Here is a 56,381-nt window from a genome sequence, read left to right as displayed (position 1 = left end):
AGCGCCGGCACGAGGCGTCCGTGGCCGCCGAACGCGAGCGCATGGCCGGGGTCATCGAGAACGTCGTCGCCGCCGACGCCGACGGCGAGGGCGCCGTGACGATGCTGCGCGGGCGGGACCTCCAGGACAGCCTGATCGACGAGGACGCGCTGCCCGGCACGGAACAGCGCCCGCTCGACGGCCCGTTCGCGCACATCGTCGTCGACGAGGCGCAGGAGCTGACCGACGCCGAGTGGCAGATGCTGCTGCTCCGCTGCCCGTCCCGGTCCTTCACCGTCGTCGGCGACCGGGCCCAGGCCAGGGACGGCTTCACCGAGTCGTGGGAGGAACGGCTCAAGCGGATCGGGCTCGACCGGATCGAGGTGGCCTCGCTCTCCCTCAACTACCGCACGCCGGAAGAGGTCATGGCGGAGGCCGCGCCGGCCATCCGGGCCGCGATCCCGGACGCCAACGTGCCGACCTCCATCCGCTCCAACGGCATCCCCGTCCTCCACGGCCCGCTCGCCGACCGGGACGCCGTCCTCGACGACTGGCTGGCCGACCACGCCGACGGCGTCGCGTGCGTCATCGGCGACCCGACCTTCGAGGAGACCGCGCGCGTACGGTCGTTGACGCCGAGTCTTGCGAAGGGCCTGGAGTTCGACCTGGTCGTGGTCGTCGACCCGGAGGCCTTCGGCGAGGGCGTCGAGGGCGCTGTCGACCGCTATGTCGCGATGACCCGGGCGACCCAGCGGCTGGTGGTGCTGAAAAGCTAGGACTTGTCCGTTCTTCGTCGCGCTCTCGTCAGCGGTGCCTGGCGCCAGAACCAGGGCGTGTATTGCTGGGTCGCGTAGGGGCTCATGTTCAACGTGCCGGCTCCCACGCTTCGCGTAGCTGCGGCAGCGGGGTCAGGCCTGCGTCTGCCGGGCGGGAAGGGTGTGCGACAAGAGGAACTCGGTCGCCCCGGCGATGGCCTCGGCGGAGGAGGCGTGGACGGCCTCGGACTCCTTCTCCTGCTGGTCCGCGGCGGTGGCGGTGAACCACCAGGCGTCGGCATCCGGGTCATGGTGGATGACGGCGGCGCCGCCCGCGTACTGAAGCGGGACGGACTCGCCGGCAGCCTTCTTGGCCACTGCGTGCGGCCACTTGAGGCGGGCCGACTGGCGCTTGATGCCGCCCCAGGCCGCGCCCAGCTGCGCGTAGTTGGCTCCGCTGCGGCCGGCGACGACGGCGGCGCTCTCGGCCAGTCGGTCGACGGACAGTTTTGCTTCGTACAGCGACCTCAGCATGGCCAGCTGCACATCGGGAGCGGCCATGAGCGCGGTGTCGAAGGGCTTGTCGGCGGCGCGATAGGCGAGAGCACGGGTCGAGATCCCCTCGGCCAGCACCCGGACCGCCTCCAGCACCTTGTCGTCCATGGCGAACGAGTCGCCCTCGGTGGGCTCACACCAGGCGGGCTCCACCAGAGTCAGCACGGTGGTCCAGAAGTTCTCGTCGTTCCTGTCGGGGGTCGGGATCACATCGTTCATGCGACAAGATTACCTGTCGCCCGTCTTGAGTGACAAGAAAAACTGTCGATGATGGTTGCGGGACGCCCACCTCCGGGATCGTGGGCCGGATGCCCCGGCGTCGCAGGTACGGACCGACCCGCGGGACGCGGATCCTTTCCAGCACCGGCAGGAACGGCCGCAACCGTTCCCGCTCGGCATCACTCAGATCTCCCCGTCCCATGCCCGCAACAACGACCCGGGCACGGAGCGGCCACATGATCGCCCGGACAGATCTAGGCGGCGTCGGCCAGGGCGTCCAGTAGGGAGACGTCGGAGGCGTCCAGGCGTACCTCCGCCGCCTCCAGGTTCTCCTCCAGGTGCGCGAGGGAGCCGGTGCCGGGGGTCGGCAGCAGGACGGGGGAGTGGTGGAGCAGCCAGGCCAGGGCGACCTGGCCCCGGCTCGCCCCGTGCCGCCCGGCCACGCCGTCGAGAGTGTCCGCCGCCCCGTCGGTCAGGGCGCCGTTGGCCAGCGGGAACCAGGGCAGGAACGCCAACTCGTGCGCGGCGCACAGGTCCAGGACGTCCGCCGACTCCCGGTCGAGCAGGTTGAAACGGTTCTGCACGGACACGATGGAGGAGGTGAGGCCCAGCGCCTCGGTGAGCTGGACGGCGGTGACCGAGTCCAGACCGACGTGCCGGATCTTCCCCTCGGCGCGCAGCTCGTCCAGCGCGCCGAGCTGCTCGGCCATCGGGACCCGCGGGTCGAGCCGGTGGAGCTGGTACACGTCGATCCGGTCGGTACGCAGCCGGCGCAGGCTCGCCTCGCACATCGCGCGCAGCCGCTCCGGCCGCCCGTCGATGTGCCAGGCGCTGTCACCGGTCCGTACGACCCCGCCCTTGGTGGCGATCACCAGGCCGTCCCGGTACGGGTGGAGGGCCTCGGCGACGAGTTCCTCGGCGAGGTCCGGGCCGTAGTTGTCGGCCGTGTCGATCAGGGTGACCCCGCGCTCCACGGCCCGCCGGAGCACGGCCACGGCGTCCGCCCGCTCGCCGCGAGGGCCCCAGTAGCCCGGGCCGGTCAGCTGGGCGGTGCCGTAACCGAGCCGCCGTACGGGAAGGTCGCCGCCGAGTGCGAAGGTGTCCGGGATCACGGTCGGACGCTACCCCAGCGGCACGGGACGGGCGGAGGCGGTGTCGCGGCGGTCAGCGGACGGAGTACGTGACGACGGCGCGCGCCGGGCTGGGGAAGCGGTCGCGGGTGACCGGCGAGCGCTCGACCTCGACCCCGACGGAGCCGTCACCGTCGCCGTAGAACCAGACCGGGCCGTACAGCGGGGAGCCGCACAGTCCCGTGGGCAGCTCGGCCTCGCCGTCACCGAGCGCGTACTTCGGGTCCTTCCGTTCGTCGATGAGCGGTTCGCCCGGGGTGAGCATGCCCGCGCGCACGAGGTACTCGGGGATCCGGTCGCTCAGGAAGGAGACCTGGGCGCGGCCCTTCCGGACGGCGTAGTGGACCTCGGAGGCATCGTCGGGGAGCGGCGTGCCCCCGGGCGCGATCACCTCGGGCAGCGCGGCTTCGGTGCCCTCGCAGGCGCGGGCGTCGCCGAACGGGCGGAACAGCTCGTCCTGGAACACCCAGACACCACCGCCGGCGAGGACCGCGAGCACGAGCGCGCCGATCGCCAGGCGCAGGGGTCTCCGCGTCCGCCGGGGCCGTGCCGTCGAGTCCGTCTCCTCGTCCGCTTCTTGATACGCCGTCATGATCAAGAGCCTAGGCGAGGGGAGGGCGTGACATGTACGTGATCGACACGCCGTAGCCTCCTTGTGATCGGACGAGTGACGGGGGCGGGACATGACATACCGGCGAGCGGCGATACCGGCACTGGCGGGAGGTCTCCTGCTCACGGCGCTGCTGTGGTGGGCGGGGGCCAGTACGCAGGCGCTGCACCTCCAGGGCACCACGAGCGCGATCGGCGGCCGGGCCGCCGCCGAACTGACGCACTGGCTCGCCCCCTGGGCGTACGACCCGCCCGACGCGTACCGCCTCGGCGCCGAGGTGTCCGGCGGGATCGGGGACACCGCCTCCGTCGACAACAGCCGCTACCTCTCGCTCTACACCACCGCCATGCAGATCCGGTTCGCGGCGGTCTTCGCCTTCTTCCTGCCCGGGGCGCTGCTGCTGCTCCGCAGGCTGCCGCCGACACGGGGGCGGACAACGGCCGCGCTGCTCGGCGTGTGGGCCTGGGGGGTGGTGGCCGGCACGCTGGCGGTGGCGGTCTCCGCGCCGTGGTCGATCGCCGCGAACGGGCGCGGGAGCTACCGCTTCCTGCCGCACCTGGCGAGCGTGATCGGCTCGGGCCGGCAGGTCCTCGTCCTCGCCGCGCTGGTGGCGGCGGCCGTGACCGTCCTCGTCGCGCGGGTCGCCGGCAAGGGCGCGGATCCCGCGCCTCGCCGGCCCGTCGCGGCGCGCGCCGCCCGCCTCGCGGCCAGTGTCGGGACGGCCGTCGTGGCCCTGTCCCTGATCGTCCTCTCCTACCAGTCGGTCGCCGCGCAGATCCAGATGATCTCGCCGGACGGCGGGCCGCTCGCCGAACCGGGCGACCTGCTGCGCCAGTGGCTGCTGCTCGGCGGCTGGGTGGGCCCGTCCGGCGGATCGACCGGCGACTGGCTCCTGTACCGGGCGGGTGACGTACTGCTGCTCGTGCTGGTGTGGTGGTCCCTGCGCGCCCTCCCCGGCCTGCTCACCCGCGCCACGTTCCCGGCCATGGCGATCGGCGCCGTCTGCGCGACGGTCATCGGCCTGTTCGCGAGCCAGCTCCTCGGGATGGTGACGAACGGGACGGGCCTGCGCTGGGACCTCCTCCAGCTCTCCGGCACCCTCGGCAACGGCGTTCCCGCCGCCCTGACGGTCGGTTCGGTCGCCGGGCTCGCGGCGGCCGTCGCGCTACGGGCGGCGGGGCACCGCGGAACGGAGAGCGGCGCCGAGGCGTGAGGCGGTCCCGGGACGCGGCGGGTGGGCGCGGCCTCTTCAGGCCCTGGCCGCCCGCCCGTCCCGCAGCCGCTCGGCGAACGCCCGCGCGGCGGCCAGGTCTCCGCCGTCCGGCCGCCGCTTGTTGATGCCCCCGACGAGCTTGAAGAGAGCCCAGGTGTCGAGCGCTCGGCACGAGAAGCTCCCGTCCACCGTGAAGCCCCTGCCTTCGAGGAGCCGGACCAGCGGGCGGGCAACCAGAGCCGGAGGCGGGTGGGGCAGCCCGTTGGTCGCGAACACGAACGCCCGGCCCCGCCCGGCGGGAAGCGCCTTCACGAAGTCGGTCAGGTGCGCATGGAGCCTGCCGTAGAAGACCCCCGAGCCGAAGCCCACCAGGTCGGCCGCGGCCAGCTCCGCCGGGTCGGCCTCCTCGGGAGACACGACCTTCGCGCCCAGGACCTCGGCCATGGTGTCGGCGACGCGACGCGTATTGCCGTGCGAAACGGAGACGCACACGATGACGGTCTTCATCCTCACGATCCTTCCCTCGCTCCTGTCATGAAGACACCGGAGGGACGCCGGGTGTGACACCCGCGCGCGTGTGAGGACGGTCACCACAGCGGCCGCGGTGCGGCCGGGCCGTCAGGCGACGGCCACCCGCTGCGCCGTGCGGCACGCGTCGTGGCGCTGGAGCAGCAGACGGGCCAGCTCCTCCGAGGGGCCGAGGACGTCCGCCAGGACGTCGGCCTCGACCGCGCCCGCCGCGATGCGGTCCGGGAGGCGGCCGGGCGCGATGACATACGGGGCCACCGCCACCCGGCGCAGGCCGTCGGCGCGCATCGCCCGGACCGCGTCCTCGGTCCTCGGGAGAGATGCGGAGGCGAACGCAGGCCGCACGGAGCACCAACCGGTGCGCCGCAGCTCCCGCGCCGTTTCTGCGATCGCTGCGATCGCCTCCGGGTCTGTGGAGCCCGCCGAGGCCAGGACGACCCCGGTCGAGCGCTTCATCTCGTCGACCGCCCGCCGCCACGCGGCGCTCCCCGCGGCGAGTCCCGGCGTCAGGCCCGCCTCGTACAGGCGGCGTTCCAGCGCCGCGATCAGCAGCGGGGACGGGCCGAGGACCTCCGCCTGGCGGATCCGCAGGCTCGGCGGGGCCTGCCTGAGGACCGCCGGGATGTCCGCCTTCGCGTGGAACGCGCGGGTCAGGAGCAGCGGCAGGGCCACCACGTCCCGTACGCCCTCGGCCGCGAGACGGTCGAGGGTGCCGGGCACGGACGGCAGGTTGAAGTCCAGGAACGCCGTCTCCACCCGCAGTCCGGGACGGAGCGACCGCACCCGTCGCACCAGGGCGTGCACGGTCGCGGCGTGCCGCGGATCGCGGCTGCCGTGGGCGACGACGAGAAGGACCTCGGACGACATGGCGCGGATCAGCCCTTCACCAGCAGACCGCGGCCGCGCAGCACCGCGCGCTCCAGCGGGCTGAAGATCAGCAGGTCGATGGCCACGCCCACCAGCAGGATCAGGATGATCGCCAGGAAGATGCCCGGCATGTCGAAGTTGTTCCGTCCGTTCTCGAGCAACTGGCCGAGGCCCAGGCCCAGATCCGGCGAGGACGCGATGATCTCCGCCGCCATCAGGGACCGCCACGAGAACGCCCAGCCCTGCTTCAGACCCGCGAGGTAGCCCGGCAGCGCGGCCGGCATCACGATGTGCCAGGCGCCCTTGAGGCCCGTCGCGCCGAGCGTCCGCCCGGCCCGCAGGAACAGCGGCGGCACCTGGTCGACGCCGGCCACCAGGCCGTTGGCGATCGACGGGACGGCGCCCAGCAGGATCACCGCGTACATCATCGAGTCGTTCAGGCCGATCCACAGCACCGCCGGGGCCACCCAGGCGACCGACGGCAGCGACTGCAGGCCGGCGAGCACCGGACCGATCGCCGCGCGGACGAACCGCACCCGGGCGACCAGCAGGCCCAGCGGCGTACCGATGGCGAGCGCCATCAGGAAGCCCAGCAGCGCGCGCGACACGCTCGTCCAGAGGACTTCGAGGAGCGTGCCCTCCAGCCACATGGTCTGCAGGCTGTCCCAGACCGCCAGCGGCGCGGGCAGCTTCGACTCGTCGGTGACCTCGGCGACGACCAGGAGCTGCCAGACCGCGACGACGAGGACCACGGCGAGGACCGGCGGCAGGACCTTCTTCACCAGGACCTCGCGCACCGGCGTACGGCGCACCTGCACCGCGTCGAGCGCGTCGAGGCCGGCCTCCAGACCGGCCAGGTCGTCGGCCTTGGCGGCCTTCGCGGTGGTCGTCTCAGTGCTGGCCATGACGGCGGATCTCCCCACGCAGTTCTTCGGTGATCTCGATGGACAGTTCCGCCACGGCGGCGTCCTCGATACGGCGCGGCTGCGGAATGTCGATGGTCCACTCGCGGGCGATCCGGCCGGGCCGGGACGACAGCAGCACCACGCGCTCGGCCAGCCGCACGGCCTCACGCACGTTGTGGGTCACGAACAGCACCGAGAGCTTCGTCTCGCGCCAGATCCGGGTCAGCTCGTCGTGCAGCACGTCCCGGGTGATGGCGTCGAGCGCCGCGAAGGGCTCGTCCATCAGCAGCAGGTCGCTGTCCTGGGCGAGCGCACGGGCCAGCGCGACGCGCTGGCGCATGCCGCCGGACAACTCGTGCACCCGCTTGCGGTACGAGTCCGAGAGCCGCACCAGTTCGAGCAGGCGCTCGGCCTCCGCGCGCCGCTCGGACTTCGGCACCCCGCGCAGCCGCAGGGCGAGTTCGATGTTCTTGCCCGCGGTCAGCCACGGGAAGAGGGCGTGCTCCTGGAACATCAGGGCGGGCCGGCCGCCGGGGGTCTCGATGGACCCGGCGGAGGGCCGGTCGAGCCCGGCGACCAGGTTGAGCAGCGTCGACTTTCCACAGCCGGAGGCGCCGAGCAGGGTGACGAACTCGCCCGGGGCGACATCGAGCGAGATGTCGTCGAGGACGAGCTGCCCTCCTGCGGGCCCGCCGAAGGACTTGGAGACGTGGCTGAGCCGGGCGGCGTGCGTCACCGCCGCACGGTCCTCGGCCTTGGCGAGCGTCGCGGTCGTTGCCATGGTCGTCACCTCCTGGGAATCCTGAACTCTGGCTGATGTGCGGTTACTTGGCGCCGAGACCGGCGTCGGAGGCGGCGGACCTGCCCGCGGCCGTCAGGACCTTGTTGAGGGGCCCCAGGTCGTAGATGCCGTTCAGATCCGGCTGCTTGAGGAGCCCGGCCTTCACCGCGTGGTCCGCCTGGGCGCGGAGGGTCGCGGCGAGCGGGTCGTCGGTGAACTGGATGGAGGGCCAGGCGGCGTCGATGACCTCGGCGCCGAGCGGCTTGCCGGTGAGTTCCTTCAGCTTGGCGTTGGCCGAGGCCTTGGCCTTGTCCGGGTTGGCGTTGATCCACGCGTTCGTCCTCGACGAACCGCGCAGGACGGCCTCGACGACGTCGGGGTGCTCGGCCAGGAACCGCTGCGAGACGATGATGTTGGTGATGACGAACTTCTTGTCCGGCCACAGCGACGACTCGTCGAGGAGGACCTTGGCGCCCTCGCTGACGAGCTTCGACGCCGTCGGTTCGGGGACCCAGGCGCCGTCGATGGAGCCGGACTTGTAGGCGTCGGGGGTGACCTTGTTGTCGGTGCGCAGGACGGAGACGTCGCCCTTGCCGGACTGGGCGTCGACCTTCCAGCCCTTTTCGGAGATCCAGTTGAGGAAGGCGACGTCCTGGGTGTTGCCGAGCTGCGGGGTGGCGATCCGCTTGCCCCGCACATCGTCCAGGGTCTTGATCTTCGTCGGGTTCACGACCAGCTTCACACCGCCCGACGCCGAACCGCCCACGATCCGGAGGTTCTTGCCCTTGGACTTGGTGTAGCCGTTGATGGCGGGGGAGGGGCCGATGAAGCCGATGTCGATGGAGTCGGCGTTCAGTGCCTCGATCTCGGACGGGCCGGCGTTGAAGGTGGAGACCTTCAGCTGCGTCCCGCCCAGCTCCTTCTGGAGGATGCCTTCCTGGTCGCCCACGAGCGCCGTGGCGTGGGTCAGGTTCGGGAAGTAGCCGACCCGGACCGTGTCCGCGGAGAGCTTCGCACCGACGGCGGCCGGCCTCTGCTCGTCGCCCTTCGCCTGCGACCCGTACCCGCACGAGGCGAGCGCGCCGATCAGCAGCGGCAGAGCCGCGAGAGCGGTGATCGAGCGGCGCGGGGTGGTGCGGAAGGCAGGCACGGCGGTGGTTCCCCTCAGGGTCTTCGAAGGCTTCTTCGGCTATGTCGGTGGTGGTACGGGTGGAGCGGCATCGCGGCGCGTACGCGCCGCGCCGGAATCAGCACGCACATCGCGCGACACCCCCGCTGCCCGCGCCGAGGGCGCCGGAACCCACGCGGCCGCCCTCCTTGGCGAAGGTGCCGTAGACGTCGGCGTACGTCATGTCAGAAGTCCCAGCCCTCGTCGTCCGCGGCGTCCGCCGCGTCCGAACCGGCCTTCACGGCCTTGGCGTCGGCGAAGGACTTGCCCGCCATGCCGGCCGCGAGCGTGGTGCCGTCCGCCGGGTCGATCAGCAGGAACGAGCCGGTACGGCGCGAGTCGGCGTACGAGTCGAGCGCGAGCGGCTCGGCGGTACGCACCTTCACGCGGCCGATGTCGTTGGCGACGAGCTGCCCCGGCTCGGGGTGCTGGGAGAGGTCGTCCAGGGTGAGCCTGGACGGGATCTCCTTGACGATCGCCTTGACCGTGCGGGTGGTGTGCTTGAGCAGCACCCGCTGGCCCACGCTCAGCGGCTGGTCCGCCACATGGCAGACCGTCGCCTCGACGTCCTGGCTGGTGGCCGGGGCGTCGCCGGACGGAGCGAGGAGGTCGCCGCGCGAGATGTCGATGTCGTCGGCCAGCCGGATCGTGACCGACTGCGGGGCCCAGGCGATGTCCACCGACTCGCCCAGCGCGTCGATCGCGGTGATCGTGGACGTCTTCCCCGACGGCAGCACGGAGACCTGCTCGCCGACGCGGAAGGCGCCGGCCGCGATCTGGCCCGCGTAGCCCCGGTAGTCCGGGTGCTCGGCGGTCTGCGGACGGATGACGTACTGGACCGGGAACCGCGCGTGGCAGGCCGTCAGGTCGTGGCTGACCGGGACGGTCTCCAGGTGCTCCAGGACCGTCGGGCCGCCGTACCAGTCCATGTTGGCCGACGGCTCCACCACGTTGTCGCCGGCCAGCGCCGAGATCGGGATCGCGGTGATCTCCGGGACGCCGAGCTCGGAGGCGTACGTCGTGAACTCCTCGGCGATCGCGGCGAAGACGGGCTCCGCGTAGTCGACGAGGTCCATCTTGTTGACCGCGAGGACCACGTGCGGCACCCGCAGCAGCGCGGCGACGGCCGCGTGCCGGCGGGTCTGCTCGACCACGCCGTTGCGGGCGTCGACCAGGACCACGGCCAGCTCGGCGGTGGAGGCGCCGGTCACCATGTTCCGGGTGTACTGCACGTGCCCGGGGGTGTCGGCCAGGATGAACCGGCGGCGCGGGGTCGCGAAGTAGCGGTAGGCGACGTCGATCGTGATGCCCTGCTCCCGCTCGGCCCGCAGGCCGTCGGTCAGCAGCGCCAGGTCGGGCGCCTCCTGACCGCGTGAGCGCGAGGCGTGCTCGACGGCCTCCAGCTGGTCGGCGAGGACCGACTTGGAGTCGTGCAGGAGCCGGCCGACCAGCGTGGACTTGCCGTCGTCGACGGAGCCGGCGGTGGCGAAACGCAGCAGGGTGGTGGCGGCCAGCTCGGCGGCCGGCTGCTCGGTGGACGTGCTCATTAGAAGTACCCTTCGCGCTTGCGGTCTTCCATCGCGGCCTCGGACAGCTTGTCGTCGGCGCGGGTCGCGCCCCGCTCGGTGAGCCGGGAGGCGGCGATCTCGGCGATGACGGCGTCCAGCGTGGTGGCGTCGGAGTCGACGGCGCCGGTGCAGGACATGTCACCGACGGTGCGGTAGCGGATCAGCCGCTTCTCGACCGTCTCGGACTCCTTCGGGCCGCCCCACTCGCCGGCCGTCAGCCACATGCCGTTGCGGGCGAACACATCGCGCTCGTGGGCGAAGTAGATGTCCGGGAGCTCGATCTTCTCGCGCTGGATGTACTGCCAGACGTCCAGCTCGGTCCAGTTGGAGAGCGGGAAGACCCGGACGTGCTCACCCGGGGCGTGCCGGCCGTTGTAGAGCTGCCACAGCTCGGGGCGCTGGCGGCGCGGGTCCCACTGCGAGAACTCGTCGCGGAGCGAGAACACCCGCTCCTTCGCGCGGGCCTTCTCCTCGTCGCGCCGGCCGCCGCCGAACACCGCGTCGAAACGGTGCTGCTGGATCGCCTCGGTCAGCGGCACCGTCTGCAGCGGGTTGCGCGTCCCGTCGGGACGCTCGCGCAGCTTCCCGGCGTCGATGTACTCCTGCACGGAGGCCACGTGCAGCCGCAGCCCGTGCTGGGCGACGACCCGGTCGCGGTACTCGATGACCTCGGGGAAGTTGTGCCCGGTGTCGACGTGCAGCAGCGTGAACGGCACCGGCGCCGGCGCGAACGCCTTCAGCGCCAGGTGCAGCATGACGATGGAGTCCTTGCCACCGGAGAAGAGGATCACCGGCCGCTCGAACTCACCCGCCACCTCACGGAAGATGTGCACGGCCTCGGACTCCAGCGAGTCCAGGTGCGACAGCGCGAACGGGCTGTCGGTCTCCTCATGAACATGAGCGACGGTGGTGGTCACGCCAGGCCCCTCTCGGTGAGCAGCGCGTACAGCTGCGCCGCGGACTCCTGCACGGTCTGGTTCTGGGACTCGATCCGCAGATCCGGGTTGCGCGGCTCGTCGTACGGGTCGTCGACCCCGGTCAGACCGCTGAGCTCGCCCGCGGCCTGCTTGGCGTAGAGCCCCTTCACATCGCGTACGGAGCACACGTCCACCGGGGTCGCGACGTGCACCTCGACGTACGCCGTGCCCTCGCTCTGGTGGCGCTTGCGGACGGCCTCGCGGCTGTCCTCGTACGGGGCGATGACCGGGACCAGCACCTTCACGCCGTTCGAGGCGAGCAGTTCGGCGACGAAGCCGATCCGCTGCACGTTGGTGTGCCGGTCCTCGCGGCTGAAGCCGAGGCCCGCGGAGAGGAACTCGCGGATCTCGTCGCCGTCGAGCACCTCGACCCGGTGGCCCTCGCCGCGCAGCGTGCCGGCGAGCTCGTACGCGATCGTCGTCTTGCCGGCGCTGGGCAGGCCCGTGAGCCAGATGGTGGCACCGGTCACGTGATTCTCCTGGGGGTCCTGATGGTCCTGGTGGTGTTCCTGCTGTTCCTGAGCGGCCGTCATCCGTGCAGCCCGCATTCGGTCTTGCCGCGTCCGGCCCAGCGTCCGGCCCGGGCGTCCTCGCCCTCCTCGACGCGGCGCGTGCAGGGCGCGCAGCCGACGGAGGCGTAACCGTCCATGAGGAGCGGGTTGGTGAGGACACCGTGCTGGGCGACGTAGGTGTCCACGTCGTCCTGGGTCCAGCGGGCGATGGGGGAGACCTTGACCTTCCGCCGCTTCTCGTCCCAGCCGACCACCGGGGTGTTCGCCCTGGTCGGGGACTCGTCGCGGCGCAGCCCCGTCGCCCAGGCGCGGTACGCGCCGAGGCCGTCCGCGAGCGGTGCGACCTTGCGCAGCGCGCAGCAGAGGTCGGGGTCGCGGTCGTGCAGCTTCGGGCCGTACTCGGCGTCCTGCTCGGCCACCGTCTGACGCGGGGTCAGCGTGATGACCTGGACGTCCATGACGGCGTCGACCGCGTCACGGGTGCCGATGGTCTCCGGGAAGTGGTAGCCGGTGTCGAGGAAGACCACGTCGACCCCGGGCATGGCCCGGGAGGCGAGGTGGGCGACGACCGCGTCCTCCATGGAGGAGGTGACGCAGAACCGCTTGCCGAAGGTCTGGGCCGCCCACTGGAGGATCTCCAGCGCGGAGGCGTCCTCCAGGTCGCGCCCGGCCTGCTCGGCGAGCGCCTTCAGTTCGGCGTCCGTGGTGTCCTCGGTGATGGCCTGAGCCGTCGTCATATCTCTTCCCCTCCAGCTTGGTTGCTCGAAGTGCCCGGGGCGAGGAGCCCCAGGAACTTCAGCTGGAAGGCTCGACTGCACGCCCGGCATTCCCAGGCCCCGTGACCCTGCTCGTGCGGGAACAGGTCCTCGTCGCCGCAGTACGGGCAGTAGAACGGTGCGGCACGCTCGCTCATGAGAGGGCCTCCTCCGACGCGCGCGCCGCCCAGGTGGCGAAGCGCTCGCCGTCCTCGCGCTGCTCCTGGAAGCGCGTGAGGACCCGCTCGACGTAGTCCGGCAGCTCGGCCGAGGTGACCTTCAGGCCACGGACCTTGCGGCCGAACCCGGCCTCCAGGCCGAGGGCGCCGCCCAGGTGGACCTGGTAGCCCTCGACACGGTTGCCCTCGTCGTCCAGGACCAGCTGGCCCTTGAGACCGATGTCCGCGACCTGGATACGGGCGCAGGCGTTGGGGCAGCCGTTGATGTTGATGGTGATCGGCTCGTCGAACTCGGGGATGCGGCGCTCGAGTTCGTCGATGAGGGAGGCGCCGCGCGCCTTGGTCTCGACGATCGCCAGCTTGCAGAACTCGATGCCGGTGCAGGCCATCGTGCCGCGCCGGAACGGAGAGGGGTTCACCTGCAGGTCGAGCGCCTCCAGGGCGGCGACCGCCGCCTCGACCTGGGCCTCCTCGACGTCCAGCAGGATCATCTTCTGGTCGGCGGTGGTCCGCAGCCGGGCCGAGCCGTGCTGCTCGGCCAGGTCGGCGATCTTGGTCAGGGTGGCGCCGTCGACCCGGCCGACGCGGGGCGCGAAGCCCACGTAGAAGCGGCCGTCCTTCTGACGGTGCACGCCCATGTGGTCGCGCCACTGGCCGGCCGGCTGCTCGGGCGCGGGGCCGTCGGTCAGCTTGCGCTCGAGGTACTCGTCCTCCAGGACCTGGCGGAACTTCTCCGCGCCCCAGTCGGCGACGAGGAACTTCAGCCGGGCGCGGGTGCGCAGCCGGCGGTAGCCGTAGTCGCGGAAGATCGAGATGACGCCGGTGTAGACGTCGGGGACCTCGTCCAGGGAGACCCAGGTGCCGAGGCGGACGCCGAGCTTGGGGTTGGTGGAGAGACCGCCGCCGACCCAGACGTCGAAGCCGGGGCCGTGCTCGGGGTGGTTCACGCCGACGAAGGCGATGTCGTTGATCTCGTGCGCCACGTCGAGCAGCGGCGAGCCGGAGACGGCCGACTTGAACTTGCGGGGCAGGTTGGAGAAGTCCTTGTTGCCCACGATCCGCCGGTAGATCTCGTCGATGGCGGGGGTGCCGTCGATGATCTCGTCCTCGGCGATGCCGGCGACCGGCGAGCCGAGGATGACACGCGGGGTGTCACCGCAGGCCTCGGTGGTCGACAGGCCGACCGCCTCCAGCCGGTTCCAGATCTCCGGGACGTCCTCGATCCGGATCCAGTGGTACTGGACGTTCTGGCGGTCGGTGATGTCGGCCGTGCCGCGCGCGAACTCCTGCGAGATCTCGCCGATGACCCGCAGCTGCTCGGTGGTCAGCCGGCCGCCGTCGATGCGGACCCGGAGCATGAAGTACTCCGCGTCCAGCTCCTCCGGCTCCAGGACACCGGTCTTGGTGCCGTCGAGGCCCTCCTTGCGCTGGGTGTAGAGACCCCACCAGCGCATGCGGCCCCGAAGGTCGTTGGGGTCGATCGAGTCGAATCCACGCTTGGAGTAGATCGTCTCAATGCGTGTCCGCACATTGAGACCGTCGTCGTCCTTCTTGAACTGCTCATTGCCGTTCAGCGGGGTGAAGTGCCCCACGGCCCACTGGCCCTCGCCACGGTGACGGCTCACCTTGCGGCGGGGCGTGGCGGGTGCGGGGTTTTCCGGGGTGGCGGCCATGGCGTTTTGTCCTTCGGGACTGCGGGAGGGCGGCTCTGACCTGCACACTCGTACGTGGGTCAGGGGATGGCGCGACGGTGCGCAGCAGGGTCGGTCTGAAAGGTGTTCGCGGCGGTGCTGGTTCGCTCAGCGCGCCGAACACATGGCGCTGGACATGCGGCCGAGGTCGACGTGCCGCCGACTCACCAAGGCAATTCCAGTTCCAGACATGACGGAAGCGTGTCACGGGACTTTGGACCCAGTCCAGCTTCGTCCGCTATGTGGACAAGAGTGTCTCGCTGGGCGAGATGGTGTGTCGTGGGTCACGCAGGGGCGCTCTCGTGTCGGGCCCGGGCCGCCCTCCCGCGGGCCCGGGCCACCGTTCGAACGCGGCCGGCCGTGGTCTGCCGTGGTTGACAGTTGTCTGCCGTGCTCGGCAGTGGTCGGCCGTGCTCAGGCGTCCTCAGGCGTGCGCGCCGGGCCAGGGGCCGGGGGTCTCGGACTCCTCGACCTCCTCGACCTTGGTGTCGAAGAGCCGGAAGCCCCGCCGCAGGTAGTTGTCCATCGCGTGCGGCCCGTCCAGCGAGCAGGTGTGCAGCCAGACCCGGCGGGTCGCCTCCCGCCCCGGCCAGCGCTCGGCCAGGTCCCAGGCGCGCTGGACGCCGTACGAGAGGAGGTGCCCGCCGATCCGGCGGCCCCGGAACGCGGGGATCAGCCCGAAGTAGACGATCTCCACGACACCGTCGTCCTGCGGGTCCAGCTCCACGTACCCGGCCGGCGTCCCCTTGTCGTACGCCACCCAGATCTCGGCGCCCGGCTTCTCGACGATCTCCTGCCACTGCTTGTACGTCAGCGACAGCCGGTCGTTCCAGCGGATGTCGCCACCGACCGCCGTATAGAGGAAGCGGCTGTACTCGGGCGAGGGCACCTCGGCGCGCCGGACCGTCACGTCGTCCCCCTCCGGCGGGGTCGAGGCGCGCAGGTCGGACGGCGACGTCTGTTCGAGGGACCAGGTGGTGAGAGTGATGCTCATGGACTCATCGCATCATGCCCGGTCCGGGATCCCCAAGGGCCCCCTCCGCCGCCTGTCCGGATGGTGGACAGTGATGGACCGGGGGCGCGGCTACGCGCCGCCCGGCCGGGCCGACCGCACCGCCGGGGCCGTCGAGTGGGGCAGGAGGTCCGCCGGGTCGGCCGGGGCCACGATCTCGACCTCGACCTCCTCGCTGAAGCGGTACGGGCGGTGGGCCAGCACGCTCGCCAGGTTGCGGCGGATCCGCGACATCTCCGCCCGTACCGTCACCGTTCTCGTCCGGTCGCCGAAGACGTCCTCGGCCAGCTCCGCCGCCGACCGCCCGTCCCGGTGCAGGGCCAGGACGTACAGCAACTCGGCGTGGCGCGGGCTCAGCTCCTGGGTCCAGCTGCCCGCCGCCCCGGACACGGCAACCGTCCAGCGACGTGGCCGGCTCAGGTCGAGCACCACCCGGCCGGCCGCCTCCGCGCCGCCCGGTGCCGTCGCCCCCGCACCCTTCTCGTCCTCGATCCGGAGCAGCCAGCCACCGGGCAGCGGCTCCACCGCGCACATCCCGAGCGACGGCAGCCACACCCGCCCGGCCCGGAAGGACTTCGGCAGCGTGATCCGGTCGACCGGCGCGAGCCCGGTGACCGCCGCCGTCCAGCCGTGCGCGTCCACGGCGACCGCGCGCCCGCCCACCCGGCACAGGATCGGCGCGGCCACCGACCGGAGCCGCTCGATCGAGCGCAGATGGCGGTCGCGCATCTCCGCCTCGGCGAGCTGGGCCACCGAGCCGACGAGCGCGAGCGTCGACGGATGAAAACCGGACGCCGGACCGCTGACGTCCACGATCCCCAGCAGCCGCTGGTCACGCGGATCGTGCACCGGAGCCGCGGCGCAGGTCCAGCTGTGCAGCGTCTGGACGTAGTGCTCGGCCGAGTGGACCTGGACGGCCCGTCCCATCGCGAGCGCCGTCCCCACCGCGTTCGTCCCGGTGGTGTGCTCGGTCCAGGCCGCGCCCTCCTCCAGACAGATGCCGTTGGCCTGCCGCATCACCGAGAGGTTGCCCTCGCGCCACAGCACCCGGCCGTGCTCGTCGGTGACCACCATGATCTGCATCGAGGCGTCCGCGATCCCGGCGAGCATGGTGCTCAGCGTGCGCATCACCTCGCCGAGGACGGTGGTGCGGCGCCGCTGCTCCAGCTCGTCGCGCTGGAGCAGCACGCTGCTGGTGCCCTGGTCCGGGTCGAGGCCGAGCCGGAACATCCGCTGCCAGGAGGCGTCGATGACCGGCCGGGGAGCGATCGGCGGCGTGCGGCCGGCCAGCGTCTCGTCCCGCACCCGGTGCAGCAGCCGGGTCGCCTGAGCGGCGTCCATGGCGGCCAGTCGCTTCATGTCGAGCCGCGTGTTGTTCAGCTGAGTGTTCTTCATCGGTCTCTCCCAGCCACCCGCACTGCCGCGTCGCTGCCGTATCGGTGCTGTATCGGTTCTGCCGGACTCCGGAGCCTGGATGCATATCGTGCCGTCCTGGGCTCGCCGGGAGAGCCCGATTCCGGTAATCCTGCAACCCTTTGCAACTCTGGTAGCAACCGCTCTCGTGCGTGAAGCTGGTGCGAGCGGAGGGTGGTGCCGTGTCGGCGCAGCACCACCCACCGCTTTTTCGTGCCCCTGGAGGGCCCGAGAGGCGTCAGACCTCCGCCCGGGCCCGCTCCACCACCGCTCCCAGATCGAGCGTCGAGGGCAGCGTCCCGAACGCCGTGCCCCAGTCGCCGCCCAGCCGTGAGGCACAGAAAGCGTCCGACACCTCGGACGGCGCCCAGCGCACCAGGAGCGCCCCCTGCAACACCAGGGCCATCCGTTCCACGAGCCGCCGCGCCCGGCCCTCGATCCCGTCCAGGTCGGCCAGTTCGGCCAGCATGTCCCGGATCGCCCCGTCGAGGCGGTGGTCGGCGCCCCGCGCCTGCCCGACCTCCCTCAGGAACGCGTTCAGTGCCATCGGCTCGTTCTGGAGCGCCCGCAGCACGTCGAGCGCCTGGACGTTGCCCGAGCCCTCCCAGATCGAGTTGAGCGGCGACTCCCGCAGCAGCCGGGGCATCCCCGACTCCTCCACGTAGCCGTTGCCGCCCAGGCACTCCAGCGCCTCCGCCACGGTCGGCGTACACCGCTTCGTCACCCAGTACTTCGCCACCGGCACCGCGATCCGCAGGAACGCCCGCTCGGCCTCCGTGTCCGCGTCGTACGCCGCCGCGAGCCGCATCCCGAGGACCGTCGCCGCCTCCGACTCCAGCGCCAGGTCGGCCAGCACATTGCGCATCAGCGGCTTCTCGATCAGCACCCCGCCGAACGCCCTGCGGTACGCGGTGTGGTGCACGGCCTGCGCCACCGCCTGCCGCATCAGCGCCGCCGAGCCCAGGACGCAGTCGAGCCGGGTCGCCGCCACCATCCCGAGGATGGTGCGGACCCCCCGGCCCTCCTCACCGACCCGGCGCGCCCAGGTCGTCCCGTCGAACTCGACCTCGGCCGAGGCGTTCGACCGGTTGCCGAGCTTGTCCTTGAGCCGCTGGATCGCGAACGCGTTCCGCGTCCCGTCCGGCAGCACCCGGGGCACCAGGAAGCAGCTCAGGCCGCCCGGCGCCCGAGCCAGGACCAGGAAGCCGTCCGACATCGGCGCCGAGCAGAACCACTTGTGCCCGGTGAGCACGTACGCGCCGTCCTCGGCCAGCGGACGCGCCTCCGTCGTGTTCGCCCGGACGTCGCTGCCGCCCTGCTTCTCCGTCATCCCCATCCCGAAGAGCACCCCGGCCTTCTCCGCCGGCGGCCGCAGCCCCTGCTCGTACACCCGCGAGGTCAGCAGCGGCGCCCACACGGCGGCCAGCTCCGGGTCCGCCCGCAGCGCGGGCACGGCGGAGTGCGTCATCGACACCGGGCAGCCGTGCCCGGCCTCGGTCTGCGTGGCGAGGAAGAAGCCCGCCGCGCGCCGCACGTGCCCACCCGGACGGCCCCACGCGTTCGTGAGCCCCGCGCCGACCGCCCGGCCCAGGAGCCGGTGCCAGGCCGGGTGGAACTCGACCTCGTCGATCCGGTGCCCGTACCGGTCGTGCGTCCGCAGCCGTGGCGGACACGTGTTCGCCAGCTCCCCCCACTCGCGCGCCTGCTCCGAACCGGCCGCCCGGCCGAACTCCCCGAGCTCCTCGCGCGCGAGGGCCGCGACCTCCGGGCCGAGGGGCTCCAGATGGCGCTCCACCGCCTCCGTGAGCGCCCGGTCCGCCGCGAAGACGTCGTATCCCACCAGGGGCGGAGGCTGATTGGTCACGGTGTGGGTGCTGGCTGCCATGCCGATACGGTAAGGAGGTGCAGGCAGCAAACGAAACACCCGAGCGGCGGCCCGGGAACAGACTCCACCGGGCCCGAGTCCTCTACCGCAACGTGTCGAAGCGGAAGATGGTGTGGCTGCTCCTGAAGGACACCGTCAACTCGTGCATCGAGTACCGCATCCTCGGCCTCGCCGCCGAAGCGGCGTTCTTCACCCTTCTGTCGCTGCCCCCGCTGCTGCTCGGCCTGATCGCCCTCCTCGGCTACGCCGACGACTGGACCAACACCGACACCGTCGCGAGCATCCAGGAGAACATCCTCCACGCCGCCGGAACGGTCCTCTCCGACCGGGGCGTCCGCGACATCGCCAAGCCGCTCCTGGACGACGTCACCCAGGGCACCCGCCCCGAACTCGTCTCGCTCGGCTTCGCCATCGCCCTGTGGTCGGGCTCCCGCGCCGTGAACGTCTTCATCGACACCATCACCGTCATGTACGGGCTCGACGGCCACCGCGGCATCGTCAAGACCCGGCTGCTCGCCTTCCTGCTCTACATCGTGGCGCTGCTCATCGGTGCGGTCGTGCTGCCGCTCGCCGTGGTCGGCCCCGACCGGGTGGTGGAGCTGATCCCCTGGGGCACCGAGGTCGTCTCCGTCCTCTACTGGCCCGTCGTCATCCTCCTCTCCATCGCCTTCCTCACCACGCTGTACCACGTCTCCGTGCCCGTCAGATCGCCCTGGATCGAGGACATCCCGGGCTCGCTCGTGGCGCTCGGGATGTGGGTGCTGGGCAGCTTTCTGCTGCGGATCTACCTCACCAGCCAGGTCGAGGGCCCGACCATCTACGGCTCCCTCGCCGCCCCCATCGCCGTCCTCCTCTGGATCGGCATCTCCGCCTTCGCCGTGCTCGTCGGCGCGGCGGTGAACGCGGCGATCGACCGGGTCTGGCCCTCCGTCGCCACCGCCGCCGCCCGCGAGGCCTCCGACCGCGCGCGGGCCGCCCAGGCCGCCGAACTCGTCGCCCGGCTGCGCGCGGAGGCGGAGGAGGTCGACGAGGACGACCCCGACATGCCCTCGGAGTTCCCCGAACGCTGGTCCCGCTTCCTGCCCCCGGACGACGTCAAGTCGCGTCTGCACTCGGGCTGGGAGAAGGACTAGGGCCCGTCCGTCTGCCGACCGGACTAGGCTCGGAGGCGTGTACGAGGAACGTCCCGCGCGCCTCGACGGCGCGGTCGTCTGGAGCATCGGGCCCTCACCCGTGGGCGAGGAGTCGGTGCCCGTCCTGCCCGACGGCTGCATGGACCTGCTGTGGCACGACGGCCGGCTGTTCGTCGCCGGCCCCGACACGTGCGCGTACGTCCCCGAGGGCGGCCCCGGCCGGTACGCGGGGCTGCGCTTCGCGCCCGGGGACGCGCCCGCGCTGCTCGGCGTCCCGGCGAGCGCCCTGCGGGACCGGCGGGTCGATCTCGGCGCGCTCTGGGGCGAGGCGCGGGCCCGGCGGCTCGCCGAGCGGGTGGCCGCGGCGCCCGACCTGGCCGGCGCGCTGGAGGCGCTCGCCGTGGACCGGGCGATGGACGCTCCGGCCACCGATCCGCTGATCCGCGCCGTCGCCATGCGCCTCGCCGCCGGACGGCCCGTCGCCGAGACCGCCGACGCCGTCGGCCTGGGCGCGCGGCAGCTGCACCGGCGGTCCCTCGACGCGTTCGGCTACGGGCCCAAGACGCTGGCCAGGATCCTGCGGCTGCAGCGCGCGCTCGCCCTGGTCAGGGCGGGCGTCCCGTACGCCGAGGCGGCCCTGCGCGCGGGCTGCGCCGACCAGGCGCACCTGGCCCGCGAGACCAGGGCGCTGGCCGGGACGACGCTGTCCGCCTACGCCTCGGACTGGGCGAAGAGGGAGACCCCGCAGCCGTCCGGGTCGAGCACGACGGCGTAGCGCTGGCCCCACACGGCGTCCCAGGGCTTCAGGTGCCCCCGGTACCCGGCGGCGACCAGCGCCTCGAACGTGGCGTCCACCTCCGCGGGTGCGTCGCAGCGGAACGCGAGCCCGATCCGGTCACCGCCCTCGGGACGGGACCACTCGGGATCGAAGGACCGGATGACCTCCTCGGTGTCCCACGCGATCCGCATCCCCCCGGGCAGCGCGGCCTCCACATGCGGCTGCGTGTCCGCGTCGGCCGGCACGTCGAGACCGAGCCGCCGGTAGAAGGCGAGCGAGGCCGCCATGTCGGAGACGACCAGGCCGATGACGTCGAGTCGTGGTGTGTTCATGGGTCGACGGTAGGCGGGGCGGGGCGCCCGGGTCTTGTACGAATCGGACGCGCGCGGACCGAAGGGTGGGGTCCGGGGGCCCGACGTACGCTGAGAGCGGGACCGCGCCCGACGGAGGTGTCGGCATGACCGCATCGGCGATTCCCCACGGCCCCGGGGCCACTGCCTGGGCGCCCGAGACGGTGACCACCGAGCCGTACAACGCACAGACCCCGATGGGCGCGCTCGCCGATCCGCTGACGCCCGCCGACGCCCTCTTCGTACGGGACCACTTCGGTGTCCCGCGCCCGGAGCTCGCCCGGTGGCGGCTGTGCGTCGAGGGCGCCGTGACCGCCCCGCTCACGGTCGACTACGAGCAGCTCATCGCGCTCGGCAGCGGCGCGCGGCGCGAACTCGACGTCGTCCTGGAGTGCGCGGGCAACGGCCGCGCCCTGATGAACCCGCGCCCGCCCGGCCTGGCCTGGGAGCGCGGGGCGGTCGGCTGCGCCCGCTTCGCGGGCGTCCCCTTCCACCTGCTCGCCGAACGAGCCGGCATCGCCCCGGACGCGGTCGAGTTCGTCTTCACCGGCGCCGACGAGGGCTCGTTCCGGGGGCGCCCGGTCGCCTTCGAACGCGCCCTCCCGCTCGCCGAGGCGCTGCACCCCGACACGCTCCTCGCGACACACCTCAACGGTGAACCGCTCCCGCCCCGGCACGGCGCCCCCGTCCGGCTCGTGGTGCCCGGACGGTACGCCGTCGCCGACGTGAAGTGGCTCGTCGGGGCACGGGCCGTCACGGCGCCCTTCACCGGGGTCTTCCAGGCCGAGGAGTACGTCTACATCGCCTCGGACGGCACCCCCGACGGGCCCGTCGGGGCGATCCGCGTCAAGTCGCTCATCACCGCTCCCGAACCGGACGAGGACCTGCGGCGCGGGACGGAGACCGTCGTCCGCGGCAGGGCCTGGTCCGGCGGCGGGCGAGCCGTCGGCCGCGTCGAGGTCAGGGCCGAGGACGAGGACGGCACGGGCGCGGGGGACGGCGACCCCGATACCGGCTGGCACGACGCCGCACTGGAGCCGCCCACCGGCCCGTACGCCTGGACCGGCTGGTCGTACCCGTGGACCCCGCGCCGCCCCGGCCGGTACCGCCTGCTCGCCCGGGCGACCGACTCCCACGGCGCCACCCAGCCGGACCACGCCCCCTGGAACGCCCAGGGCTACGGCTGCAACACCGTCGCCTCGGTCGAGGTGGTCGTCGTCTGAACAGCGGGACCTACGCCCCCGTGGTTCAGAAGAGGTCGCGGTACTCCTGGAACCCCCAGCCGATCTTCACGCGGGGCTTGAACGGCGCCGCCGCGCTGCCCGTGCCCTTGTACAGCCACAGGTCGCCCTTGGGGTCGCGGGCGAGCAGGTCGCTGCGGCGGTCGGCGTCGACGTCACCGGTGGCGACCAGCCTGTTGAAGATGTTCCAGCCGGCGCCGACCCGGGCGCGCGGGGCGAACGGTGCGCGCCCGTCACCCGTGCCCTTGTACAGCCAGAGCACGCCCTGCTTGTCGCGGGCGACGATGTCCGGCCTGGTGTCGCCGGTGTAGTCGCCGACCCCGGCGATCTGGGTGTACGCGTTCCAGCCGGCGCCGATCCTCACGCGCGGCGCCAGCGTGCCGTCCGCCCGGGTCTGGATGCGCCACAGGACGCCCTGCCGGTCACGCGCCAGCAGGTCGGGGTGGGCGGCGCGGGCCAGGGTGCCCGGCGAAACGACGCTGGTGTACTGCTGCCAACCGGTGGCGACGCGCTTGAGGTTGCCGCCACGCCACTGGTTGACCACCCCGTCGGACATCACGTGGTACGCGCCGTCCTGGTACCCGGTCAGGTCGGGGTCGACCGGCACGGCGGTGGTGAGCCCCTTCCAGACGTAGGCGCCCGACCGGGGGTCGAGGCCGCCCTTGCCGTCCCGCATGTACACGTACATCTGACCCGACGGGAGGATCCCGCTCAGGTAGTAGGCCGGCGCGGTGGGCGTCGGTTCGGTCGCGGTGCCCGCGGCCGCGGGTCCGGTGACCGTGGCGGCGAGCGCGACGGTCGTGGCCACGGCGGCCAGGCGGGCGAGGCCGCGCCGACGGGGGACGAGGTGCTTCAAAGGAACTCCGGATGATCAGGTGAGAGGCCGGTCTCACGGTGCGTCACGCTGGTCATGGCGGAGCACCGGAACGGGAGTTCTGAAGCGAGCCGGCCCCCACGGCTCTCGACCCCAAGGCTAGAGGAGGCCGGCACGGGGTTCGCACAGCGGGTCGAGGACGCGGGTCACGGCCCGACCGACGGCCGTGCGGCGGCCGTGCGGAAAATCGATCGCGCGGTCGTCGGAGGTGGGGCTAGGGTGAGGGCGTTCCTGCGGGCCGCCAAGGCTTTCGCGGGTGTCGCCGCGTCGGCGACCACGGAGAAGGATCCAGGAGGTGTGACCGATGGCTGTCATGACGGTGGGCAATGCCCTCATCCAGAAGCTCGTCAACACCACCTCCGTGGCCTCCGGCTGACCTTCCTTCACTCTCTCCGCGCGTCCAGGCTCTGGACCGCGCGGTGCGTGCCGGGGCCACCCTTGTGAAGGGTCACCCCTTGTCTTTCTCCTCTCTTCAGGATTCGACCTCGCACGACCTCACCCCGTACGGCTGGGACGAGGGCTGGGAGGCCGCGTTCGCCCCGTACGAAGTGTGGGACCTCATGCCCGGCCGCGTCCTGCGGGTCGACCGGGGCCAGTGCGACCTGGTCACCCCGATCGGCATCCTCCGGGCCGACACCGAGTTCGTCGTGCCCCGGGACCCGCTGAAGGTCGTCTGCACGGGCGACTGGGCCACCGTCGACCGCGACGGCGATCCCCGTTACGTACGGCACCTCCTCCCGCGCCGCACGGCGTTCGCGCGGTCCACGTCCTCCAAGCGGTCCGAGGGCCAGATCCTCGCCGCCAACGTCGACCACGCGATCATCACCGTGTCGCTCGCCGTCGAGCTCGACCTCGGCCGGATCGAGCGCTTCCTGGCCCTGGCCTGGGAGTCCGGCGCCCAGCCGCTCGTCGTCCTCAGCAAGGCCGACCTGGTGCCCGACCCGGTCGGACTCTCGTACCTCGTCGAGGACGTGCAGAGCGTCGCGCCGGGCGTCCAGGTGCTGCCCGTCAGCTCCACGACCGGCGAGGGGGTCGACGTCCTGCGCTCGCTCGTCGCGGACGGCACGAGCGTGCTGCTCGGCGTCTCCGGCGCGGGCAAGTCGACGCTCGCCAACACGCTCCTCGGCGAGGACGTGATGGACGTCCAGGCCGCCCGTGACGTGGACGGCAAGGGCCGCCACACCACGACCACGCGCAACCTCCTCGTGCTGCCCGCGGGCGGTGTCCTCATCGACACGCCCGGTCTGCGCGGGGTCGGGCTCTGGGACGCCGAGTCCGGTGTCGGCCAGGTCTTCTCGGAGATCGAGAGCCTGGCCGAGGAGTGCCGCTTCCACGACTGCGCCCACGAGGCGGAGCCCGGCTGCGCCGTGACCGCGGCCGTCGAGGAGGGCTCGCTCGCGGTGCGCCGGCTGGAGAGCTACCGCAAGCTCCTCCGCGAGAACCAGCGGATCGTCGCCAAGACCGACGCGCGCCTGCGCTCCGAGATCCTCAAGGACTGGAAGCGCAAGGGCGCGGAGGGCCGCGCGGCGATGGAGGCCAAGCGCGGCGGCACGGGCGGCCGCGCACGGCACTCCGGCTGGTGACGAGAGCGGTCCGGTACGGGAACCCCCGGGAAGTGCGGTGTCCGAAAACCGCCAGCCGCGCCCCGGGGGCTCGCGCACACTGGAACCGTGGACAGCGAGAGGGCACAGGACGGCGGCCGACGGGACACCGGTGAGGACCGGCGGTACGAGGCCGTCAGCAGCAGGGACGCCCGCTTCGACGGCGCGTTCTTCTTCGCCGTCGCGACGACCGGCATCTACTGCCGGCCGAGCTGCCCCGCCGTCACGCCCAAACGGAAGAACGTCACCTTCTTCCCGACGGCCGCCGCCGCCCAGGGCCACGGCTTCCGCGCCTGCCGGCGCTGCCGCCCGGACGCCGTGCCCGGCTCCGCCGAGTGGAACGTCCGCGCCGACGTCGTCGGCCGCGCCATGCGCCTGATCGGGGACGGGGTCGTCGACCGCGAGGGCGTCCCCGGACTCGCCGGGCGGCTCGGCTACAGCGCCCGCCAGGTGCAGCGCCAGCTCACCGCCGAGCTGGGCGCGGGGCCCGTCGCCCTCGCCCGCGCGCAGCGGGCGCACACCGCCCGGCTGCTCCTGCAGACCACCGGGCTGCCGGTCACCGAGATCGCCTTCGCGTCCGGCTTCGCCAGCGTGCGGCAGTTCAACGACACGATCCGCCGCGTCTACGCCCGTACGCCCACCGAGCTGCGCGCCGAGTCCGGCACCGGTGCCGGGCCCCGCACCGCGCTCGCCGCCGGGGTGCCGCTGCGGCTCGCCCACCGGGGCCCGTACGCCGCCCGCGAGGTCTTCGACCTGCTCGCCGCCGAGGCCCTGCCCGGTGTCGAGGAGGTGCTCGGCGACTCCGGAGCCCGTACCTACCGCCGTACGCTCCGCCTCCCGTACGGCACCGGCCTCGTCTCGGTCGACGAGCGCTCCGCCGGGGCCTGGCTCGACGCCCGGATCCACCTCACCGACCTGCGCGACCTCACCACGGCCGTGCAGCGGCTGCGCCGCCTCCTCGACCTGGACGCCGACCCGTACGCCGTCGCCGAGCACCTCGGCGCGGGCCCCGACCCGGTGCTCGCCGAGCGGGTCGCCGCGCGGCCGGGGCTGCGGTCGCCGGGCGCGGCCGACCCGGAGGAGTTCGCGCTGCGGACCGTGACCGGTCCCGAGGAGGCGGCCCGCCTGGTCCTGGCCCACGGCAGGCCCCTGGACGCCGCCTGCGGCATGCTCACGCACCTCTTCCCCGAGCCCGCCGCGCTCCTCGCCCACCCCGAGGCCGGTCCGCTCGCCGCGGCGCTCACCGGCGGGGCGGTCCGCCTCGACCCGGGCGCCGACCGCGACGAGGCGGAGGACGCCCTGCGCGCTGTCCCCGGCGTCGGCGCGCGCCGGGCCGCCCTCATCCGGATGCGGGCCCTCGGCGACCCCGACGTGGACCCGGACGCGGACCTGGACCCCGACGTGGACCCGGACACGGACCGGGACGCGGCCGTCGGGGGCGGGGCTCGCTCCGCGGCCTGGCGGCCCTGGCGCTCGTACGCGTACCGGTATCGGCAGCTCGGACCCGTACCGGCAGAATGAGCCCATGATCAGCACAGACCTGCTCGGACCCGACGACCGCGACGCCTGGGAGCGGCTCTTCCGCGCCTACATCGACTTCTACGGCCGCAGCGAGCCCGACGCCCTCTACGAGCGGGCCTGGCAGGCCTTCCAGGACGGCACCCGCGTCCACGCGCGCGTGGCCCGGCTCGACGGCCGGCTGGTCGGCTTCACCCACTTCTTCGTCCACCCCAACACCTCGGGGCCCGACGTCTGCTACCTCCAGGACCTCTTCACCGACCCCGAGGCCCGCGGCCGGGGCGTGGCGCGCGCCCTGATCGCCGCCGTGGCCCAGTGGGCGGCGGAGCAGGGCTGCGACCGGGTCTACTGGAACACCCAGGCGTCCAACACCACCGCGCGCACGCTGTACGACAAGGTCGCCCGCGACACCGGATTCATCAAGTACCAGATCGATCTTCCGAAGTAGCACCCTCGCCGGGGGCTTCCTCGGGCGGGAGCCCCTAGCTGTGGATCCGGCGCGGGTGGATCCGGATGACCTCCTCGCTGAAGTGCGGGCCCAGCTCGTGCGGCCCGACGAGCAGCTCGGCCTCGCCCCGGATCTCCACCCCGCGCACCCGCCAGGGCCGCACGCTCGCGAGGTCGTCGACGACCAGGGCCACCTTGGGGTTGGCGACCAGGTTGCGCCACTTCTTCGTGCGGCCCATGGCGAGCCCGCCGACCAGGACGGTGCCGTCCGGCTGCGGGAAGAAGCCGACCGGGTTGGCCTGCGGCTGGCCCGCGGGGTCGACCGTGGCCATCCGGGCGAGCCGCTGCGTGCGGAGATAGGCGAGTTCGGCCTCGCCGAAGCCCTCGAAATCCCTCATACGGCCAGCATCGCGCGCGGGTGCGCCGAGCACATCGGCGCTGCGGCGGAGGCCGTGCGGGGCCGTGGTCCTAGGACCACGTGCGGATCAGCACCGGATCAGCCCCAGATCAGCGCGCCCACCCACGCGCCGACGATCAGCAGGCAGGCGAACAGTTCGACGAGGATGCTCGTCCCCGCCGCCCGCATCACCGTGCGCGTGGAGGCCCTGGCCTGGCCGTGGCCGCCGAGCCGGAGCCGCTCGGAGAGGTAGATCCCGCCGATGAAGCCGGGGATCGCGCCGATCACCGGCACCAGGAAGAAGCCGAGGAAGGCGCCGAGACCCGCGTACGTCACCATGCGCCGGGTGATCCCGACGCCCCGGATCCGGCGCTGCGGCAGCAGCCATACGACCACCTGGGTGAGCAGGAGCAGCGCGGTCGAGGCGACGAGCAGGATCCAGGCGAGCCCGCTCTGCTCGTGCAGCGACCACCAGAGCATCGCCGCCCACACCAGCCACGGCCCCGGCACGCCCGGAGCCAGCACGCCGAAAAGGCCGAGCAGCATCACCATCGCGACGAGCAACAGCTGCCACACACCCATCTGCCCAGCGTGCAGGACCCATGATCTCCTCGCAGGTCGCGGCGTACGGACGGGGCACGCGTCCGCGCCTGGGCCCCCGCGCCTACCCGCGCGCCACCCAGCCCTTCTCGTACGCGTGCCAGCCCAGCTGGAGCCTGGTCGTCACACCCGAGAGCTCCATCAGGCCCTTCACCCGGCGCTGCACCGTGCGCAGGCCCAGGTCCAGCTGCTTGGCCACGCTCGCGTCCGTCATCCCGGCCAGGAGCAGGGAGAGGACCTCCAGGTCCGTCGCGTCGGGGCCGGGCGCCTCCGTCTCCGTGACCTGCGCGCTCGCGCCGAGCCGCAGCGGCAGCGCCTCGCGCCAGACCGCCTCGAAGAGCCCCATCAGGGACTCCAGGAGCCCGCTCGCGTGCACGACGAGCGCCGCAGGCTCCGCGCCCCGGCCGGTCAGCGGGACCATCGCCAGCGCCCGGTCCGCGACCACCAGCTTGGTCGGCACCCGGTCCACCACCCGGATCTCCTCGTCCCGGCCCAGCGCCGCCGACAGCTCCACGATCCCCGAGGGCAGCGTCAGGACCTCCCGCTCGACCACCACCCGGTAGCGCACGCCCCGGACGGCCGCCAGCTCCTCCGCGTCGTTCTCCATGCCGGTCACCGCGATCGGCTTGCCCGTGACCAGCGCGCAGACCTCCTCCGTCGCCCCCAGCTGGAGCTGCAGGAAGCGGTGGGTGACCGCGCTCGCACCGGTCACCACCTCCACCAGGTCGTGCACGGCGGGCTCCGCCGCCTCCGCGCGGTACTCCTCCGCGAGCAGCGCCGCCGCCAGCTCCGCCTGCTCCAGCTCGTGCCGCTGCTGGGTCAGCAGCGCGCCCAGCGCCACCCCCGGGGGCGCCGCGACCCACCGCCCGGTCCGCGCCGAGGACTGCGCTGCCAGTCCCTGCGACTCCAGGCGCCGCAGCGCCCGCTCGGTGTCCGACTCCGGCAGCGCGAGCCGGTGGGCCAGATCGGCCACCTCGGCCGCGCCCAGCGCGACCAGCGCGCGGTACGCGGACTCCTGCCGTTCGTCGAGACCTATCGCTCCCAGCATCGCTGCCCCACCCCTCCCCGGACGTCCTGGGACGTCCCGGACATTGCCCGGACGTTCACCGGACGCCTTCGTTCCGTTGGCACCCTGGCGGGAATCGGCCACGGCGCATTCCCGCCGCGCCCATCATCCCTGCACCACCCTCACCTCTGCCAATGTGGCGCCACCGCAGCACCAACAGCCTCCGGCCACGCGCCCTTTGCCCGTGCTTGTGCCGGATTCAGATGGGGAGAGCGATGCGCCCGATTTCGCGTACGGCCCTGGGGGCGGCGACCGCCGCCGTCCTGGCCGTCACCGCGGTCGCGCCGTCCACGGCCGCCGTGCCGCAGGACGACCCGACCGGCGATCGACCGCTGGTCGGCAGCGAGGCCCACGGAGCCCGCGCCGACGACCGGACCGCCACCGTCACGCTGGTCACCGGCGACCGGGTCCTGGTCACCCGCGACGCCCGCGGGAACCCGGCCGCCACCGCGCTGCCCCGCGAGGACGGCACCGTGCCCTTCGTCCAGACCCGCCGCTCGGGCCAGGACCTGTACGTCTACCCGGAGGGCGCCACCGCCGCCCTCGCCGCGGGCCGCGTCGACGAGGAACTCTTCAACGTCACCGGTCTCGTCCGGCAGGGCTACGACGACGAGGGCACGACGACGCTGCCCCTCATCGCGGTCTACGGCTCCGACCTCGCCCGCTCCGTCCCCGCCGCCCCGCGCGGCGCCCAGCGCGGCCAGGTCCTCAAGGCCGTCGACGGAGTCGCCCTCAAGGCCGACAAGAAGCAGGCCGCCACCTTCTGGGCCGACATGAACGGCCCCGCCGCCAGCTCCGCCGGCGGCCTGAAGAAGCTCTGGCTCGACCGCAAGGTCGAGGCCACCCTGGAGCGTTCGACCAAGCAGGTGCACGCCCCCGAGGCCTGGGCCGCGGGCTTCGACGGCACCGGCACCAAGGTCGCCGTCCTCGACACCGGCGCCGACACCGAGCACCCCGACCTCAAGGGCCGGATCGTCGCCTCGGAGAACTTCACCGACTCCGACACCGCCGAGGACCGCGCGGGCCACGGCACCCACACCATCTCCACCGTCGGCGGCTCCGGCGCGGCGAGCGACGGCAGGAAGAAGGGCGTCGCGCCCGGCGCCGACCTGCTCAACGGCAAGGTCCTCAACGACTCCGGTTCCGGCGCCGCCTCCTGGATCATCGCCGGCATGGAGTGGGCCGTCGGCCAGGGCGCCGACGTCGTCTCCATGAGCCTCGGCAGCTCGGTGCCCACCGACTGCACCGACCCGATGAGCGCCGCCGCGCAGGAACTCGCGCAGAACGCGGGCACGTTGTTCGTCATAGCCGCCGGCAACTCCGGACCGACGCTCAACACCGTCTCCTCGCCCGGCTGCGCCCCCGACGTGCTGACGGTCGGCGCCACCGACCGCGACGACTCCACCGCGTACTTCTCCAGCCGCGGCCCGACGATCGTCAACCACACCCTCAAGCCGGAGATCGCCGCGCCCGGCGTCGCCATCTCCGCCGCCGCCGTCGGCGGCCGGGGCGTGTACGCCTACCAGTCCATGTCCGGTACGTCCATGGCCACCCCGCACGTCGCGGGCGCCGCCGCCATCGTCAAGCAGCGGCACCCCGACTGGACGGCGCAGCAGATCAAGGCCGCGCTCGTCTCCTCCGCCGAGAGCGACGTCCCCGGCGACGTGCGCGAGGTCGGCGGCGGCCGGCTCGACGTCAAGGCCGCCATCGACCAGACGGTCCTCGGCGCCGACGCCGTCCAGGGCGGCACGTTCAACTGGCCCCAGGACCGCAGCGACCGCACCACGGTCGCCGTCCCGTACACCAACACCTCCGGCAAGGCCGTCACCCTGACGCTCGCCGTCGAGAAGGTCACCGGCAACGACGGCTCCCGCGTCCGCTCGTCCGTCGCCGAGCTCGGCAAGCGCACGGTCACCGTCCCGGCCGGCGCGACCGTCGAAGTCCCGCTGGAACTCGACCCGACCGCTCACCTGGAGCGCGCCCAGTACGGCGACATCACCGGCCGCGTCGTGGCCACCGGCCGCGACGGCCTGCACGTCTCGACGCCCTTCTCCCTCTACGTCCAGCCCGAGACGGTCACCCTGCGGGTCAAGCTGATCGACCGTCAGGGCGACCCGGCCGCCGGACCCTCGTCCGTGGACCTCATCGGCACCGACACCGCGAGCGGCGAACGCCGCTTCAACGACGGCGCCACCGACCAGGTGTACGCGGTGCGGCCCGGCAGCTACTTCCTCTCCTCCTTCGTCGCCACCCCCGACGCGGGCGCGGGCGCCACGCTGAACGACTCGCTCAGCTACCTGGCCCGCCCGCAGCTGGAGGTGAAGAAGGACACCACCGTCGTCCTCGACGCCCGCAAGGCCCACAGGCTCTCGGTGGCGACCGACAAGCCCGGTGAACAGCGCGGCACCACCCTGGCGTTCTCCCGCTCCTGGGACGACACCTGGCTGCACGCCGGAACGGCCGCCGGTACGCGCTCGATCCGCGGCTACTACGCCTCCGTCGAGGGCCGCGCCGACGACGGCGACTTCGAGTTCGGCAGCTACTGGCGCACCGCCGCGCCGCAGATCGAGTCGCTGAGGACGTCCGACGGCACGGTCCTGCACCCGGTCACCGCCTCCCTCGGCTCCGACAACCTCGACGGCACCGGCTCCGCCGGCCTCGTCGACGCGGGCACCGGCACCCCGGAGGAGCTGGCGGCCGCGGGGGTCACGGGCCGCGTCGCCCTGGTCCGCTTCCCGGACACCTCCACCAACGCCCTGACCGTCGCCCGTGACGCCAAGGCCGCCGGGGCCGTGGCGGTCCTCGCGTACCGCACGTCGACCGCCCGCTGGTACCCGACGGCCGGCTTCGCGGGAGCCGGGTTCCCGGTCCTCGCCGTCGGCTCCGCCGAGGGCGCGGCGCTCCTGGCGAAGCTCTCCGCGGGACCGGTCGCCCTCTCCTGGAAGGCCACCGCGAAGAGCCCGTACCTCTACAACCTCGCCTTCCCCGAGTCCGGTCAGGTCCGCGACGACAAGGCCTACCGGGTCCGCGACGGACAGCTGGGCCGCACCGAGTCCACCTACGGCTCCATGGGCGTCGCCACCGACTTCATCGACAACGCGGCGGCCCACCGACCCGACGGCACCTCCGTCTACTTCGGCGCCATCGAGCCGGTCCCGGCCCCCGGTACCCGGACGGAGTACTACACGGCCGGGGACACCCAGTGGGACCAGATGCTCTCCTCCAGCTTCCCGTTCGGCGAGTTCATGATCGGGACCCAGCGCGGCTACCGGGCGGGGGAGAAGCGCACCGAGCGCTGGTACGACGGTGTCGTCGCCCCGACCGCCCCGCAGGACGCGGCCGGTGAGCCGGTCCTCGTCGCGGAGCGCCAGGACAACCTCATCGGCTTCGCCAACGCCATGTGGGGCGACAACACCCACTACGCCCAGCCCGGTTCCTTCGGAGACATCGGCAACCTCCGGCTCAGCAGGGACGGCGAGCTGCTCGGCGAGACCGGATGGCCGTTCGGGGTCTTCGAAGTCCCGTCCGAGCGCGGTACGTACACGCTCGAACAGAACACCATGAAGATCGGCAGCAGGGTGTGGAACCGCTCCACATCCGTCAACTCGGTCTGGAAATTCACCTCCGAGCGTGACGAGAGCGTCTACTCTCAAGGCATCCCGATTCTCTTCCCCCGGTACAACCTGCCGGAGGACGGACTGAAGACCCTCCCCGCGACGGACGGCCGGCAGATCGGCCTCACCGCGACGGGTCACGCGGGCTACAAGCCCGCCGCCCTCACCTCGGCCAGGCTCTCGTACTCCTACGACGGAGGCACGACCTGGACGGAGGCACAGGTCTCGCAGCGAGACGGCACCTGGACCGCGACCGTGAACCACGCGGGCGCGGCGGGCAAGCAGGTCACACTGAAGACCGAACTGACGGACGCCAACGGCAACTCCGTCACCCAGACCGTGGTCCGCGCTTACGACGTGCGCTGATCACGCCGGTCCGCCGGGCGTCCTTCCCGTGGGGGGTGGGGTCGCCCGGCGGACCTCTTTTTCGGCATGTCCCGTTTTCTGGCGGCCTGCGCGGTGGACAATAAGGGCATGACTCAGCAGGGGGACCACTGGTGGGACAAGCTCTACGACGACGCGGTGCCGGACACGGCCCCGACTGCCACGGGCGACACGCTCGACGACCGCTTCGACTCCGCGTCACGCGCCACGACGAGCACGACGGGGTCCCCGCCGGCGGGTGACCCGACACCTCCGCCCGCGGTGACGCGCCCGCCCCGGGCTCCCTGGGAGCCCCCGGACGCGGACCCCGATGCCACGCTCGCCGTGGACCGCCCCACCCCCGAGCCGGCTCCCGCGGCAGCCCCCGAGGCCCCCGAGCCGCCTGCCCCTCCGCTGCCGCGCCCCCGTACCGCGCACATCGGCAACCGCCCGCCCACCTACGAGGCCGAACCGACCGCGCTGCCCCTCGCCCGGCCGGGCGAGCTCGGCGAACTGGTCGCCGACACCGTCCTCGACGGCGCCCGCTACGGCTCGTACACCCTGCGCGCCGCCTCCCAGCGCGGCGACTCCGCCCGTTACCGCGGCGAACCCCGCAGGGACGCCCTGCTCACCGCCCGGTTCGGGCACGAGGAGGCCGCGCTCGTCCTCGTCGCCGTGGCGAGCGGCGCCCGGTCCGCCGAGGGCGGGCACCTCGCCGCCGCCGACGCCTGCCGCTGGATCGCCGAGGCCGTCGGCCGCAGCCACACCCGGCTCTCCGAGGACATCCGCTCCGGCCGCAGGGGTGACCTCAAGTCCGGGCTGCACCGGCTCACCGACCGCACGTACGGCAAGCTGCGGGCCCGCGCCGCCGAACTGGGCGTGGAACCTGAGGAGTACACCGCGACCCTGCGCTGCCTGCTGCTCTCGGCCGACCCCGACTGCCGCACCCGGGTCTTCTTCGGCATCGGCGCGGGCGGCCTCTTCCGGCTCCGTGACGGCGCCTGGCAGGACATCGAGCCGCTGCTCCCGGAGCCCGCCGCGCTCAGCGGAGCCCCGGTCGTCGGCTTCGGCTCCCCGCCGTCGGAGACCGCCGACGGCGACCGCCGGACCATGCGGCTCAGCGTCACCGGCCCGCCCGGCGCCCCCTTCGTGGAGGATCCCCTCCCGCCGCCCGCCGAACCGTTCCGCTTCCGCGCCTCCGTCGCCCGCCCCGGCGACACCCTCCTGCTCGCCTCGAACGGACTCGCCGAGCCGATCCGCGGCGAACCCGCCCTCGCGAAGGAGCTGGCGCAGCGCTGGGCGTCCCCCGAACCGCCCGGGCTCGCGGCCTACCTCGCCGACACCCAGCTCCGGGTGAAGGGGTACGCCGACGACCGCACGGGGGTCGCCGTCTGGGAGGCGTAACGCTCCGCCCCATGGGTTGATGGACCCATGGCCAGACAGAACGTGGCGGAGCAGTTCGTCGACATCCTCGTCCGGGCCGGCGTCCGGCGACTGTACGGAGTCGTGGGCGACAGCCTGAACCCGGTCGTCGACGCCGTCCGGCGTACCCCCGACATCGACTGGATCCAGGTCCGGCACGAGGAGGTCGCGGCCTTCGCCGCCGGGGCCGAGGCCCAGATCACCGGCCGGCTCACCGCCTGCGCCGGTTCCTGCGGCCCGGGCAATCTGCACCTGATCAACGGCCTGTACGACGCGCACCGCTCGATGGCCCCGGTCCTCGCGCTCGCCTCGCAGATCCCCTCCAGCGAGATCGGCCTCGGATACTTCCAGGAGACGCATCCGGACCGGCTCTTCGCCGAATGCAGCCACTACAGCGAGCTGATCTCCAGCCCCCGGCAGATGCCGAGGCTCCTCCAGACGGCCATCCAGCACGCCGTCGGGCAGAGCGGCGTCAGTGTCGTCGCGCTCCCCGGCGACATCGCCTCCGAGCCCGCGCCCGACAAGGCCTGGCAGACCGCGCTCGTGACGTCCCGGCCCACCGTCCGCCCGGGTGACGAGGAGATCGACGCGCTGGTGAAGATGGTCGACGAGGCCGATCGGGTGACGCTGTTCTGCGGCAGCGGGACGGCCGGCGCGCACGCGGAGGTGATGCAGTTCGCCGAGCGGGTCAAGGCGCCCGTCGGCCACGCGCTGCGCGGCAAGGAGTGGATCCAGTACGACAACCCGTTCGACGTCGGGATGAGCGGACTGCTCGGCTACGGAGCGGCCTACGAGGCCACTCACGAGTGCGATCTGCTGATCCTGCTCGGCACGGACTTCCCGTACAACGCCTTCCTGCCCGACGACGTCAAGATCGTCCAGGTGGACGTCCGTCCCGAGCGCCTCGGGCGGCGCTCCAAGCTCGACCTGGCGGTCTGGGGCGACGTACGGGAGACGCTGCGCTGCCTGGTCCCGCGGGTGCGGGCGAAGACGGACCGCCGCTTCCTCGACCGGATGCTGAAGAAGCACGCCGACGCCCTCGAAGGGGTCGTCAAGGCGTACACCCGCAAGGTCGAGAAGCACGTCCCGATCCACCCGGAGTACGTCGCCTCGGTCCTCGACGAACTCGCCGACGACGACGCGGTGTTCACCGTGGACACCGGCATGTGCAATGTATGGGCCGCCCGATACATCACCCCCAACGGGCGGCGCCGCATCATCGGGTCGTTCTCGCACGGCTCGATGGCGAACGCGCTGCCGCAGGCCATCGGCGCCCAGTTCACCGACCGCCGCCGACAGGTGATCTCGATGTCGGGCGACGGCGGATTCTCCATGCTGATGGGCGACTTCCTCACACTCGTCCAGTACGACCTCCCCGTGAAGATCGTTCTTTTCGACAACTCCTCTTTGGGCATGGTCGAGTTGGAGATGCTGGTGTCCGGCCTCCCGTCGTACGGCACGACCAACCACAACCCCGACTTCGCCGCCGTCGCCCGCGCCGCCGGCGCCTACGGTGTGCGCGTCGAGAAGCCCAAGCAGCTCGCGGGCGCCCTCAAGGACGCCTTCAAGCACAAGGGTCCGGCGCTCGTCGACATCGTCACGGACCCCAACGCGCTCTCCATCCCGCCGCGGATCAGCCGCGAGATGGTCTCCGGCTTCGCCCTCTCCGCGAGCAAGATCGTCCTCGACGGCGGTGTGGGCCGGATGGTCCAGATGGCCCGTTCCAACCTGCGCAACGTCCCCCGGCCCTGAGGAGCCGCGTCCGTTCGGCGCCACTCCGGTATGAATGCGCGACGTTCGGTGGGGCATGCATCCCCGTGAGCCTGTTCGAGGAGATGTGTACCGACATGTGGGTGGGGGTTATGAACGGGGAGGCACGACAGCCGACTCAACTGCTCAGAAAGGTGGGATGCGCGGATCTCACCGCCGTTCCGGAGGTGCGCCACGCCCTGCGCAGAATGCTGCGGACCTGGGGCGGACCGGGCGCGTCCGACGTCGCGGAGCTGCTCACCAGTGAACTCGTCACCAACGCTCTGATCCATACCGACCACGGCGCGGTGGTGACCGCGACCGTGGTGCCCGACAGCCTGCGCGTGGAAGTACGCGACTTCGTCCCCGGGCTCCCCGAGCCGCGCGTACCGGTCGCCGACGACGGTACGAACGGAAGGGGTCTCGTCCTGGTCCAGGAACTTGCCGACTCCTGGGGGGTGGAGGACCACGGCGTGGGCAAGGTGGTGTGGTTCGAACTGAACGGCGGGGCGGCGTGAGAGCTCTCACGCCGCCCCGCCGTTCTCGCGGGCGGTTCACCCGAACTGCTGTTCCAGGTCCTTCAGCTTGCGCTCCAGCGAGTCGAGCCGGGGCAGCGTCTGGGTGTCGTCCTCGGCGGTGAGGTCCACCGTGCGGGGTTCAGTACCTCGCACGGCCTGGAGGGAGGGCCGGTGTCGAAGCGGCAGCTGTCCGGGGTCGGCTATGGCGGGCTCCGCGACGGCGGTCCCCACGGACGGCGTCGCGGAGCCGGTGCCCGCGTTCAGGGACGGTGTCGCGGAACCCGCTCCGGCGCCCAGTGACGGCACCTCGACCTGACGGCCGCCTCCACGCCCCAGGCCGAAGGCCCGGTGCTGGCGGTTGATCGCCTTGATCCTGGCCCGGTCGAGCTTCTCCTGCTCGCGCCTGCGGTGCCGGTTCTGCTCCTTCTCGCGCCGGTCCTCGCGCACCTCGTCGACGGCCTCGTCCAGGGTCCGTACGCCCTCGAGGAGCATCAGCGACCACGCGGCGAAGGTCTCCCTGGGCGCCCGCAGCCACCGGACGATCCGGATCTGCGGCAGCGGACGCGGCACCAGGCCCTGCTCGCGCAGCGCCGCCCGGCGGGTCTGCTTGAGCGCCCGGTCGAAGAGGACCGCGGCCGAGAGGGACATGCCCGCGAAGAACTGCGGGGCGCCGTCATGGCCCAGGCCGCGCGGCGCGTGCACCCAGTTGAACCAGGCCGCCGCGCCCGCGAACAGCCAGACGAGGAGCCGCGAGCCGAGGGCCGCGTCGCCGTGGCTGGCCTCTCGGACCGCGAGGACCGAGCAGAACATCGCCGCCCCGTCGAGGCCGAAGGGGACGAGGTACTCCCAGCCCCCGGTGAGGTTCAGGTTCTGCCGGCCGAAGCCGACGAGACCGTGGAAGGAGAGCGCGGCGGCGACGGCCGCGCAACAGAAGAGCAGGACGTAGGAGGCGGTTCCGTAGATCGCTTCCTTGCGCCTGCGGCGTTCCTCGCTGCGTTCCCAGGAGTCCTCGGCCGCGGCCTGGTCACCGGCGCGCTTGCCGCGCGCGAGCACCGCCACCGCCGTCAGGACTCCGGCCACCATCACCCCACCGGGAAGCAGCCAGTCCAGCGATATGTCGGTCAGTCTCATGCGGTGTCCCTCGCATCGCAGTAGGGCGTTACGGCCGCCCATACTGGCCGACCCCGGAGGCGCCCCACGCCGTTTCGCGGCAAGAGCACGCCATTGGGCCCCGACGGCATACGAATAGGTGCGATCCGGTCGAACTGCCGGGCGATGCAAGGGAGTTGCGTTCGATTCACGCCACCCGATCGGGTGGCGTAATCCGAAGGCCCGCCGCTGGGCGGCGGACGGGTCCGTCAGGCGGTCGCGGCGAGCCGGCGGACCCGCTCGGCGTCGCACGTCCGCGGGCAGGTCAGACAGGTGTCCTCGGGGCGCAGGGTGTAGAAGAAGCAGCAGGTCGCCCGGTCCCGGGTGGCGCGGGGCGTGCCGTCGGGCGCCTCGGCCCCCGGCAGCTCGCGGAAGCCCGCGGCGCCGGCGTACGGCTTGGCCGTGCCGGGCATCAGCAGCTCCAGCTCGGCCATCCCCCGCTCCTCCTCGCCGAGCAGCGCCGCGATGTACCAGAGCCCCTCGACGATCTCGTCGGTCGCCATCCCCCACAGCGCCCGCCTGCCGCGGCGCATCCGCGGCCCGAAGCCGGCCAGGACCTCTTCGAAGTGCTCGGCGAGCGCGGCCCTCGCCTCGGCCCGCAGGGCCTCCTCGTCCGGGACGACCCGGGCGCCGGGCAGTGCGGCGGCGGGGTCGCCCGGCAGGCAGGCGAACTCCTCGATCCGGACGGCCATCCGTCCCAGGGCCCGCTGGAAGGACACGTTGCGGACGGGCAGGCGGGGGACCCTGCGGTGCAGGAACCAGGGGACCGTGACCAGGAGGCAGGCGGGCCAGGCGTACCGGTGCAGTCCGAAGCTGGCGATCACGTCGGGCCTGGCCTGGGTGCCGTAGTCACGCAGCACCTGCGCGTTGTCCCAGGCGAGGAAGGCGTCCAGGGCCGCTCCGCCGGCCGCGAGCTCGTCCGCGCCGACCCAGCCGGCACCGCGCGGCGGCTGCTCGTGGCTGCCCAGTTCCTCTATCCGCAGGCTGGGGAACACCTCGCCGAGGCGGGCGTACGAGGCCGCGACGGGCGAGGTGAAGGGGGCGGGGAGCAGGGCGGGGAGGGCCATACGGGACCACCGAATCGCGATCGTTAGCAGGTTAGCCTTACCTTACCCGATGCGTCGGAGGTTTGAACTGCGGCCCCGTCCGCCTATCGTGCACAGGGGGCCTCGGTATCGCGAGCCAGGCCCGGCACGACCCCGCAGGAGGACCCGGGTGGAGCAGGGCAGAGCGCGCGAAGAGTCGCACCTGTCGTACGGCGGGTCCGCACGGGTTCCGGCACAGGCACGGGGCGCGGCGCCGCCCGAACGGGGCGAGCCGGCGGCCGTCCGGGGCGAGTCCGCGGCCGTACGAGGGGATTCCCGGGGCGTACGGGGCGAGCCCGCGGCTGTCCGAGGGGATTCCTCGGGCGTCCGCGGCGAGCCCACCGCTGTGCGGGGCGAGCACACCCACAGTGAGCCGCCCGCACCCCGTCCGGCCCCCGTCGCCGGGAGCGCCTACCTGGCCGCGCCCGTTCCCGCGCCCGCACCTGCCCCGGAGGCGTCTCCGCGCACCGTCCGGCGTCACTCCGTGCGCGGCCAGATCCTCCAGGCCCTGCGCACCGCGCTCGTCGGCGGCGAGCTGGTCCCCGGCGAGGTCTACTCCGCCCCCGTCCTCGCCGAGCGCTTCGGCGTCTCCGCGACCCCCGTACGGGAGGCCATGCAGCAGCTGGCCGTGGAGGGCGCCGTGGAGGTCGTACCGAACCGGGGATTCCGCGTCACCGAGCGCACCCCGCGCGAGCTCGCCGAGCTGGCCGAGGTGCGCGCGCTCATCGAGGTCCCGGTCATGCTGCGGCTCGCCCGCACGGTCCCGGCCGCCCGCTGGGCCGAGCTGAGACCGCTGGCCGAGGCCACCTCGACCGCCGCCGCGCGCGGCGACCGCGCCCACTACGCCGAGGCCGACCGCGCCTTCCACCGGGCGGTCCTCTCCCTCGCGGGCAACGAGCAGCTCCTCCTCGTCGCCGACGACCTGCACCGCAGGTCCCAATGGCCCCTGGTGAGCGGCCCGGTGACCCGGCACGGCGACCTGGTGGCGGACGCGGCGGAGCACACCGCCCTCCTCGACGCCCTGATCGCCCAGGATGTCACCGTCGTACAGGCACTTGTCAGAGAGCATTTCACCGGATCGGCGGACTGACGACTAAGGTCGTTGCCGTCAGTCGGCACGGGGTCAGGCGTCGGCCGTCGGTGGCCGGCCGTTGCCCGTGTCCGCTGTCGCCGTCCGGTCGCTCCCCAGGCTCGGTTGTCGCCCTCGTCCCGTCCGTACAGCGCCGTCCGTGAGGTGTCCCATGCCGTCCGCGACTCCCTCCCCGGCGTGGGGAAGGTGCCCGTGACCGGATCCGTCCGTGGAGACCGCCCCGCCGCCGGTACGGAGGCCGAGGCGGCGGCCCTGCTCGGCTGGCTCACCGACCCGGACGCCCCGCGCCTCTGCCTGGTCGTCGGCGGGCCGCGCCGGGGAAAGACGGCGCTCCTCGGCTGGCTCGCCGCGCACGGCACGCGCGCGGGCGCGCGCCGCAGGCGGGCGGCGCGTGAGCTGATCCCGCTCGCCGGCCAGTGCGCGCTCGGCGCGGCCTGGACGGTCGCGAACCGGCTCGGCGTCGTGGCCCGGACGCCCGGCGAACTCGTCCAGGCCGTCGCCACGACGGAGGCGCGCCGCGCGGCCCTGGTCCTGCCGGACCTGCACGCCGCCGCGGAACCCGAGGCGATCGCCGAACTCGTCGCCGAACTGGCCGCGTCGGGCCGGGTCCGCCTGGTCGTCGAGACGTGCAAGGGCACACCGTCGTACGACCTGCTCGTGGCGAAGGGCCGGGTCATGGTGGTCGACCTGGACACCGACGTCGAGGACACCGCGGGCCGGGCGGAGCCGGGGCGTGGCCCGGGCTCGGGGTCCGCTTCGACGTCCGGTTCGGGCCGGGCCCGTGGGGCCGGGGGCAAGGGCGCACGCGCGGGAGCCGGTTCGGGCTCGGCCGCGCACGCGGGCGAGGACGTCGGGGCCGAGCACGGTGCGGGCGCGGAAGCGGAGTGGGGCCCGGGCCGGTGGCCCGCGGCGGAGCCGTACGAGGCGCGGCACGCGGTCGACCTCGCCGATCCGGTCGCGGTCTGTACGGCCGACCCGCTGCGGGTCACCACCGCGTACGTGACCGGACCCGGCGACGACCGGGGCGGCCTCCGGTCGGCGTGGCTGCGGACCGGGCAGTCGCTCTGCCGCGACCAGCACCCGGCCGACCGGGCCGTCGTCCTGCTCGGCGCCCTCGGGGACGGGGCGGACCCCCGGCTGCGCCCGGCGCTGCGCGGGCTCGCCGCGGACGCGCCCTGGCGCGTGCGGTGGACCAGGGTGCGCGGCGACCTGACCCCGCCGTGGCCCGGGCCGGTCACGGCTCTGGGGGTGACGGGCGACCAGCTGCTGGTCGCGGGCACCACCGACACCGTGCAGGTCCTCGGCGCGGCCGACGCGACGACCGCGGGCGAGCCGCTGCGGAGCCCGTCGGGAGGCCGGATCAAGACACTGGCCCCCGCGCCCGACGGCACACTCCTGCTCCTCGACGAACGGGGCCGGCTGCTGCCCGTCCCCGGGCCCGCCCCCAGGCCGCCGTACCTCGAACGGCTCACGACCGCCGTCGCGGCGACCCTCACCCGGCACCCGGGCACGGCGCTCGCCGCGATCGGCGGTTCGGTGGTGGTGGGCGACCGGCTCGGCTCGGTCCACGCCTTCGGCCTGACGGGCATCCACCAGGCCGCCCTGCACAGCGGCCGGGTGACGGCGGTGACGGCCGTCGAGACGGAGACCGGCCCCTTCCTCTGCAGCGGCGGCCAGGACGGCACGGTGCGCCGCTGGATCCCGGGCCGGGACCCGGAACCGACCCCGATCGCCGAACGGCGCGTGCCGGTCGTCTCGTTGCACGCCGCCGAGTCCGCCGAGTCCGCCGAGGGCGCGCTGCTCGCGATCGCCTGGGCCGACGGTCTCGTCGAACTCCACGACCTGGAGACCCGCGCCCGCCTCCCGTTCCGTCCGGGACCCCCGGTCCGCGCGGTGGCGGTTATGCCGGACGGAGCGGTGGCCGTCGGCATGGACGAGGCGCTGCTGTGCCTGGAACGGGTGCCCGGCTGGGCCCGGCCGCGCCGCAGGGGGCCGACGGCCGGGTGAGGCGAACGGCCGGGCCGCCGTCCTTCGGACGACGGTCCGGCCGCATGGTCCGACGGTCCGTCAGACGGCGGGCCTGGGCGTCAGTTGGGCGGCGAGCCAGGTCGGTACGCCGCCCAGGAGGCGGAAGAGGCGGGCCGCCTCGGCGCGCAGGCGCCCCGCCTCCGGTTCCGTCTCGGTGTCCGCCAGGGCGGTGAGCGCCGGGGCCGTACCGACCAGGTAGCCGAGTTCCTCGCGGATCCGCAGGGACTCGGCGAAGCCGTGCCGTGCCTCCGCCAACTCGCCCTCCCTCAGGGCGAGTCCGGCGAGATGCCGCCAGGTGGAGGAGAGCAGCAGGCTGTCGCCCTGGGCCGAGGCGCCCGCGTGGGCGCGCCGGTAGGCGGCACGGGCCGCCTGCGGGGAGTCGCCGATGTTCTGGGCGACAAGTCCGCGCCGGTAGTCGAGGAGCGGGCGCCCCTCGGCCGACGGCCCGATGAGCGCCGCGGCCCGGCCGAGCGCGGCGGTCGCCTCGTCCGCCCGGTCCCGTACCCCGAGCAGGGTCGACGCGTAGGCGAGATAGCCGCGTTCGCACGCGGCGGCCCCGCGCTCCTCGTCCGTCTGTGCCACGGCCTCGGCCGCCCGGAGCGCCTCCTCCGCGTCCGCCCACCCCTGTTCGGTGTAGAGGCAGCGCTCGATCAGGAGAGCCGCCCGCTCCAGCGCTGCCGCCGGTTCCGCCGCGCGGGGGGCGAGCAGAGCTGCCGCGTCCGTCCAGCAACCGCGCGAGCGCAGACGCCATATGGCCGTCTCCACCGGGGTCGCCCCGCCGTAGCCAAGGGCCGGATCGTCGCCACCCGTTGTTCCGGAACCAGACATGGCGGTGTCCGCCACATTGCCCTCCCCGAGCGCGCCATTGAGCTATTGGGTCAGCCCGCATCTCAGCACGAACGCGCGGGGCTGGCCAAGGGGTCAGGTGAAAGATTTCACAAGACAAGACCTTGACCGGTATGCGGACGCTGTGCGTCCGAGCCCCGGGACGGCACGCTCAGCGGCCGATCCGGTCCGCCTGCGCCCCGTCCCCCGGGGCCACGAGGGCCAGATGGCCGCCGTCGTCGAGGGGTGTCGGCACCTTCAGGGTCGTCAGGGGGCGCATTCCCTCGAAGAGATGAACCTCCCCGTGACCGCCCCGGCTGACGGCCGTGTACGCGGCCCCGGGCGACGCCGCGACGGCCCGCCGCTGCACGCCGTCCCAGGGCGTGCCGCCCGGCAGCGGCGCGCCGTCCATCGGCGGCAGCGGCAGGCGGGCGGTGACGCGGGGCAGGGGAGTGTGGGACGGGTCGAGCAGGACCAGTTCGTCGCCGTCCGGGTGCACCCGTGCGTACGCGACGTGCGCGGCGGCGACCGCGAGCCGGAACACCAGGCCGGGGCCGAGCGGCACGCGTCCCGTGCGGCCGGTCGTGAGGTCGTGGAACCAGGCGTCGTTGGTCCACTCCGGCCACCGCCCCGGGTCGGCGGGCCCGCCGCGCACGCAGGACCACAGGGCGCGCCGGGCCGGGTCGAGGCGGAGGTAGTAGCCGCGGCCCTGGCCCGCCCAGGAGAGCGGTTCCTCGGCGACGAGCCGGGCGCCTGCGGGCCCGTCCTCCCGGCGGGCGCGGTGGACACCGGAGCCGGCCGCGGCGAACAGCCGCCCGCTGTACGGGTCGAGAGCGTCGCCGTGCCCGTCGTGGTCCGGGAGCGGCAGTTCGTGGTCGGGGGCGGCCGGCGGGCAGGCGGGCGCGCCGGCGAGCAGCGTCCCTGCGGCGTACGCGGAGAGGGTGCCGGGTTCGCGGTGCCGCAGGACGACGAGCGGGTCCGCGTCGCCGAGCAGGGTGACGCCCGGCTCGCCGACCCGGGTCCGCACCCGCACGGAGCGGGGCCGGACCGATCGGGCCCCGCCGGGGGTGGGGGAGGTCAGGTCGGGGCGGAGGTCGACCAGGGTCAGCAGGTCGCTCCACGGCTCCTCGTTGCGGCCGAGGCCGGTCGTCACCGCCACCAGGCGCCCCGAGGCGTCGGTCGCCAGGTGCTCGGCCGGCGTGGCCACGGGCGCCGTCGTCTCGACGAGCGGGCGGCCGGCCTCGGGGCCGTAGGGGTCCAGGACGACCAGCTCGCCCGCGAGGTCGTCGACGAAGGCGCTCCGCCCGCCGGGCAGGGCGAGGAATCCGGCGTGCTCGGCGAGGTGCCGGCCCTCGACGACCCCGACGGTCGACCCGCCGGGCAGGTCCAACACGCGTATGCCTCCGGCGACTTGGTCGGCGACGAGAAGGCGGGGCGGCAGTGGCATGGGAGCTCCGGGGTGGGGTGCGGGGAGGCGGGCCTATTGATAATGATTATCATGTGGCACTCTGTGCGGTGCGAGCAGCCCCGGGACGCCCGCCGCACACGCCTGCCCCGTCCCGGGCCACACAGAACCGAGGAACACATGTCGCGCAGGATGCTCGTGCTGCGAAGGGCGCGCCGGTGGACGGCCGCCGCCGTCCTGGGAACCCTGCTCGTCGGCTGCGGCGCCGCCGCGGGCGACGGCAGCGGTGCGGACGGCGGCTCCGGGAACGGAGCTGCGAGCGGCTCCGCGACCTCCTTGACCGTCCGCCCGATCAAGGCTGCCCGTACCGTCACGGACGCCAAGGGCGTCACCGTCACGACCCCCGCTCCGCCGAAGCGGATCGTCTGCCTCGTCGCCCTGTGCGACGACATGCTGGCCGAGCTCGGCATGGAGCCCGCCGCCACCAACTCGGCGCTCCTCGCCCACGAGAAGTTCCTCGGCAAGGAGAAGGCCGGGAAGATCCCCGTCGTTCCCGGTGGCTTCCTCAGCCCCGAGACCGAGGCGATCCTCTCGTACGAGCCCGACCTCGTGATCGGTCTGGCCGACACCCACGGCAAGCTCGCCCCCGCACTCAAGGGCGCCACCGTCTTCTGGCCCGTCCAGCCCGGCGACTGGCAGGACAGCGTGGGCTATCTGCGCGACCTCGCCGCCCTCACCGGCCGGACGGAACAGGGCGAGGCGGCGGAGAAGGCCTTCCGCGCCAAGCTCGCGGCGGCGGAGCGGACGCGGAGCGAGAAGACCGCGCTGATCATCTTCGGCAGCGACGAGAACTTCGGCGTCGCCACCCCCGGCAACGACGTCGCCGCCGGGCTGTTCCCCTCGATCGCCGACTACCCCTGGAAGAGCCGGGGCGTCGAGGGCACGTACAGCATGGAGGAGATCCTCGCCCGCGACGTCGACGTCCTGTTCGTCGAGACCCTCTCCTTCGGCGGCCCCGCCGCCCCCGGGCAGCGCCTCTCCGACAAGCTCGCCAAGAACCCGCTCTGGTCGAAGATCCCGGCCGTGCAGAACGGCCGCGTCCACGAGGTCGACGCCGAGGTCTGGGCCAAGGGCCGCGGCACCCGGTCGCTCGGACTCGTCCTCGACGAGGCGACGGCCGCGCTGCGGTGAAGCCCCTGTCGCTCCGTCAGGCGGGCGGCGGAGCCGCGGTCCTGACCGCGGCCGTCGCGTGCGCGCTGCTCCTGCCGGCCCTCGGGGCCGACGGCGTGACCTCCACGGTGATCCTCACCGAACTCCGCCTTCCCCGGCTCGTCCTGGCCCTGGTGGCCGGGGCCTGCCTGGGGGCCGCCGGGCTCGTCCTGCAGGAGGCGCTCCGCAACCCGCTCGCCGTACCGGAGATGCTCGGCGTCTCCGGCGGCGCCGCGCTCGGGGTCGCCGCGCCGCTCGTCCTCGCCCTGCCCGTGCCGCTCCTCGCACAGCCGCTGCTCGCCCTCGCCGGCGCGGCCCTCGGCGGGCTGCTCACCCTGCTCGCCGCCGGGTTCGGGCGCAGCCCGAGCGCGGTCCTGCTCACCGGAGCCGCCGTCGCCGCCGCGCTGCAGGCCGCGTTGCTGGTCCTGATGGTCCTCGCCGACCAACTCGACCTGCAGATCGTCTACCGCTACCTCCTCGGCAGCCTCTCAGCCCGGGCCTGGGACGACGTCACGGGTCTGTGGCCCTGGCTCGCGGCGGCGGTTCCCGCGCTCGTGCTCTGCGCCCCGGTCCTCGGCGTGCTGCGGCTCGGCGACGAGGACGCCCGCGCGCTGGGTGTCCGGGTACGGCGCGCCCGACTCGCCGCGCTCGGGCTCGCGGTGCTCCTGATAGCCCCGGTCGTCGCGGTCTGCGGCCCGATCGCCTGGGTCGGCTTCCTCGCCCCGCACCTGGCCCGCAGGTTCCGGCCCGACGGCGGCGCGGTGACCTGGCTGCCCTGGTCGGCCGCGCTGGGCGCCCTCGTGGTGCTCTGCGCCGACCAGCCGGCCCGCCTGGCGCTGAGCCCGATCGAGACACCGGTCGGCGCCTGGACCGCGCTCCTCGGCGTGCCGGCGGGGGTCGCTCTGCTGCGGACGGGGGCGGGACGATGACGGCGACCACGTCGGTACGGGACCTGGACCGTCAGCAGAGTCCGGGGTCCGTACGGGGACGGGGGCGGGGGCGGCGACCGCGTCCGGCGTCGCGACGGCCGCCCGCGTGGGCGCTGTTCGGCCTCCTCGCCGTCGGCCTCGCGCTGGTCGTCGCGGGCGGTCTCGTGGCCGGGCGGGCCGTCGGGGCGGGGGAGGTCGCCGACGTCCTGAGGGGCGGCGGGGAGCCCCTCGCACGCCATGTCGTGCTCCGACTCCGGCTCCCCAGAACCCTGGTGGCGGTCACCGCGGGAGCCTGCCTGGCGCTCGCGGGCCTCGTCCTGCAGGCGGCGCTGCGCAACCCGCTGGCCGGCCCCGAGGTCACCGGGGTCACCCCCGGCGCCGTGCTCGGCGCGGTGGCCGCGACCGGGCTCGGTCTCGCGGGCTGGGAGTCCCCGTTCGCGGTGGTCGTGGCCGCCTGTGCGGGCGGCTTCACCGGGGCGGGGCTGCTCTGGCTGCTCGCCGGCCGGGACCGGGGCGACCCGGACCGCACGGCGGTGCACGGGGTCCTCGTCTCGGCGGTCCTGTCCGGGCTCACCGCGATGGTCCTGCTCGTCGCGCCGGGCGAACTCGGCAGTGTCGTGCAGTGGCTCGTCGGCTCCACCGAGGGCCGCGTCATGGACCACTGGCACCTGCTCTGGCCCTGGGCGGCGGTCTGGGGCCTGGCCGCCTGCCTGCTCGCCGCGCCCCTGACCCTGCTGCGGTGCGGGGACGAACAGGCCGCGGCGGCCGGTCTGTCCACCGGCAGGGCCCGCCTCGCCGCCCTCGTCTGCGCGGTCGCCCTGACGGCGGGCGCGGTGGCCGTGGTGGGCGCGCTCGGATTCGTGGGGCTGCTGGTGCCCCATCTGGCCCTCGCGCTGTTCGGGGCCGATCTGCGCGGGGCGCTGCCCGGCGCGGCCCTGCTGGGCGCGGTGGTCGTGGGTGGGGCCGACGCCACCGCGCAGTGGCTCTCGCCCGTCCTGGCCGACGCCCTGGGGACGGACCGGCTGAGTCTCCCGACGGGCGCGCTGACCACCGGTGTGGGCGCGGCGCTGCTGCTGATCGTGGCCCGCAGGCGACAGGAGGAGAGATGAGAAGGATCACGGAGTCCCTCGGGACCCGAGCGGTGGAGGCGGGCCACGCCCTGGGCGCCTCCGAAGGCCGCCCCGGGCCGCCGCCCCACGCGGGCTCGCTACGCACCGAGGCGCTGCGGTTCGGATATCCGGGCCGGGACGTGCTGGCCGGTGTCGAACTGGCCGTCGAACCGGGGGAGTCGGTCGCGCTCGTGGGGTTGAACGGCTGCGGGAAGTCCACGCTGCTGCGGCTCTGCGCGGGGCTGCTGCGGCCGGCCGGCGGCCGGGTGCTGCTCGACGGTGACGACCTGGCGCGGATGTCCCGTCGCGAGGCCGCCCGCCGCGTGGCGATCCTGCACCAAGCGGCGCCCCCGGTACCGGGCATGACGGTGCGTCGGCTGGTGCGCCAGGGCCGGTACGCGGCCCGGGGCCCGCTGGGCATGCTGCGCGACGGCGACGACGAGGTCTGTGCGCGGGCCATGGCGGACGTGGGCGTGGAGACCTGGGCCGACCGTCCCGTGGACGACCTGTCGGGCGGTGAACGGCAGCGCGTACGGCTGGCCATGGCCCTCGCGCAGGACACCCGGATCCTGCTCCTGGACGAGCCCACGACCTATCTCGACCTGCGGCACCAGCTGGAGGTGATGCGGACGGTGGTGCGGCTGCGGGAGGAGCGGGGGCTGACCGTGGTGATGGTGCTGCACGACCTGGGCCACGCGGCGCGGTTCGCCGACCGGATCGTGGCGCTGCGGGAGGGCCTCGTGGCGGCCGACGGGCCGCCCGAGAAGGTCGTCACTCCCGCGCTGCTGGCCGATGTGCTCGGTGTGGCGGGCCGGGTGGGGCGTGATCCGGAGGGCGGATGGCCCGTGTGTTACCCGGATCACCCTCTGGAAAGCGCCGAGGAGGTTGCGAAATGAAAATCATATTCATTAGTGTCTGTGGTGCGCCGCCGGACACGACGGCGTGACCCATCCACGACGAATGGAGAGTCAACTCATGGAGCAGCACAAGGTGTTCAGCCCGATCGCGGAGCAGGGCCAGCTCGCCCACCTGTCCGCCACCCACTCGAACGCCCTGGTCGAGAACCCCTTCGACGACACCGTCGAGGCGGACACCGACTCGGACAACTGAGTCCGGGCGTCCGGCACTGAGCCGGACACTCGGGGGCCCGCCCGGATCGCCTTCCCGGGCGGGCCCCTCCCGTTCCACCCCCCCTGCGCACCCCCGACCGTCCAGGAGAGACCGCCGTGACCACCGCCCGACTCGCCCCCGGTGTCGCCCTCGTCGCCGTCCCCGGCCACGGGCTCGCCGTACGCACGCCCGCAGGGGAGTTCCTCCGCGTCGACACCGGCGCGGTCGCCCCCGAGGAGCTCGTGAACCGGCTCACGAGCGGTGGAGGAGCAGGCGAACTCGACCACCTGGTGGCCGCGTTCGAGGAGGCCGGATACACCACGCGGGAACCGTCCACCCCCGCCGACCGGCCCGCCGCCGGGACGACGCTCGCCGGCCGGACCGTACTCGCCCTCGGGGACCCGGTCCTCACCGGTCCGCTCGCCCGGTGCGTACGGGACCTCGGCGGCGAACTCCGGCACACCGCGCCCGGCGAGCTGTCCGATCTGGCCGGCCGACCGCGTACCGCCGTCGTCTGGTGCCTCGACGGACCCGTACCGCCGGGCCTCTGGGACGCCGCGGACCGGCTCCCGAACGGCGGAACGGCCTGGCTGCGCTGCCACCGCGAGGGCGGCCAGGTGTGGGTGGAGCCGCCCGCCTGCGCTCCCGGTGACGTCAGCTCCGCCGACGTACGGCTCCGCCGCCTCGCCGCGACCCCGGCCCACCGCGAACTGGCCGCGTACTGGGAGGGCTCGCGCTTCGGCGACGAGGGTCCCGGCCACGACGCCGCATCGGCCGCGTTCACCGCGGGCCTCCTCGCCGCCGACCTCCTCGCCTGGGCCGAAGGGCCGGACGGCCCGCGGCTGCGCACGGCCCGCCGACGCCTGCGCCGCATCGACCTGGGGGAACTCACCCTCACCGCCCACCCGGTCCTGCCGGTCCCGGCGGTCGCCGGCGCCGCCGCCCCCGATGGCCGGGTCGGGGCACGCGCGGCTGACGGGCGTACGGTTCGGGGCGCCGCGTGAGGACTCTGCGCGTCGGCGGGCTCGCCACCGACCTTTGCCTCCCCGACGGCGAGGGCCCCCACCCCGCCGTCCTCCTCCGCACCCCCTACGACCGGCGCCGCCACCGCGCCGAACTGCGGGCCTGGGCCGCGCGCGGGTTCGCCGCCGTCGGCCAGGACGTCCGCGGGCGGCATGCCTCCGAAGGCACCTGGTCGCCCTACCGCTCCGAGGCCGCCGACGGAGCGGCCGCCCTCGCCTGGATCAGGGGCCAGGAGTGGAGCGACGGACGCGTGGTCGCGGTCGGCGCCTCCTACGCCGCGCACTGCGCCCTCGCGCCGCTCCTCGACGGGCCCGTCGGGCACGCGCCCGACGCCGTGATCGCCGCGGTGCCCGCGCTCGGGCCCGGTGAAGTGGCGCGCGAGGAGAGCGGAGTGGAACGGCTGTCGGCGCGGGCCGGCTGGTGGCTCGCGCACGGCGACCGCACCGACTCCGACGAACACGCCCTCGCCCACGCCCTGCGCGACACCCCCGACCTCCTCGACCGGCTCCCCGTCTCGCGCCTGCTCCCGCACGCCTCCTGGCCCGGGGTCTGGGCCGCGCGACGCGACGACCGGCCGACGGTGCGAGCCGCGGCCGCCCGCGTGCCGCTGCTCGCCGTCGGCGGCAGCCGTGACCCCTTCGCCACCGACACGCTCCGGCTCTGGCGCTCCTGGGGCGGCCCGGCGCGGCTCCTCCTCGGCCCCTGGGGCCACGGCCTCACCGCCGGCCCGGCGCCCGAGGCCCGTCCCGAACACCACCTGGACCTCGGCTCGTTGTACGCCCGCTGGGCCCGCCGCGCGCTCGCCGGAACCCTCACGGGCCGGCGCGGCGCGGTCGCCCTGGGCGGCAGCGCCCACTGGCGCGGTGCGGAGGCGGAGGCCCGCGCGTCCGGCGCCCCCGCCCCCGGCCGCGCGGGCCTCGTTCCGTACCGCTTCGGCGAGAGTGCCGGCCTGCGGCTCGTGCGCGGGGCCGAGTTCCTCGCCGATCCCGAGCGGCCCGTGCGCTCCGACCGGCTCGACATCGACGAACGCGCCGCGCCCGACCGCTGTCTGCTCGCGAGCCCGCCGCTCCCGCGCCCCCTCGACCTGCACGGCGAGGCCGAGGTGCGGCTCGTGGCCGCGGCCGAGGGGCGCAGCGCCGACTGGGCGGTACGGCTCGTGGCCCTCCGCCCCGACGGGCGGGCCGAGCCGCTGGCCACCGGCGTGGTGCGGTCCACGCCCGGACACGAGAGCTTCGAGCAGCGGGAGTTGACCGTTCCGCTCGGCTACCTCGCCCGCCGCCTGGAGGCCGGGCTCCGCCTCCGTGTCGAGGTCGCGGGACACCACTTCCCCGCCCACGCCCGCAACCCCCACACCGGGGACGACCCGGTCACCGCCACCCGGCTGCTGCCCTCCCGGCGGACCGTGCGGATGGCGGGCAGCGCCCTGCTGCTGCCCGTGAGCCCCCGGACCGTCGCCATCGATCCCGTACAGGAGACACTCCGTTGACCCTCACCGGCGTACCGTCCCTCGACGCGCTCGTGGACCCCGTCTGCGGGCTCATACGCGGAGTCGAGCCCGTCCCGCACCCCACGGGCGCCCCGCCCCGCTACACCGCGATGACCGCGGAGGTCGCCGACGCGCGCAGGTTCGGGCCCTGGCCCGCCGACCGGGTCTCCCTCGGCACCACCTTCGGCGACGCGCGCGGCGCCCGCCTCGCCGCCGTCGCCGAGGCCGTCGAGCGCTACTGCGGCAACCGCCTCCCGCCGCCCGGCCACCCGGACGCGCCCCGCCTCGCCACGGCCGCCGAACTCCGCGCGGAGGGACGGCGGTTGTACGGCCCCGGTGACCTGCCCACGTACGCCGCGTGGCAGTACGCCCGCCCCCGCTTCCCCTACCGCCCACTGGACGACGACACCCCCGCGCTCTGGGCCAGGGGCGACGAGCCCGGTCGGGGCGAGTGCTGGGTCCCGGTCGCGCTCAGTCACCTCAACTGGCGTCAGGGCGACCTGCGTTCGCTGCCGCGCACCCACCACCTCAACTACGCGGGCATCGCCACGGGACAGGGCTTCGACGACGCCGTCGAGCGCGGACTCCTCGAAGTCGTCGAGCGTGACGCCCTGGAACTGTGGTGGCACCTCGACGGGCCCACCCGGGGCATCGACCCCGGCTCCGTGCCCGGGCTCGACCGCGACCTCGAAGGGTGCGGGCTCGACGTCCGGATCGTGGAGATGCCCTCCGAGTTCGCGCCGTGCGTCGCCGCATGGGTCTACGACCCCGAACGCGGCATCCACGCCGCCGGGTTCGCCTGCCGCTACGACCCCGCGGAGGCCGCCCGCAAGGCGGTCCTGGAGGCGGTCCACACCTGGGTGTTCACCCAGGGCGCGGTCGACGCCGACGGCTGGGTCTTCCGCGCGATCGAGGCCGGCATGCTCGCCCGCGGCCTCTACCTCGACCACCGGGCCGACCGGCGCTACCTCGACGCCGTCGGCGAGGACTTCGCGGCGGTACGGGACCTGGGCGCGCACGTCCAGGTCTGGCTCGACCCGAGGATGGCCGCCCACGCCCGCCGCTTCACCGAACCGGCCCTCGGCGTCGTCCCCGTGGACGCGATACCGGCGGGCAGCAGGTCCGCCCTCGACGCCCGCCTCGCGGCGGGCGGCCACCGGCTGATCACCCTCGACCTGACGACCGAGGACATCGCCGAGACGCCCCTGCGGGTGGCGCGGGTGCTCGTGTCCGGGCTCGTCCCGAACGCCCCCGCGGCCTTCGCGTACCTCGGCTGCGAGCGCTTCGGCCATGCCGCCCTCGCACGAGGCTGGCGCACCGCCGCCCCCACGGCCCCGGGCGACTTCACGCTCACGCCGCCGCCGCACATGTGAGGGCGGGCACCGACGATGACCTACGAGGACGACGGGCACGCCGGGGGCGGGCTCAGGAACGCTCTCGCGCTGGCGCGTTCGACGCGCGAGCCGGGTCCGGACTTTCCCGCCGGGCCGGCGGTCGCCCGCCGGCCGGGGGCACCGATCCCCGTGCCGGGCTCGCCGGCGGCGGTGCTCACGGCGGCACTCGCGGGTGAGCGGCTGCGGCCGGCGGCGTCGGCGGGGGCGCTGCACCCCGTCAACGCCCATCTGCTGGTCGGACCGGGAGAGGAACTGGCACCGGGACGGTACGCCTACGACCCCGTGACCGACCGGCTCCACGCCCGCGGTGGCGCGCCCGCCGACGCCCCCGCGGGCATGGCCGCCGTCCTGACGGTGACCGCCCGCCGGACGGTCTCCCACTACGGCCACCGCGGCTGGCCCCTGCTCCTCCTGGACACGGGCCACGCGCTCGCCGCGCTCGCGCTCGCGGGGGCGGACGCGTACTGCGCCGACGCGAGCGGAGAGCTGCTGGCCGCCGCGGCGGGCCTGGGGACGCCGAGCGGTTCCGACGAGCCCGAACACGCCCTGGCCGCGGTGTGGTGGGGGCCGGGCGGTGCGCCTCGGGGCGACCTGCTGGACTGCTGGGCCGCCCACGGCTCCCGGGACGCACCGGGGGGCGGTCCGGGCAGGACCGCCCCCGGCGTGCTGGTCGCGGCCTGGGAAGCGCTGACGGAGGTGACCCGCTCCGGCGGCGAGGGGAGTTGGTCCGGCTTTCCGGGGCTGGTCGGGGAGGCCGTCCGGCTCGGGAGGGGCGGCCGTGGTGGGGTACCGGTCTCGGGCGGAATGCCGGGCCGCGCCCGCACGGCCGGTCTCGGCCCCGACTCGGCGGCCGGCCGCGGTGAGGCGTCGGACGATGTGGCACCGGCCAGCCCTGCAGGGGCCGTCCGGCCTCGCCGCAGTGCGGCGCCCGGCTTTCACGGGATCCCCGCCCCCGCCCAACTGGCCTGTCTCGTCAGGGCCGTCGAAGCCGCCGGGCCCGACGGCGTCCGCTGGTGCCTGGCTGTCGGCGGTCCCGAGCCGGCGGTCCTTGCGGGCCCCGGGCTCCGCGTCCTGGCCGTCGGGGACGCCCGTCCCACCCTCGCACGCTGGGCGGCGGGACAGGCGTGGCTCGCCGAGGCCGGGGCCGTACTCCTCGCGTACGGCTGTCCCGACGACACGGACCCCGCGCGGGTCCGTCGGGCGCACCTCGGCGCCGGCTACGCCGTGGGCCTCGCCCAGGCCCTGGCCTGCGCGGCCGGGTTGCCGTCCCGGCCCGTCGGCACCTGGCAGTCCGCCGACCTCGGCGCGGCCCTCGGCGGGCCACCTGACCGGGGACCGGTCCTGCACGCCCTGGCCGTCGGCTGGCACCCCCTGCCCGCGGGGGGCCGACCGGGCACCCGCGCGGGAGCGGGACCGCCGCCCGCCGCTCCGCGGCCCCTCGCGGGCGCCCCGGCCCACCCACCCGTACCCGCGCAAGGAGGCGCGTCGTCATGATGGTCCACCCGGAACTCGTCCGTGCCGTGCGGCCCGCGCGGGGGCGGCTCGCCCTCGCCACGGGCCTGCTCGTCGGGGTCGGCGTCACCCATCTCGCGCAGGCCGTCCTGCTGGCGTTCGCCCTCGCCCGGATCGCCCGGGGCGAGGGCGAGGGGCTCGGAGCGCTGCTCGCGGGCGTACTCGGGGTCGTGCTCGTACGGGCCTGGCTCACCCGCCTCCAGCGGCGGGCCGCCGTGCGCGCGGGCGCCACCGTGCGGACCGGGCTGCGCGACACGCTCCTCGCCCGACTCGGCGTGCTCGGCGCCCCGCGCGCCGCGGACGCGCGGGCCGGAGCCGTGCGCGCCACGCTCGTCGACGGCGTCGAGGGGGTCGACGCCTACGTCTCCCGCTACCTCCCCCAACTCCTCGTCACCGTCGCCGTACCCCCCGCCCTCCTCCTGGCCGTCGCCCTCGTCGAACCGTTCGCCGCCCTCGTGCTCGCCCCCGCCCTCCTGCTCGCGCTCCTCGCGCCCCGCTGGTGGGACCGGCTGCTCGCCCGGCGCGGGCAGGAACACTGGGGGGCGTACGAGGCCCTGTCCGCCGACTACCTGGAGGCGCTCCAGGGCATGCCCGCCCTCCGCGCCGCCGGGGCGGTCGCCCGGACCCGGGCCAGGCTGGAGGAGCGCTCGGCGGAACTCCACCGGGCGACCGTCGCCAAACTCCGGGTCTCCCTGGTCGACACGGGCATCACCGACCTCGCCGTCCAGGGTGGCACGGTCGCCGCCGCCCTCGTCGCCTGCTCCTCCGCCGTGTCCGGGCGGACCACGGCGACCGGCACCTACCTCGTCCTGATGCTGGCGTCCGAGTGCTTCCGGCCCGTGCGGGACCTCTCGCGCGAATGGCACTCCGGCTACCTCGGCGTCTCCGCCGCAGACGGCATCACCGCGCTGCGGACCTCGGCCGGTGCCCTGCCGGACACCGGACGGACCGTCGCCGCCTGGACCGAGGCGCCCGAGATCCGCTTCGAGGACGTCCGCCACACCCACCCGGGCGCCGCCGAACCCGCCCTGCGCGGCGTCACCTTCACCGCGGAGGCCGGGCGGACCACGGCGATCGTCGGGCCGTCGGGCGCGGGCAAGTCCACGCTCCTCGGGCTGCTCCTGCGGCAGGGCGGCGATCCGGACGGCGGCCGGATCACGGTCGGGGGCGCGGCGCACGGCTCGTACACCCTGGCGTCCCTCCGGCGCGGGATCGCGGTCGTCTCCCAGGACACCTACCTCTTCCACGCCTCCGTCGCCGACAACCTGCGCCTCGCCAGGCCGGAGGCCACGGACGCGGAACTCCGGGCGGCCGCGCGGGCGGCGGGCGTCCACGAGGAGGTACGGGCCCTGCCGGACGGCTACGGCACGGTCCTCGGCGAGCGGGGCGCGACGCTCTCGGGCGGTCAGCGTCAACGCCTCGCCCTGGCAAGGGCGTTGCTCGCCGACGCGCCCGTCCTCGTCCTGGACGAGGCGACCAGCGCCGTCGACGAGCGCCGCGAGGCGCACATCGGCCGCGCCCTGCGCACGGCGGCGCACGGGCGCACCTGCCTGGTGGTCGCGCACCGGCTGGCGTCGGTACGGGACGCGGACCGGATCGTCGTCCTGGACGGCGGCCGGGTCGACGCGATCGGCACCGACGCGGACCTGCGGGAGCGCGACGGGCTGTACGCCCGGCTGGTCGCCGCGGGAAGCGCGACGGACGCGAGGGAGACGAGGGACGTGGAGGCGAAGGACCCGGGCACGAGGGTCCGCGCCGCGAAGGACATCGACGCGCAGGACAGGGACGAGGAGACGGCGGCGTGAGGGGCGACATGACGGAGGGAACGGGCGAGCCGGGCACGGTCGGGCGCGGAGTCCGCGGCTGTAGCGATCCGGCGAGCCGTACCGAAGCGGCGGCGGCCGCCCCCGCGGCGCGCCCGGGCGGCGGTGCGTCGGGGTCCGGAACGCCCGGGGAGTCGCACCCCGCGTCGGACCCCCCGGCCTCCGCCCACGGTGCCCCGACCCCGCCCGGCGCCCTGCGGGCGCTGTTGCCCGTGCTCGGGGCCCATCGCGGGACGACCGCGCGGACCTTCGTCGCGGCGCTCGTCGACCAGGTCGCACTGGTCGCGCTGGTGACGCTGGCCGCGCACACCGTCGGCGCGGCCGTCGTCGACGGCGAGGCGCCCGGCGTGCGGACCGTGCTCGTCCTCGTGGCCCTCGTGCTCCTCCGGGCACTGGCCACCTGGCGGGAGATGGACCTCTCCCACGACCTCGCCTACCGCGTCCTCGCCGAGCTGCGCGTCCGCGTCTTCGACGGGCTCGCCCGGAGCGCGCCCGCGCGGATTGCCGGGCGGCGCAGCGGGGACCTCGCCTCCGCCGCGCTCGGCGACGTGGAGGCCCTCGAGTTCTTCTACGCGCACGCGATCGCCCAACTCCTCGCCACCGGTGCCGTCTTCACCACGGGATCCGTGGTCCTCGGTGTCGTCGACCCGTGGCTGCTCGCCGCCGTGCTGCCCGCCGCCGGGCTCCTGCTGCTCGGGCCCCTGCTCGACGGGCGCGGCCGGGCGGCGCGCGGGGCGCGGACCCGGGACGCGGCGGCCGCGCTCTCCGCCGAGACCGTCGAGACCGTCGACGGCCTGCGCGAGCTGCTCGCCTTCGGCGCCCTCGACCGGC

51 protein-coding genes and 1 pseudogene (1 of these 52 running past the window's edge) are annotated in these 56,381 nt (G+C 74.0%); 25 read left to right on the top strand and 27 right to left on the bottom strand.

Translation table 11 applies throughout. The features are described from left to right. A protein-coding gene (helR, locus tag AB0E14_RS23895) for an RNA polymerase recycling motor ATPase HelR (protein ID WP_362421607.1) crosses the window boundary here: on the top strand, positions 1-755 show its final stretch. 1,396 nt of this gene lie to the left of the window's left edge; 755 of the gene's 2,151 nt are visible here — the last part of the coding sequence; the start codon falls outside the window, past its left edge; its stop codon occupies positions 753-755. A 132-nt stretch (positions 756-887) separates the two neighbouring features. Here the strand turns inward: helR and AB0E14_RS23890 are convergent, their stop codons facing one another. The 3 genes from AB0E14_RS23890 to AB0E14_RS23880 all read right to left on the bottom strand — a co-directional run bounded on the left by AB0E14_RS23890 (position 888) and on the right by AB0E14_RS23880 (position 3,230). After that, a complete protein-coding gene (locus AB0E14_RS23890; protein ID WP_362421560.1) occupies positions 888-1,508 on the bottom strand; it encodes a hypothetical protein in 621 nt (206 codons plus the stop codon). 254 nt (positions 1,509-1,762) lie between these two features. Then, complete coding sequence (locus AB0E14_RS23885; protein WP_362421557.1) at positions 1,763-2,620, bottom strand: aldo/keto reductase; 858 nt, start codon at positions 2,618-2,620, stop codon at positions 1,763-1,765. A 52-nt stretch (positions 2,621-2,672) separates the two neighbouring features. Continuing rightward, the gene (locus AB0E14_RS23880; RefSeq protein ID WP_362421554.1) at positions 2,673-3,230 is read right to left on the bottom strand and encodes a hypothetical protein; all 558 of its coding nucleotides are present in this window, start codon (positions 3,228-3,230) and stop codon (positions 2,673-2,675) included. Between the two features lie 91 nt (positions 3,231-3,321). Between AB0E14_RS23880 and AB0E14_RS23875 the strand changes: the two genes are divergently transcribed. Beyond that, positions 3,322-4,461, top strand: coding sequence for a hypothetical protein (locus AB0E14_RS23875; protein ID WP_362421551.1), 1,140 nt, complete (start codon positions 3,322-3,324; stop codon positions 4,459-4,461). Between the two features lie 36 nt (positions 4,462-4,497). Here the strand turns inward: AB0E14_RS23875 and AB0E14_RS23870 are convergent, their stop codons facing one another. The 15 genes from AB0E14_RS23870 to AB0E14_RS23800 form a co-directional block, all read right to left on the bottom strand. After that, the gene (locus AB0E14_RS23870; RefSeq protein ID WP_362421548.1) at positions 4,498-4,968 is read right to left on the bottom strand and encodes a flavodoxin family protein; all 471 of its coding nucleotides are present in this window, start codon (positions 4,966-4,968) and stop codon (positions 4,498-4,500) included. Between the two features lie 111 nt (positions 4,969-5,079). Further along, entirely contained in the window at positions 5,080-5,856 is a 777-nt protein-coding gene (locus AB0E14_RS23865) for a CbiX/SirB N-terminal domain-containing protein (protein WP_362421545.1), read from the bottom strand. A gap of 8 nt (positions 5,857-5,864) precedes the next feature. Next, entirely contained in the window at positions 5,865-6,761 is an 897-nt protein-coding gene (locus AB0E14_RS23860; RefSeq protein ID WP_362421542.1) for an ABC transporter permease subunit, read from the bottom strand. Continuing rightward, positions 6,748-7,542: an ABC transporter ATP-binding protein gene (locus AB0E14_RS23855; RefSeq protein ID WP_362421539.1), complete on the bottom strand. Its 795-nt coding sequence runs from the start codon at positions 7,540-7,542 to the stop codon at positions 6,748-6,750. Before AB0E14_RS23855 ends, AB0E14_RS23860 begins: the two co-directional genes overlap by 14 nt. 43 nt (positions 7,543-7,585) lie before the next feature. Then, a complete protein-coding gene (locus AB0E14_RS23850; protein WP_362421535.1) occupies positions 7,586-8,692 on the bottom strand; it encodes an aliphatic sulfonate ABC transporter substrate-binding protein in 1,107 nt (368 codons plus the stop codon). Between the two features lie 203 nt (positions 8,693-8,895). Beyond that, on the bottom strand, positions 8,896-10,257 hold the full coding sequence (locus AB0E14_RS23845; protein WP_362421532.1) for a GTP-binding protein: 1,362 nt from the start codon (positions 10,255-10,257) through the stop codon (positions 8,896-8,898). Continuing rightward, positions 10,257-11,195: a sulfate adenylyltransferase subunit CysD gene (cysD, locus tag AB0E14_RS23840; protein ID WP_362421529.1), complete on the bottom strand. Its 939-nt coding sequence runs from the start codon at positions 11,193-11,195 to the stop codon at positions 10,257-10,259. The genes AB0E14_RS23845 and cysD overlap by 1 nt, the downstream gene beginning before the upstream one ends. Further along, the gene (cysC, locus tag AB0E14_RS23835) at positions 11,192-11,788 is read right to left on the bottom strand and encodes an adenylyl-sulfate kinase (RefSeq protein WP_362421526.1); all 597 of its coding nucleotides are present in this window, start codon (positions 11,786-11,788) and stop codon (positions 11,192-11,194) included. The genes cysD and cysC overlap by 4 nt, the downstream gene beginning before the upstream one ends. Next, entirely contained in the window at positions 11,785-12,504 is a 720-nt protein-coding gene (locus tag AB0E14_RS23830) for a phosphoadenylyl-sulfate reductase (protein ID WP_362421524.1), read from the bottom strand. The genes cysC and AB0E14_RS23830 overlap by 4 nt, the downstream gene beginning before the upstream one ends. Further along, on the bottom strand, positions 12,501-12,680 hold the full coding sequence (locus AB0E14_RS23825; RefSeq protein WP_362421522.1) for a hypothetical protein: 180 nt from the start codon (positions 12,678-12,680) through the stop codon (positions 12,501-12,503). The genes AB0E14_RS23830 and AB0E14_RS23825 overlap by 4 nt, the downstream gene beginning before the upstream one ends. Further along, positions 12,677-14,374, bottom strand: coding sequence for a nitrite/sulfite reductase (locus AB0E14_RS23820; RefSeq protein WP_362421519.1), 1,698 nt, complete (start codon positions 14,372-14,374; stop codon positions 12,677-12,679). The genes AB0E14_RS23825 and AB0E14_RS23820 overlap by 4 nt, the downstream gene beginning before the upstream one ends. A 126-nt stretch (positions 14,375-14,500) precedes the next feature. Beyond that, the gene (locus AB0E14_RS23815; protein WP_352077884.1) at positions 14,501-14,584 is read right to left on the bottom strand and encodes a putative leader peptide; all 84 of its coding nucleotides are present in this window, start codon (positions 14,582-14,584) and stop codon (positions 14,501-14,503) included. Between the two features lie 232 nt (positions 14,585-14,816). Next, positions 14,817-15,386, bottom strand: coding sequence for a GNAT family N-acetyltransferase (locus AB0E14_RS23810; protein ID WP_362421516.1), 570 nt, complete (start codon positions 15,384-15,386; stop codon positions 14,817-14,819). A gap of 90 nt (positions 15,387-15,476) precedes the next feature. After that, entirely contained in the window at positions 15,477-16,799 is a 1,323-nt protein-coding gene (locus AB0E14_RS23805; RefSeq protein WP_362421513.1) for a GAF domain-containing protein, read from the bottom strand. Between the two features lie 256 nt (positions 16,800-17,055). Next, positions 17,056-18,702, bottom strand: coding sequence for an acyl-CoA dehydrogenase family protein (locus AB0E14_RS23800; protein WP_362421510.1), 1,647 nt, complete (start codon positions 18,700-18,702; stop codon positions 17,056-17,058). 17 nt (positions 18,703-18,719) lie between these two features. Here AB0E14_RS23800 and AB0E14_RS23795 point away from each other — a divergent pair, with 17 nt between their 5' ends. Further along, positions 18,720-19,835: a YihY/virulence factor BrkB family protein gene (locus AB0E14_RS23795; protein WP_362421507.1), complete on the top strand. Its 1,116-nt coding sequence runs from the start codon at positions 18,720-18,722 to the stop codon at positions 19,833-19,835. 37 nt (positions 19,836-19,872) lie between these two features. Next, positions 19,873-20,610, top strand: coding sequence for a helix-turn-helix domain-containing protein (locus tag AB0E14_RS23790; RefSeq protein WP_362421504.1), 738 nt, complete (start codon positions 19,873-19,875; stop codon positions 20,608-20,610). On the opposite strand, the gene AB0E14_RS23785 is transcribed toward AB0E14_RS23790, so the two are convergent. Next, entirely contained in the window at positions 20,547-20,945 is a 399-nt protein-coding gene (locus tag AB0E14_RS23785; protein WP_362421501.1) for a VOC family protein, read from the bottom strand. The genes AB0E14_RS23790 and AB0E14_RS23785 overlap by 64 nt on opposite strands. Positions 20,946-21,070: 125 nt before the next feature. On the opposite strand from AB0E14_RS23785, the gene AB0E14_RS23780 reads away from it, so the two are divergent. Next, the gene (locus AB0E14_RS23780; RefSeq protein WP_362421498.1) at positions 21,071-22,186 is read left to right on the top strand and encodes a molybdopterin-dependent oxidoreductase; all 1,116 of its coding nucleotides are present in this window, start codon (positions 21,071-21,073) and stop codon (positions 22,184-22,186) included. A 25-nt stretch (positions 22,187-22,211) separates the two neighbouring features. Here AB0E14_RS23780 and AB0E14_RS23775 read toward each other — a convergent pair whose 3' ends face one another. Beyond that, positions 22,212-23,060, bottom strand: a complete 849-nt coding sequence (locus AB0E14_RS23775; RefSeq protein WP_362421495.1) for a VCBS repeat-containing protein — start codon at positions 23,058-23,060, stop codon at positions 22,212-22,214. Positions 23,061-23,533: 473 nt separating this feature from the next. On the opposite strand from AB0E14_RS23775, the gene rsgA reads away from it, so the two are divergent. From rsgA to AB0E14_RS23760, 3 genes are all read left to right on the top strand, one after another. After that, positions 23,534-24,661: a ribosome small subunit-dependent GTPase A gene (gene rsgA / locus AB0E14_RS23770; RefSeq protein WP_362421492.1), complete on the top strand. Its 1,128-nt coding sequence runs from the start codon at positions 23,534-23,536 to the stop codon at positions 24,659-24,661. A gap of 87 nt (positions 24,662-24,748) precedes the next feature. Beyond that, positions 24,749-26,200: an AlkA N-terminal domain-containing protein gene (locus tag AB0E14_RS23765; protein ID WP_362421489.1), complete on the top strand. Its 1,452-nt coding sequence runs from the start codon at positions 24,749-24,751 to the stop codon at positions 26,198-26,200. Positions 26,201-26,204: 4 nt separating this feature from the next. Then, positions 26,205-26,645, top strand: a complete 441-nt coding sequence (locus AB0E14_RS23760) for a GNAT family N-acetyltransferase (RefSeq protein WP_362421487.1) — start codon at positions 26,205-26,207, stop codon at positions 26,643-26,645. A 34-nt stretch (positions 26,646-26,679) separates the two neighbouring features. Here AB0E14_RS23760 and AB0E14_RS23755 read toward each other — a convergent pair whose 3' ends face one another. The 3 genes from AB0E14_RS23755 to AB0E14_RS23745 form a co-directional block, all read right to left on the bottom strand. After that, positions 26,680-27,042 carry a PPOX class F420-dependent oxidoreductase gene (locus AB0E14_RS23755; protein ID WP_362421483.1) on the bottom strand — a complete coding sequence of 121 codons (363 nt, stop codon included), beginning with the start codon at positions 27,040-27,042 and terminating at the stop codon, positions 26,680-26,682. A 98-nt stretch (positions 27,043-27,140) separates the two neighbouring features. Further along, on the bottom strand, positions 27,141-27,623 hold the full coding sequence (locus AB0E14_RS23750; RefSeq protein WP_362421480.1) for a DUF456 domain-containing protein: 483 nt from the start codon (positions 27,621-27,623) through the stop codon (positions 27,141-27,143). An 82-nt stretch (positions 27,624-27,705) separates the two neighbouring features. Continuing rightward, complete coding sequence (locus tag AB0E14_RS23745) at positions 27,706-28,689, bottom strand: helix-turn-helix domain-containing protein (protein ID WP_362421477.1); 984 nt, start codon at positions 28,687-28,689, stop codon at positions 27,706-27,708. 233 nt (positions 28,690-28,922) lie between these two features. Here AB0E14_RS23745 and AB0E14_RS23740 point away from each other — a divergent pair, with 233 nt between their 5' ends. The 4 genes from AB0E14_RS23740 to AB0E14_RS23725 all read left to right on the top strand — a co-directional run bounded on the left by AB0E14_RS23740 (position 28,923) and on the right by AB0E14_RS23725 (position 36,373). Then, positions 28,923-32,687, top strand: coding sequence for a S8 family serine peptidase (locus tag AB0E14_RS23740; protein WP_362421474.1), 3,765 nt, complete (start codon positions 28,923-28,925; stop codon positions 32,685-32,687). A gap of 108 nt (positions 32,688-32,795) precedes the next feature. Then, entirely contained in the window at positions 32,796-34,088 is a 1,293-nt protein-coding gene (locus AB0E14_RS23735; protein WP_362421471.1) for a protein phosphatase 2C domain-containing protein, read from the top strand. A gap of 27 nt (positions 34,089-34,115) precedes the next feature. Next, complete coding sequence (locus AB0E14_RS23730) at positions 34,116-35,858, top strand: pyruvate dehydrogenase (RefSeq protein WP_362421469.1); 1,743 nt, start codon at positions 34,116-34,118, stop codon at positions 35,856-35,858. 95 nt (positions 35,859-35,953) lie between these two features. Continuing rightward, on the top strand, positions 35,954-36,373 hold the full coding sequence (locus AB0E14_RS23725) for an ATP-binding protein (RefSeq protein WP_362421467.1): 420 nt from the start codon (positions 35,954-35,956) through the stop codon (positions 36,371-36,373). A gap of 36 nt (positions 36,374-36,409) precedes the next feature. Here the strand turns inward: AB0E14_RS23725 and AB0E14_RS23720 are convergent, their stop codons facing one another. Further along, positions 36,410-37,504, bottom strand: a complete 1,095-nt coding sequence (locus AB0E14_RS23720; RefSeq protein ID WP_362421464.1) for a DUF2637 domain-containing protein — start codon at positions 37,502-37,504, stop codon at positions 36,410-36,412. A gap of 227 nt (positions 37,505-37,731) precedes the next feature. Further along, entirely contained in the window at positions 37,732-38,589 is an 858-nt protein-coding gene (locus AB0E14_RS23715; protein ID WP_362421461.1) for a (2Fe-2S)-binding protein, read from the bottom strand. Positions 38,590-38,737: 148 nt separating this feature from the next. On the opposite strand from AB0E14_RS23715, the gene AB0E14_RS23710 reads away from it, so the two are divergent. Then, positions 38,738-39,697: a GntR family transcriptional regulator gene (locus AB0E14_RS23710; protein ID WP_362421459.1), complete on the top strand. Its 960-nt coding sequence runs from the start codon at positions 38,738-38,740 to the stop codon at positions 39,695-39,697. Between the two features lie 192 nt (positions 39,698-39,889). Continuing rightward, on the top strand, positions 39,890-41,704 hold the full coding sequence (locus tag AB0E14_RS23705) for a hypothetical protein (RefSeq protein WP_362421456.1): 1,815 nt from the start codon (positions 39,890-39,892) through the stop codon (positions 41,702-41,704). A 60-nt stretch (positions 41,705-41,764) separates the two neighbouring features. On the opposite strand, the gene AB0E14_RS23700 is transcribed toward AB0E14_RS23705, so the two are convergent. Both AB0E14_RS23700 and AB0E14_RS23695 read right to left on the bottom strand, forming a co-directional pair. Continuing rightward, entirely contained in the window at positions 41,765-42,553 is a 789-nt protein-coding gene (locus AB0E14_RS23700; RefSeq protein ID WP_362421453.1) for a hypothetical protein, read from the bottom strand. A gap of 169 nt (positions 42,554-42,722) precedes the next feature. Beyond that, positions 42,723-43,997 carry a hypothetical protein gene (locus AB0E14_RS23695; protein ID WP_362421450.1) on the bottom strand — a complete coding sequence of 425 codons (1,275 nt, stop codon included), beginning with the start codon at positions 43,995-43,997 and terminating at the stop codon, positions 42,723-42,725. Positions 43,998-44,135: 138 nt separating this feature from the next. On the opposite strand from AB0E14_RS23695, the gene AB0E14_RS23690 reads away from it, so the two are divergent. The 11 genes and pseudogenes from AB0E14_RS23690 to AB0E14_RS23640 all read left to right on the top strand — a co-directional run. After that, positions 44,136-45,146 (top strand): ABC transporter substrate-binding protein, encoded by a 1,011-nt coding sequence (locus AB0E14_RS23690; RefSeq protein ID WP_362421447.1) that lies wholly within the window; start codon positions 44,136-44,138, stop codon positions 45,144-45,146. Positions 45,147-45,187: 41 nt separating this feature from the next. Continuing rightward, positions 45,188-46,093, top strand: a complete 906-nt coding sequence (locus tag AB0E14_RS23685; protein ID WP_362421604.1) for an iron ABC transporter permease — start codon at positions 45,188-45,190, stop codon at positions 46,091-46,093. Then, positions 46,090-47,202 carry an iron ABC transporter permease gene (locus AB0E14_RS23680; protein ID WP_362421444.1) on the top strand — a complete coding sequence of 371 codons (1,113 nt, stop codon included), beginning with the start codon at positions 46,090-46,092 and terminating at the stop codon, positions 47,200-47,202. Before AB0E14_RS23685 ends, AB0E14_RS23680 begins: the two co-directional genes overlap by 4 nt. Before the next feature lie 50 nt (positions 47,203-47,252). Continuing rightward, positions 47,253-48,114, top strand: a pseudogene (locus AB0E14_RS23675) (ABC transporter ATP-binding protein). A gap of 63 nt (positions 48,115-48,177) precedes the next feature. After that, on the top strand, positions 48,178-48,312 hold the full coding sequence (gene amiA / locus AB0E14_RS23670) for a streptamidine family RiPP (RefSeq protein ID WP_362421441.1): 135 nt from the start codon (positions 48,178-48,180) through the stop codon (positions 48,310-48,312). 116 nt (positions 48,313-48,428) lie between these two features. Continuing rightward, on the top strand, positions 48,429-49,316 hold the full coding sequence (locus AB0E14_RS23665; protein ID WP_362421439.1) for a hypothetical protein: 888 nt from the start codon (positions 48,429-48,431) through the stop codon (positions 49,314-49,316). Continuing rightward, complete coding sequence (locus AB0E14_RS23660; RefSeq protein WP_362421435.1) at positions 49,313-50,821, top strand: CocE/NonD family hydrolase; 1,509 nt, start codon at positions 49,313-49,315, stop codon at positions 50,819-50,821. The genes AB0E14_RS23665 and AB0E14_RS23660 overlap by 4 nt, the downstream gene beginning before the upstream one ends. Continuing rightward, positions 50,818-52,194, top strand: a complete 1,377-nt coding sequence (locus AB0E14_RS23655; protein WP_362421432.1) for a YcaO-like family protein — start codon at positions 50,818-50,820, stop codon at positions 52,192-52,194. The genes AB0E14_RS23660 and AB0E14_RS23655 overlap by 4 nt, the downstream gene beginning before the upstream one ends. 15 nt (positions 52,195-52,209) lie before the next feature. Beyond that, positions 52,210-53,709, top strand: coding sequence for a nitroreductase (locus AB0E14_RS23650; RefSeq protein WP_362421429.1), 1,500 nt, complete (start codon positions 52,210-52,212; stop codon positions 53,707-53,709). Continuing rightward, on the top strand, positions 53,706-55,532 hold the full coding sequence (locus tag AB0E14_RS23645) for an ATP-binding cassette domain-containing protein (RefSeq protein WP_362421427.1): 1,827 nt from the start codon (positions 53,706-53,708) through the stop codon (positions 55,530-55,532). Before AB0E14_RS23650 ends, AB0E14_RS23645 begins: the two co-directional genes overlap by 4 nt. Continuing rightward, the coding region (locus AB0E14_RS23640; protein ID WP_362421424.1) for an ABC transporter transmembrane domain-containing protein at positions 55,529-56,381 on the top strand (853 nt) is incomplete at its 3' end. The genes AB0E14_RS23645 and AB0E14_RS23640, both read left to right, overlap by 4 nt.

The sequence above is a fragment of the Streptomyces sp. NPDC047981 genome, from assembly GCF_040653315.1.
GTDB lineage: Bacteria > Actinomycetota > Actinomycetes > Streptomycetales > Streptomycetaceae > Streptomyces.
Note: the sequence above shows the minus strand (reverse complement) of the source record. Positions and strands in the feature narration are given on the sequence as shown.

Excerpts from the sequence above, each read along its gene's own strand:
- AB0E14_RS23820 (WP_362421519.1), bottom strand. The coding sequence starts at position 14,374 with ATGGCCGCCACCCCGGAAAACCCCGCACCCGCCACGCCCCGCCGCAAG.
- AB0E14_RS23870 (WP_362421548.1), bottom strand. The coding sequence starts at position 4,968 with ATGAAGACCGTCATCGTGTGCGTCTCCGTTTCGCACGGCAATACGCGT.
- cysC (WP_362421526.1), bottom strand. The coding sequence starts at position 11,788 with ATGACGGCCGCTCAGGAACAGCAGGAACACCACCAGGACCATCAGGAC.
- AB0E14_RS23815 (WP_352077884.1), bottom strand. The coding sequence starts at position 14,584 with ATGTCTGGAACTGGAATTGCCTTGGTGAGTCGGCGGCACGTCGACCTC.
- AB0E14_RS23645 (WP_362421427.1), top strand. The coding sequence starts at position 53,706 with ATGATGGTCCACCCGGAACTCGTCCGTGCCGTGCGGCCCGCGCGGGGG.
- AB0E14_RS23805 (WP_362421513.1), bottom strand. The coding sequence starts at position 16,799 with ATGAAGAACACTCAGCTGAACAACACGCGGCTCGACATGAAGCGACTG.
- AB0E14_RS23860 (WP_362421542.1), bottom strand. The coding sequence starts at position 6,761 with ATGGCCAGCACTGAGACGACCACCGCGAAGGCCGCCAAGGCCGACGAC.
- AB0E14_RS23825 (WP_362421522.1), bottom strand. The coding sequence starts at position 12,680 with ATGAGCGAGCGTGCCGCACCGTTCTACTGCCCGTACTGCGGCGACGAG.
- AB0E14_RS23755 (WP_362421483.1), bottom strand. The coding sequence starts at position 27,042 with ATGAGGGATTTCGAGGGCTTCGGCGAGGCCGAACTCGCCTATCTCCGC.
- AB0E14_RS23680 (WP_362421444.1), top strand. The coding sequence starts at position 46,090 with ATGACGGCGACCACGTCGGTACGGGACCTGGACCGTCAGCAGAGTCCG.
- AB0E14_RS23715 (WP_362421461.1), bottom strand. The coding sequence starts at position 38,589 with ATGGCCCTCCCCGCCCTGCTCCCCGCCCCCTTCACCTCGCCCGTCGCG.
- AB0E14_RS23845 (WP_362421532.1), bottom strand. The coding sequence starts at position 10,257 with ATGAGCACGTCCACCGAGCAGCCGGCCGCCGAGCTGGCCGCCACCACC.
- AB0E14_RS23725 (WP_362421467.1), top strand. The coding sequence starts at position 35,954 with ATGTGGGTGGGGGTTATGAACGGGGAGGCACGACAGCCGACTCAACTG.
- AB0E14_RS23865 (WP_362421545.1), bottom strand. The coding sequence starts at position 5,856 with ATGTCGTCCGAGGTCCTTCTCGTCGTCGCCCACGGCAGCCGCGATCCG.
- AB0E14_RS23750 (WP_362421480.1), bottom strand. The coding sequence starts at position 27,623 with ATGGGTGTGTGGCAGCTGTTGCTCGTCGCGATGGTGATGCTGCTCGGC.
- AB0E14_RS23740 (WP_362421474.1), top strand. The coding sequence starts at position 28,923 with ATGCGCCCGATTTCGCGTACGGCCCTGGGGGCGGCGACCGCCGCCGTC.
- AB0E14_RS23695 (WP_362421450.1), bottom strand. The coding sequence starts at position 43,997 with ATGCCACTGCCGCCCCGCCTTCTCGTCGCCGACCAAGTCGCCGGAGGC.
- AB0E14_RS23890 (WP_362421560.1), bottom strand. The coding sequence starts at position 1,508 with ATGAACGATGTGATCCCGACCCCCGACAGGAACGACGAGAACTTCTGG.
- AB0E14_RS23700 (WP_362421453.1), bottom strand. The coding sequence starts at position 42,553 with ATGTCTGGTTCCGGAACAACGGGTGGCGACGATCCGGCCCTTGGCTAC.
- AB0E14_RS23730 (WP_362421469.1), top strand. The coding sequence starts at position 34,116 with ATGGCCAGACAGAACGTGGCGGAGCAGTTCGTCGACATCCTCGTCCGG.
- AB0E14_RS23875 (WP_362421551.1), top strand. The coding sequence starts at position 3,322 with ATGACATACCGGCGAGCGGCGATACCGGCACTGGCGGGAGGTCTCCTG.
- AB0E14_RS23855 (WP_362421539.1), bottom strand. The coding sequence starts at position 7,542 with ATGGCAACGACCGCGACGCTCGCCAAGGCCGAGGACCGTGCGGCGGTG.
- AB0E14_RS23650 (WP_362421429.1), top strand. The coding sequence starts at position 52,210 with ATGACCTACGAGGACGACGGGCACGCCGGGGGCGGGCTCAGGAACGCT.
- AB0E14_RS23810 (WP_362421516.1), bottom strand. The coding sequence starts at position 15,386 with ATGAGCATCACTCTCACCACCTGGTCCCTCGAACAGACGTCGCCGTCC.
- AB0E14_RS23690 (WP_362421447.1), top strand. The coding sequence starts at position 44,136 with ATGTCGCGCAGGATGCTCGTGCTGCGAAGGGCGCGCCGGTGGACGGCC.
- AB0E14_RS23745 (WP_362421477.1), bottom strand. The coding sequence starts at position 28,689 with ATGCTGGGAGCGATAGGTCTCGACGAACGGCAGGAGTCCGCGTACCGC.
- AB0E14_RS23760 (WP_362421487.1), top strand. The coding sequence starts at position 26,205 with ATGATCAGCACAGACCTGCTCGGACCCGACGACCGCGACGCCTGGGAG.
- AB0E14_RS23780 (WP_362421498.1), top strand. The coding sequence starts at position 21,071 with ATGACCGCATCGGCGATTCCCCACGGCCCCGGGGCCACTGCCTGGGCG.
- AB0E14_RS23785 (WP_362421501.1), bottom strand. The coding sequence starts at position 20,945 with ATGAACACACCACGACTCGACGTCATCGGCCTGGTCGTCTCCGACATG.
- AB0E14_RS23830 (WP_362421524.1), bottom strand. The coding sequence starts at position 12,504 with ATGACGACGGCTCAGGCCATCACCGAGGACACCACGGACGCCGAACTG.
- amiA (WP_362421441.1), top strand. The coding sequence starts at position 48,178 with ATGGAGCAGCACAAGGTGTTCAGCCCGATCGCGGAGCAGGGCCAGCTC.
- AB0E14_RS23800 (WP_362421510.1), bottom strand. The coding sequence starts at position 18,702 with ATGGCAGCCAGCACCCACACCGTGACCAATCAGCCTCCGCCCCTGGTG.
- AB0E14_RS23720 (WP_362421464.1), bottom strand. The coding sequence starts at position 37,504 with ATGAGACTGACCGACATATCGCTGGACTGGCTGCTTCCCGGTGGGGTG.
- AB0E14_RS23880 (WP_362421554.1), bottom strand. The coding sequence starts at position 3,230 with ATGACGGCGTATCAAGAAGCGGACGAGGAGACGGACTCGACGGCACGG.
- AB0E14_RS23735 (WP_362421471.1), top strand. The coding sequence starts at position 32,796 with ATGACTCAGCAGGGGGACCACTGGTGGGACAAGCTCTACGACGACGCG.